The 57,397-nt window shown below is 43.6% G+C and carries 54 protein-coding genes and 1 tRNA gene (1 of these 55 running past the window's edge); 27 read left to right on the top strand and 28 right to left on the bottom strand.

Annotated elements, in window-relative coordinates:
- Positions 1-730: 730 nt before the first annotated feature.
- From MJ612_RS17565 to rpmH, 5 genes are all read right to left on the bottom strand, one after another.
- Positions 731-1,240: a DUF2480 family protein gene (locus MJ612_RS17565; protein WP_187033956.1), complete on the bottom strand. Its 510-nt coding sequence runs from the start codon at positions 1,238-1,240 to the stop codon at positions 731-733.
- A 12-nt stretch (positions 1,241-1,252) separates the two neighbouring features.
- Positions 1,253-1,945 (bottom strand): tRNA (adenosine(37)-N6)-threonylcarbamoyltransferase complex dimerization subunit type 1 TsaB, encoded by a 693-nt coding sequence (gene tsaB / locus MJ612_RS17560; RefSeq protein WP_187033957.1) that lies wholly within the window; start codon positions 1,943-1,945, stop codon positions 1,253-1,255.
- Positions 1,946-2,066: 121 nt separating this feature from the next.
- Positions 2,067-3,722 (bottom strand): S41 family peptidase, encoded by a 1,656-nt coding sequence (locus MJ612_RS17555; RefSeq protein ID WP_187033958.1) that lies wholly within the window; start codon positions 3,720-3,722, stop codon positions 2,067-2,069.
- A gap of 28 nt (positions 3,723-3,750) precedes the next feature.
- Positions 3,751-4,161, bottom strand: a complete 411-nt coding sequence (gene rnpA / locus MJ612_RS17550; RefSeq protein WP_187033959.1) for a ribonuclease P protein component — start codon at positions 4,159-4,161, stop codon at positions 3,751-3,753.
- A gap of 41 nt (positions 4,162-4,202) precedes the next feature.
- Entirely contained in the window at positions 4,203-4,364 is a 162-nt protein-coding gene (gene rpmH / locus MJ612_RS17545; RefSeq protein ID WP_162347583.1) for a 50S ribosomal protein L34, read from the bottom strand.
- 238 nt (positions 4,365-4,602) lie between these two features.
- Here rpmH and MJ612_RS17540 point away from each other — a divergent pair, with 238 nt between their 5' ends.
- On the top strand, positions 4,603-6,324 hold the full coding sequence (locus MJ612_RS17540; RefSeq protein ID WP_187033960.1) for a M61 family metallopeptidase: 1,722 nt from the start codon (positions 4,603-4,605) through the stop codon (positions 6,322-6,324).
- Positions 6,325-6,406: 82 nt separating this feature from the next.
- Here MJ612_RS17540 and MJ612_RS17535 read toward each other — a convergent pair whose 3' ends face one another.
- The 6 genes from MJ612_RS17535 to MJ612_RS17510 all read right to left on the bottom strand — a co-directional run bounded on the left by MJ612_RS17535 (position 6,407) and on the right by MJ612_RS17510 (position 10,353).
- Positions 6,407-6,577 (bottom strand): hypothetical protein, encoded by a 171-nt coding sequence (locus tag MJ612_RS17535; protein WP_187033961.1) that lies wholly within the window; start codon positions 6,575-6,577, stop codon positions 6,407-6,409.
- Between the two features lie 145 nt (positions 6,578-6,722).
- Positions 6,723-7,646: a PfkB family carbohydrate kinase gene (locus tag MJ612_RS17530; protein ID WP_187033962.1), complete on the bottom strand. Its 924-nt coding sequence runs from the start codon at positions 7,644-7,646 to the stop codon at positions 6,723-6,725.
- A 130-nt stretch (positions 7,647-7,776) separates the two neighbouring features.
- Positions 7,777-7,853: transfer RNA gene (locus MJ612_RS17525), tRNA-His, on the bottom strand.
- A 125-nt stretch (positions 7,854-7,978) separates the two neighbouring features.
- Positions 7,979-8,347 carry a DUF6980 family protein gene (locus MJ612_RS17520; RefSeq protein ID WP_187033963.1) on the bottom strand — a complete coding sequence of 123 codons (369 nt, stop codon included), beginning with the start codon at positions 8,345-8,347 and terminating at the stop codon, positions 7,979-7,981.
- Positions 8,348-8,349: 2 nt separating this feature from the next.
- On the bottom strand, positions 8,350-9,684 hold the full coding sequence (locus tag MJ612_RS17515; RefSeq protein ID WP_187033964.1) for a dihydroorotase: 1,335 nt from the start codon (positions 9,682-9,684) through the stop codon (positions 8,350-8,352).
- 48 nt (positions 9,685-9,732) lie between these two features.
- Positions 9,733-10,353, bottom strand: coding sequence for a hypothetical protein (locus tag MJ612_RS17510; RefSeq protein ID WP_187033965.1), 621 nt, complete (start codon positions 10,351-10,353; stop codon positions 9,733-9,735).
- 119 nt (positions 10,354-10,472) lie between these two features.
- Here MJ612_RS17510 and MJ612_RS17505 point away from each other — a divergent pair, with 119 nt between their 5' ends.
- On the top strand, positions 10,473-11,828 hold the full coding sequence (locus MJ612_RS17505; RefSeq protein ID WP_187033966.1) for a DEAD/DEAH box helicase: 1,356 nt from the start codon (positions 10,473-10,475) through the stop codon (positions 11,826-11,828).
- 58 nt (positions 11,829-11,886) lie between these two features.
- Here MJ612_RS17505 and MJ612_RS17500 read toward each other — a convergent pair whose 3' ends face one another.
- The gene (locus MJ612_RS17500) at positions 11,887-12,294 is read right to left on the bottom strand and encodes a small multi-drug export protein (protein WP_250419233.1); all 408 of its coding nucleotides are present in this window, start codon (positions 12,292-12,294) and stop codon (positions 11,887-11,889) included.
- Between the two features lie 224 nt (positions 12,295-12,518).
- Complete coding sequence (upp, locus tag MJ612_RS17495) at positions 12,519-13,175, bottom strand: uracil phosphoribosyltransferase (protein ID WP_187033967.1); 657 nt, start codon at positions 13,173-13,175, stop codon at positions 12,519-12,521.
- Positions 13,176-13,392: 217 nt separating this feature from the next.
- On the opposite strand from upp, the gene MJ612_RS17490 reads away from it, so the two are divergent.
- Positions 13,393-15,087 carry a hypothetical protein gene (locus MJ612_RS17490; RefSeq protein WP_250419232.1) on the top strand — a complete coding sequence of 565 codons (1,695 nt, stop codon included), beginning with the start codon at positions 13,393-13,395 and terminating at the stop codon, positions 15,085-15,087.
- A gap of 63 nt (positions 15,088-15,150) precedes the next feature.
- Here MJ612_RS17490 and MJ612_RS17485 read toward each other — a convergent pair whose 3' ends face one another.
- Positions 15,151-15,978 carry a glycosyltransferase family 2 protein gene (locus tag MJ612_RS17485; protein ID WP_187033968.1) on the bottom strand — a complete coding sequence of 276 codons (828 nt, stop codon included), beginning with the start codon at positions 15,976-15,978 and terminating at the stop codon, positions 15,151-15,153.
- 131 nt (positions 15,979-16,109) lie between these two features.
- Between MJ612_RS17485 and MJ612_RS17480 the strand changes: the two genes are divergently transcribed.
- From MJ612_RS17480 to MJ612_RS17455, 6 genes are all read left to right on the top strand, one after another.
- Positions 16,110-17,930 (top strand): ABC transporter ATP-binding protein, encoded by a 1,821-nt coding sequence (locus tag MJ612_RS17480; protein WP_187033969.1) that lies wholly within the window; start codon positions 16,110-16,112, stop codon positions 17,928-17,930.
- Between the two features lie 133 nt (positions 17,931-18,063).
- A complete protein-coding gene (locus MJ612_RS17475; RefSeq protein WP_187033970.1) occupies positions 18,064-18,411 on the top strand; it encodes a hypothetical protein in 348 nt (115 codons plus the stop codon).
- A gap of 9 nt (positions 18,412-18,420) precedes the next feature.
- The gene (gene lpcA / locus MJ612_RS17470; RefSeq protein WP_187033971.1) at positions 18,421-18,993 is read left to right on the top strand and encodes a D-sedoheptulose 7-phosphate isomerase; all 573 of its coding nucleotides are present in this window, start codon (positions 18,421-18,423) and stop codon (positions 18,991-18,993) included.
- Positions 18,994-19,171: 178 nt separating this feature from the next.
- The gene (locus MJ612_RS17465; RefSeq protein ID WP_187033972.1) at positions 19,172-20,710 is read left to right on the top strand and encodes a YifB family Mg chelatase-like AAA ATPase; all 1,539 of its coding nucleotides are present in this window, start codon (positions 19,172-19,174) and stop codon (positions 20,708-20,710) included.
- Between the two features lie 232 nt (positions 20,711-20,942).
- Positions 20,943-21,524 carry a porin family protein gene (locus tag MJ612_RS17460; protein ID WP_187033973.1) on the top strand — a complete coding sequence of 194 codons (582 nt, stop codon included), beginning with the start codon at positions 20,943-20,945 and terminating at the stop codon, positions 21,522-21,524.
- A gap of 326 nt (positions 21,525-21,850) precedes the next feature.
- Positions 21,851-22,513: a porin family protein gene (locus MJ612_RS17455; protein ID WP_187033974.1), complete on the top strand. Its 663-nt coding sequence runs from the start codon at positions 21,851-21,853 to the stop codon at positions 22,511-22,513.
- A gap of 107 nt (positions 22,514-22,620) precedes the next feature.
- On the opposite strand, the gene MJ612_RS17450 is transcribed toward MJ612_RS17455, so the two are convergent.
- The 7 genes from MJ612_RS17450 to uvrA all read right to left on the bottom strand — a co-directional run bounded on the left by MJ612_RS17450 (position 22,621) and on the right by uvrA (position 34,784).
- The gene (locus MJ612_RS17450; RefSeq protein WP_187033975.1) at positions 22,621-23,982 is read right to left on the bottom strand and encodes a dipeptidase; all 1,362 of its coding nucleotides are present in this window, start codon (positions 23,980-23,982) and stop codon (positions 22,621-22,623) included.
- 93 nt (positions 23,983-24,075) lie between these two features.
- On the bottom strand, positions 24,076-24,720 hold the full coding sequence (gene plsY / locus MJ612_RS17445) for a glycerol-3-phosphate 1-O-acyltransferase PlsY (protein ID WP_187033976.1): 645 nt from the start codon (positions 24,718-24,720) through the stop codon (positions 24,076-24,078).
- 149 nt (positions 24,721-24,869) lie between these two features.
- Entirely contained in the window at positions 24,870-29,675 is a 4,806-nt protein-coding gene (locus MJ612_RS17440; protein ID WP_187033977.1) for a hypothetical protein, read from the bottom strand.
- 18 nt (positions 29,676-29,693) lie between these two features.
- Entirely contained in the window at positions 29,694-30,524 is an 831-nt protein-coding gene (prmA, locus tag MJ612_RS17435; protein ID WP_187033978.1) for a 50S ribosomal protein L11 methyltransferase, read from the bottom strand.
- Between the two features lie 8 nt (positions 30,525-30,532).
- The gene (locus MJ612_RS17430) at positions 30,533-30,898 is read right to left on the bottom strand and encodes a DUF6150 family protein (RefSeq protein WP_187033979.1); all 366 of its coding nucleotides are present in this window, start codon (positions 30,896-30,898) and stop codon (positions 30,533-30,535) included.
- Positions 30,899-30,993: 95 nt separating this feature from the next.
- On the bottom strand, positions 30,994-31,755 hold the full coding sequence (gene tpiA / locus MJ612_RS17425) for a triose-phosphate isomerase (RefSeq protein WP_187033980.1): 762 nt from the start codon (positions 31,753-31,755) through the stop codon (positions 30,994-30,996).
- Between the two features lie 221 nt (positions 31,756-31,976).
- Positions 31,977-34,784 carry an excinuclease ABC subunit UvrA gene (gene uvrA / locus MJ612_RS17420; RefSeq protein WP_187033981.1) on the bottom strand — a complete coding sequence of 936 codons (2,808 nt, stop codon included), beginning with the start codon at positions 34,782-34,784 and terminating at the stop codon, positions 31,977-31,979.
- Between the two features lie 537 nt (positions 34,785-35,321).
- Between uvrA and MJ612_RS17415 the strand changes: the two genes are divergently transcribed.
- A complete protein-coding gene (locus MJ612_RS17415; protein ID WP_187033982.1) occupies positions 35,322-36,323 on the top strand; it encodes a T9SS type A sorting domain-containing protein in 1,002 nt (333 codons plus the stop codon).
- Positions 36,324-36,418: 95 nt separating this feature from the next.
- Positions 36,419-36,541: a 30S ribosomal protein THX gene (locus MJ612_RS17410; protein ID WP_187033983.1), complete on the top strand. Its 123-nt coding sequence runs from the start codon at positions 36,419-36,421 to the stop codon at positions 36,539-36,541.
- Between the two features lie 67 nt (positions 36,542-36,608).
- Here MJ612_RS17410 and MJ612_RS17405 read toward each other — a convergent pair whose 3' ends face one another.
- The gene (locus MJ612_RS17405; protein WP_187033984.1) at positions 36,609-37,880 is read right to left on the bottom strand and encodes an MFS transporter; all 1,272 of its coding nucleotides are present in this window, start codon (positions 37,878-37,880) and stop codon (positions 36,609-36,611) included.
- 504 nt (positions 37,881-38,384) lie between these two features.
- Here MJ612_RS17405 and MJ612_RS17400 point away from each other — a divergent pair.
- From MJ612_RS17400 to MJ612_RS17365, 8 genes are all read left to right on the top strand, one after another.
- The gene (locus tag MJ612_RS17400; RefSeq protein ID WP_187033985.1) at positions 38,385-38,720 is read left to right on the top strand and encodes a hypothetical protein; all 336 of its coding nucleotides are present in this window, start codon (positions 38,385-38,387) and stop codon (positions 38,718-38,720) included.
- 185 nt (positions 38,721-38,905) lie between these two features.
- Positions 38,906-39,283, top strand: a complete 378-nt coding sequence (locus MJ612_RS17395) for a group III truncated hemoglobin (protein ID WP_187033986.1) — start codon at positions 38,906-38,908, stop codon at positions 39,281-39,283.
- 430 nt (positions 39,284-39,713) lie between these two features.
- Complete coding sequence (locus tag MJ612_RS17390; protein WP_187033987.1) at positions 39,714-40,316, top strand: RNA polymerase sigma factor; 603 nt, start codon at positions 39,714-39,716, stop codon at positions 40,314-40,316.
- The gene (locus MJ612_RS17385) at positions 40,291-40,521 is read left to right on the top strand and encodes a hypothetical protein (RefSeq protein WP_187033988.1); all 231 of its coding nucleotides are present in this window, start codon (positions 40,291-40,293) and stop codon (positions 40,519-40,521) included. The genes MJ612_RS17390 and MJ612_RS17385 overlap by 26 nt, the downstream gene beginning before the upstream one ends.
- A gap of 19 nt (positions 40,522-40,540) precedes the next feature.
- Positions 40,541-41,224, top strand: a complete 684-nt coding sequence (gene nth / locus MJ612_RS17380) for an endonuclease III (protein WP_187033989.1) — start codon at positions 40,541-40,543, stop codon at positions 41,222-41,224.
- A gap of 104 nt (positions 41,225-41,328) precedes the next feature.
- Positions 41,329-42,255: a hypothetical protein gene (locus tag MJ612_RS17375; RefSeq protein WP_187033990.1), complete on the top strand. Its 927-nt coding sequence runs from the start codon at positions 41,329-41,331 to the stop codon at positions 42,253-42,255.
- Between the two features lie 71 nt (positions 42,256-42,326).
- On the top strand, positions 42,327-43,013 hold the full coding sequence (locus tag MJ612_RS17370; RefSeq protein WP_187033991.1) for a hypothetical protein: 687 nt from the start codon (positions 42,327-42,329) through the stop codon (positions 43,011-43,013).
- Positions 43,014-43,017: 4 nt separating this feature from the next.
- Entirely contained in the window at positions 43,018-43,515 is a 498-nt protein-coding gene (locus MJ612_RS17365) for a YdeI/OmpD-associated family protein (protein WP_187033992.1), read from the top strand.
- A gap of 4 nt (positions 43,516-43,519) precedes the next feature.
- On the opposite strand, the gene MJ612_RS17360 is transcribed toward MJ612_RS17365, so the two are convergent.
- Both MJ612_RS17360 and gldB read right to left on the bottom strand, forming a co-directional pair.
- Entirely contained in the window at positions 43,520-44,758 is a 1,239-nt protein-coding gene (locus MJ612_RS17360; RefSeq protein WP_187033993.1) for a glycosyltransferase family 4 protein, read from the bottom strand.
- Positions 44,759-44,778: 20 nt separating this feature from the next.
- Positions 44,779-45,771, bottom strand: coding sequence for a gliding motility lipoprotein GldB (gene gldB, locus MJ612_RS17355; RefSeq protein WP_187033994.1), 993 nt, complete (start codon positions 45,769-45,771; stop codon positions 44,779-44,781).
- Between the two features lie 75 nt (positions 45,772-45,846).
- Between gldB and MJ612_RS17350 the strand changes: the two genes are divergently transcribed.
- Complete coding sequence (locus tag MJ612_RS17350; RefSeq protein ID WP_222619840.1) at positions 45,847-46,521, top strand: porin family protein; 675 nt, start codon at positions 45,847-45,849, stop codon at positions 46,519-46,521.
- Between the two features lie 68 nt (positions 46,522-46,589).
- On the opposite strand, the gene MJ612_RS17345 is transcribed toward MJ612_RS17350, so the two are convergent.
- From MJ612_RS17345 to MJ612_RS17335, 3 genes are all read right to left on the bottom strand, one after another.
- Entirely contained in the window at positions 46,590-48,185 is a 1,596-nt protein-coding gene (locus MJ612_RS17345) for an Rne/Rng family ribonuclease (RefSeq protein WP_187033995.1), read from the bottom strand.
- Between the two features lie 210 nt (positions 48,186-48,395).
- On the bottom strand, positions 48,396-49,277 hold the full coding sequence (locus MJ612_RS17340; RefSeq protein ID WP_250419231.1) for a tetratricopeptide repeat protein: 882 nt from the start codon (positions 49,275-49,277) through the stop codon (positions 48,396-48,398).
- Positions 49,278-49,341: 64 nt separating this feature from the next.
- On the bottom strand, positions 49,342-49,647 hold the full coding sequence (locus tag MJ612_RS17335; protein WP_007655567.1) for an HU family DNA-binding protein: 306 nt from the start codon (positions 49,645-49,647) through the stop codon (positions 49,342-49,344).
- A 314-nt stretch (positions 49,648-49,961) separates the two neighbouring features.
- Between MJ612_RS17335 and mutY the strand changes: the two genes are divergently transcribed.
- The 6 genes from mutY (at position 49,962) to recG (ending at position 56,568) form a co-directional block, all read left to right on the top strand.
- On the top strand, positions 49,962-51,050 hold the full coding sequence (gene mutY / locus MJ612_RS17330; protein ID WP_187033996.1) for an A/G-specific adenine glycosylase: 1,089 nt from the start codon (positions 49,962-49,964) through the stop codon (positions 51,048-51,050).
- A 104-nt stretch (positions 51,051-51,154) separates the two neighbouring features.
- Complete coding sequence (gene ssb, locus MJ612_RS17325; protein WP_187033997.1) at positions 51,155-51,622, top strand: single-stranded DNA-binding protein; 468 nt, start codon at positions 51,155-51,157, stop codon at positions 51,620-51,622.
- A gap of 26 nt (positions 51,623-51,648) precedes the next feature.
- Complete coding sequence (gene gldE / locus MJ612_RS17320) at positions 51,649-53,013, top strand: gliding motility-associated protein GldE (protein ID WP_250419230.1); 1,365 nt, start codon at positions 51,649-51,651, stop codon at positions 53,011-53,013.
- Positions 52,973-53,593 (top strand): gliding motility lipoprotein GldD, encoded by a 621-nt coding sequence (gene gldD, locus MJ612_RS17315; protein ID WP_187033998.1) that lies wholly within the window; start codon positions 52,973-52,975, stop codon positions 53,591-53,593. The genes gldE and gldD overlap by 41 nt, the downstream gene beginning before the upstream one ends.
- Before the next feature lie 17 nt (positions 53,594-53,610).
- A complete protein-coding gene (locus MJ612_RS17310; protein WP_187033999.1) occupies positions 53,611-54,354 on the top strand; it encodes a Cthe_2314 family HEPN domain-containing protein in 744 nt (247 codons plus the stop codon).
- A 117-nt stretch (positions 54,355-54,471) separates the two neighbouring features.
- A complete protein-coding gene (gene recG, locus MJ612_RS17305) occupies positions 54,472-56,568 on the top strand; it encodes an ATP-dependent DNA helicase RecG (RefSeq protein WP_187034000.1) in 2,097 nt (698 codons plus the stop codon).
- Between the two features lie 6 nt (positions 56,569-56,574).
- Here the strand turns inward: recG and MJ612_RS17300 are convergent, their stop codons facing one another.
- A complete protein-coding gene (locus MJ612_RS17300; protein WP_187034001.1) occupies positions 56,575-56,811 on the bottom strand; it encodes a hypothetical protein in 237 nt (78 codons plus the stop codon).
- A 281-nt stretch (positions 56,812-57,092) separates the two neighbouring features.
- On the opposite strand from MJ612_RS17300, the gene MJ612_RS17295 reads away from it, so the two are divergent.
- A protein-coding gene (locus MJ612_RS17295) for a hypothetical protein (protein WP_187034002.1) crosses the window boundary here: on the top strand, positions 57,093-57,397 show its beginning. Its footprint extends 1,144 nt past the window's final position; 305 of the gene's 1,449 nt are visible here — the first part of the coding sequence; it begins with the start codon at positions 57,093-57,095; the stop codon falls past the right edge of the window.

The raw sequence follows: 57,397 nt of genomic DNA, 5'->3' as shown, positions 1-57,397 counted from the left end.
TCCGTCCGATTGGGAGTGCAAAGGTAAGAAGCTTTTTACAATCTGCAATACCCTGCCCGTAATTTTTTTTCTTTTTTTCAGCCCCTGCAACTCTTGCAAACTCATGGCGTGCTAGAAGCTTTCCCGCTGTCAGCGGCGGCGGCTCTCTGTCAGAACCGGGTTGCAAAGGTAACACCGTTCAGGTGATGTTTGCAAGTACTCGGAGCAAGTTTTTCGAAAGTTTTTTTTCAGCGGCCGGCTGCCCTAAAGACCGCCTGAAAGAACATAGAAGGGATTCCCCGCTAACAGCTTTCTTGTTTTCCTACCCTTTCTTTCCTACCCTTCCTGCTGAACGGGTTGCAAAAGTAGCTGTTTCTTTGCTCTTTGCAACACCTGCCCGCAAAGTTTTTTATTCAAGCTGCTTAAGTCGCTGACACTGTGGTGGAAAAATTTAAAATCCTTTTCAGGCTTTCCTACAGGTTCTGCTCCTTTAGCAGTATGGCTGCTTTTCCAGTGACCTGTTGTCCCCAGCGCTTAGAGATAACAGAATTAGGTGGGGCCAAAGTTCCTATGAAATGAAAAGTTTTTTCAACTGTCTTACTTCTACTTCCTTTTCTGCCTGCCGCGGGAGGGAAACAGCTATACTTTGGCTCTTAGTTCCTATAGATTACTATATCTATAAACAAAAAGCACCACTTATTACAAGTGGCGCTTTAAAGCTTTAGTGTTTAAGTATAGCTGAACTATATCTTTATACTTTCGGCTTCTTATATAAAGGAACTGTACTGCATGGTTCGCCATACATCAGGCTACTAACTACTGGTAACAGTTTTCGCATAATCTCTACATAAGCATAAGTAGGTACAGGTATACTTCCGCATCCTTTAATTACCACTTTACCGTCACGATATTCTTCCGGATCTATTTTAGCAATGGCCTCCTGAAGTAGAGCTTGTTCTAGAGCTTCTAAATCTCCGAACACATAATAGTTAGCGTGGTTCTGCAGCTTTGTTGCTAGTAGCATATATGCCCAGGTCGGAACTATTGCATCTGCTGAACATATAATGGCTACGTTCTTTCCGTCATAAACCGACCAGTCATGCTCTTTAATAAAAGTCCTGAAGTCTTTCTCTCTCAGGATCAGTCCGTGGAAAAGATTATCTTTTATATCATACACCACGCGCTCGCCCGGATGAAGCAATTCTTCCAGGTTTATAGTTACGAGTGCACTTTGGGCTACCTTATTTATTATCTCTGACATATTTATACTTGTTTATGCCTTAGGTTTACTACTTGTTATATAAACATCTTTCAGATAGAAGGGTTCATAGTAGGCCACATCTTCGAAAACCTGTTCTTTATACTTTTGCAACGCCAGCTCACCTATAGGTTTTGCTGATGGAACAATATTATCTATAAACAAAGCCTTCGGGTTATCCGCATGAAACTGCTTTAACTTACCAGCGCCACTACCGAGAAATATGATCGGCTTGTTCTGAAGCTCTGCTGCAAAAGTATCTGCATCTAATACTATAGGCTCAATTGGCAACACTTCATTTAGTTGATAATCGAGCAGGCAAGTATAAACTTCCATTCGTCGGGCATCCAGCATCGGGCAAAACAGATACTGCACCGCATTAGGTGTACTGTTAATTACCTGTAATGCCAGACTATGTAACGTTGACACTGAAATAAGCGGCTTATCTAAGGCATAACAAATTCCTTTGGCTGTTGCACTGCCAATGCGCAAGCCTGTATAAGAACCCGGCCCTCCTGAAACTGCTATCGCATCAATTTGTTCGAGGGTGGCTCCGCAATTTTCCACCAGTTGGTTTATCATTACAGTTATATGCGACGAATGCGATTTCTCGATCTGAAGTTCTGATGCTCCCAGCAGTTGCTCGTCGCGGTGCAGGGCAACAGAACATACGGTTGAGGAAGTCTCAATGGAAAGTAATAAAGGCATTGGTTTTATACTTGTGTGATGCAAAAGTACGCTATCCAGTTTATACTATAAAGCTATACTTTGTAAAAGCACAAAGGAGATACTTTGCAGCATCTCCTTTGTTTATACTTAGCTTATACTTCTACTTCGTTTTAACTTTCAGGTAAGAAGCATATTTCTGCGGATCATTCAACACATTCTTCGCCATCAGGATATCCGGGTCATCATCAAATGTAGATTCGATGTAGCCTTTCTGTAAGTAATAACGTGAGGCAATTTCTGCTTCCAGCATCTCCTGGATTTCAGGGCGGAAGCGCTGCAGGTCGTTGGCTTTATTATGTGATACCTTTTTACGGATAGCGTCCAGTTCAGCTTTTATATCTTCGTAATGTTTGCCTTCTTTTGATTTATCAGTAAGTTCCACCAGCTCCTGTTCTACAGTTGTAGTATATGACACATCCTTGTTTGCCAGGAAAGCTACAAACTTCTGGTAATCGGCATCGGATAATTTAAAGTCTTTGGCTGATGCTATACTTGGATGCTCCGCTTTATACTTGTTGGCAAACTCAAATAGGTAACCTTTGTTAGCTATAGTGCGGGCAATCTCAGAATAATCAGTCGGCGGCACTTCCACATCAGGGCTAATACCACCACCATCGTATACCACACGGCCTCCTGCTGTTTTATATGCTACACGAAGCGAATCCGGAATAGAAGCCACGCTACCATCCTCATTGCGGTGCGAATAATCGATAGCCTGAATGCAACGGCCACTTGGGGTATAATATTTAGCTGTAGTAACTTTTAGCTGCGAGTTGTAAGAAAGCGGACGTGTTGCCTGTACCAGACCTTTACCAAAAGTACGCTCACCTACCAGTACCGCTCTGTCATAATCCTGCATTACACCGGCTACAATTTCGGCGGCAGATGCGCTGCGCGAACTGGTAAGCACAACCAATGGCACTGTTTTATCTAGCGGTTCGTCTAAGGCTTTGTAGGTCTTGTTCCACTCTTTTACTTTACCCTTAGTGCTAACAATGTCTTTGCCTTTATCCACAAACACATTAGAGATGTTTACTGCTTCGTGCAGCAAACCGCCCGGGTTATCGCGCAAATCGAAAATGATCTTCTTGGCACCCATCTCTTTCAGCTTCTGAACTGCCTGTTTTACTTCTCTGGAGGCATCCATAGTGAAACCGGAAAGCTGGAAGTAGCCGATCTCGTTATCAAGCATACCAATATATGGCACATTCTCCACTGTTATATTAGCGCGCAGAAGCTCTACCGTGCGTGATTTGGTTTGTCCGTAGCTTTTGATCTCCAGTTTTATAGGAGTATTGGCCTGGCCTTTCAGCAGTTTGCTTACCTCAGCAGATGGCTTACCAGTTACATTTACACCATCAATTTTCAGGATCTGGTCACCTATAGTCAGGCCGGCTTTCTGTGCAGGCGAACCCTCGTAAGGCATCTGGATAACTACTTTACCATCGTGCACGCCGATACCTGCCCCAATTCCGCCGTACTGGCCGGTAGTCATGGTGCGGAAATCTTCGATATCGTCTTCCGGAATATAGTTGGTGTAAGGATCCAGCGATTTAAGCATGGCATCAATACCCGTGCGCATCATTTGTGCAGGCGGCACATCATCCACGTAATAGGTATTTACTTCTTTAAAAAGGGTGGCGAATACATCAAGATTTTTGGCAATCTCGAAATAGCGATCGGAGTCAGATTTAAAAGATACCAGGCCTAAACCTAAACCAGCTACTACAATGCCGGCGATATATTTTTTATACATAATTTTCGGGTTAGAGAACAAGAAAAGCCTACGTACTGAGACAACGTTCTAAACCGGAAATTAGTTTTTTCTGAATAGATTGAAAGGTTTTTTTTTCTTTACCGATATAAAGTATACCTAGTAAAGCAGGTGCTTTAGCCGGATCGGCAAGCAGGAGATGTTTGTTAAGGCGGTAAGCCTCACGTATTTGCCGTTTAAGGCGGTTGCGGTCTACGGCGCGTTTGAAATGGCGCTTAGATACTGAAATTACCACCTGTGTGGATGCAGGCGCTGCGCCAGGCTCGGTATAATAAACAAAGCGAAGCGGATACAAATTAAAAGAAGAACCCTTGGAGAACAGTAGCGTGATTAAGCGCTTACTGCACAAGCGTTCTTCTTTCGAAAATGTATAAGTAGTTGGCTGGCTCGCTTGCTGATCGTTAGCTGCTTCTATAGTCATTAGCGGCTACGCAATAGCAAAAGCTGCTTCCTTTTCAGGAATTAAGCTGCCTTGTGTCTTTTCTCGTCAGAAACAGTTAGCCTCTTTCTGCCTTTGGCTCTTCTGCTAGCCAAAACTCTTCTACCGTTAGCGGTCTCCATTCTAGATCTGAAGCCGTGCTTATTTCTTCTTTTTCTCTGAGAAGGCTGGAATGTTCTTTTCATCGTATGCCAATGGTTTTATTATGGCCTGCAAAATTAGAGAACCTTTTGTAATTATCAAACCCCAACCCTAAATTTTTACTAAAAACTGTTTGATTGCTGATTGCTTTGATATTTATTTTTTAGAACTATAACTATAACATATACTTTGCTGCAGCATTCGCAAACAGAATACCCGCTATTGGGGTAAAACCTTTCAACAATTTAACAATACAGCCATTTAACAACCAGCAATCAAACTATGATCTCGTACCACCTGAGTTATACTTCAGCACTTTCGCACTTTCTGGATATCAGCATAACTATAACCGGTAACACGCAGCAGGAGTTATACTTACAGTTGCCTGCCTGGCGCCCGGGTCGTTATGAGTTGCAGCAGTTTGCCCAAAAACTACGCCAGGTTACTGCCACAGCACATGGAGCAAATATAAGCATACAGAAAGCAACCAAAGACCGCTGGGTGGTGCAGGCTGATGGAGCAGACACTATCACTATAAACTATAGCTTTTATGCCCGGCAGATGGATGCAGGCGGGTCGTGGCTGGATGAGCAGATGCTATACCTGAACCCGATAAACTGCCTGATGGCTGTAGAAGGACGTGAGCATGAACCCTGTGAAGTAAGTATAGCCATACCTGAAAACTGGCAAATCGCCTGCGGATTACCTGAGATCAGAAAACATACCTTAAGCGCTGCAAACTACGATGAACTGGTAGACAGCCCGTTTATAGCCAGCAACTCGTTGCAACATTCGAGCTATACATTGGCCGGCACCACTTTCCACATTTGGATACAAGGCGCCTGCAAACCTGACTTGCCAAAGATCATCCACGATTTTAAAGCCTTTAGTAAAGCGCAGATAGAGGTGTTCGGTGATTTTCCGGTGCCGGAGTACCATTACCTGAACCTTATACTTCCGTACCGCACCTACCACGGCGTAGAGCATAGTCATTCTACTGTTATCACGCTTGGCCCTGGTGAACTATTGATGACGCCGGCATTATATAAAGAGTTTATCGGGGTGAGTTCGCATGAGCTTTTCCATACCTGGAACATTAAAAAGATCCGGCCACAGGAAATGCTGCCTTACAACTTTGCACAGGAAAATTACTTTAAAACCGGCTATGTAGCAGAAGGCGTTACCACTTACTACGGCGATTACATGCTAGCTAGGTCCGGCGTATTTACAGTACAGCAATATTTCGATGAACTGAACACCACGCTGCAACGCTACTTCGCCGACTACAGCCGTCACAACATGTCGGTAGCTGATTCATCATTTGACCTGTGGTTAGATGGCTACAAACCCGGCATACCCGATCGAAAAGTATCTATCTATATAAAAGGCGCTTTAACCGCTTTGCTTCTGGATCTGCAACTGCGGAAAGCAACCAACAACCAGGCAAGCCTGGATACCGTGATGCGGAAACTATGGGAACGATTTGGCAAGCGCAGTATAGGCTACTCCGAACATGATTATGCAGCTTTAGTTGATGAGATTGCCAGGCAGTCCTTTAAACTATACTTCGATAATTTTATAAACGGCACTACTCCAATAGAACCTGCGCTTGACGAAGCACTGAAGTATGTAGGCTGCACCCTGAAGCAGCACGAAAACACATTACTTTATGAGAGTCGTTTTGGGTTTAAAATAACTGCTGAACAAACAATAAAGGTAACTGCTGTAGCCCCGGCATCTCCGGCTTTTAATACCTTAAGTATAGACGACGAACTGATTGCCCTGAACGGTAGAAAACTGGAACAGAACCTGCAGCATTTATTACAGCAGCATCCATCTCCTGAAACTATAACCCTTACACTCTTCCGGGACAAGCAAATACGGCAGGTTATACTTATACCAACATCACAAGGCTATTACCCAAAGTATACCATAGAAAAGCGACCAGACGCGAATGCTACAGAGAAAGAAAACTTTAAGCATTGGCTGCATCAGGAGTTTTAGACATAAAAAACGCGGGCAGAGAGTTTGATAGCCTCTGCCCGCGCCAGTATGTTCATAGTTTTATTCTGTTGCTAGTGTGCCTTTACTTTTTCTTGTAAGGCATATTGTTGCCACCTTGTGCCAGGTTTCTGTTCGGATTCTGAACTTTAGAATCTTCCGTCTGCTGCACTTTATGGGTAGGATCTGTCTTCACTTTACTCTTCGGGTTTTGCGCATCTGCTTTGCCCTTCATCTGATTTTTGTTATTGTTCATAGCTTGGATTCTTAAGTAACTTATACTTTAGTTTTACCCCGACTGGCGCGGTTTAGTTACAAAACAGCTGATATAGTTTAGGCAAAGGCAACAAAAAAGGGGAAGCCCAAGCCTCCCCTTTTCTTATAGTTTATACTTGCTAAAACTACTGCAGCACAGTATCAAAAGCAACCAGGTTCACGAACTGCTGCACGCGGTTTTCGATCTCCTCTGTGCTCAGGTTTTTCAGGCGCTCTGTACCAAATTTCTCTACGCAGAACGATGCCATCGCCGAACCATAAATAATAGCACGCTTCATGTTCTCAAAGCTGATATCGTTAGTGCTGGCAATGTAGCCGATAAAGCCACCTGCAAATGTATCGCCGGCTCCGGTAGGGTCAAATACTTCTTCCAAAGGCAATGCTGGCGCGAAGAATACTTTATCTTCGTTAAACAGCAAAGCACCATGCTCCCCCTTCTTGATGATCAGGAATTTAGGTCCCATTGCCATGATCTTTTTAGCAGCCTTAACCAATGAATACTCACCGCTCAGTTGGCGTGCTTCTTCATCGTTGATAGAAAGAACATCTACCAGTTTCAATGTCTCCATCAGTTCTGGTAAAGCAATGTCCATCCAGAAATTCATGGTGTCCATCACGATCAGCTTTGGCTTTTGAGTAAGGCGCTCGATTACAGTTTTCTGAACTTGTGGAGCCAGGTTACCCAGCATTAGGTATTCGCAGCCTTGGTAAGCATCCGGGATGATCGGGTCGAAATCGCCCAGCACGTTTAGTTCTGTAACCAGCGTTTCGCGGCTGTTCATGTCGTTAAAGTAGCGGCCAGACCAGAAAAAAGATTTCTCGTTCTCTTTTACCTGCACACCTTCGGTGCTGATGTTGCGCTGGTGCATTAAAGCAATGTGGTCCTGATCGAAATCGCCACCAACTACAGACACTACATTTACCGGCTTCACGAAGTATGAAGACGAAAGAGAGATATAAGTAGCCGCGCCACCTACAATCTTATCAGTTTTACCGAAAGGAGTTTCCAGCGCGTCAAACGCCATCGAACCTACTACTACTAAGCTCATATTTTTGCTAATTATGAATTACGAAATAAGAAACACGAATAGGTTTATACTTAAAATCAGCAGTTTACCCGTTCGGCAAGTTAACAATTAACTAAAACAAAAAAGCCCCTGAAGGTTAGCTTCAAGGGCTTGGGGTGACCGATGGGATTCGAACCCACGACTTCCAGAATCACAATCTGGTGCTCTAACCAACTGAACTACGATCACCGTGTCTCGTTTGAGAGTGCAAATATACGCACGAAATCACACAACGCAATACTATACGCGCATTTTTGGGTAAAAATTTTACCTGTTACAGCAAAGTATAAAGTAAATGCTTCAGATAAAGGTCTTTACTCGCTAAGCTTTGTACCGCACCACGGGCAGTAATTTATTACAACCATAGTTGCTCCGCCATTGTGCACCGGTATACCATAAAGCCCTTCATCCCACTTATTAATGATCACTTCCGGGTCATCATACTTAATCTCCCCTTCCTCGTCCAAGCTTTCGAAAACCTTGTCAGCCATCATCATACAGCATAAGTCCTGATAGTCGAAGCCTTTGGCTTTTAGCTTTTCGGCTGTTACCCAATTGTAGCAGGCTTCGTCTTCGTGTATTGCATCGGCGTAGGCTGCATACTCTTCCGATTCCAGCACTTCCTGCGGCAGCTCCTTTCCGAAGAACTTATAGTGCAACTCTTTAAACTTTTCTAACTCCATCCTTACCTGTCAAACAAAAGTCTTTCTCCTTTCTTGCTCTCATCAAATGTGCCGTTGCTGTAAACCAGATGCCCCGAAACTATAGTATGCATTATAGTTGAGCTGAAAGTATGGCCTTCAAATGGTGACCAGCCACATTTATAGTAGGTATTCTCTTTGGTAACAGTATAAGGTTTGTTCAGATCTACCAGCACCAGGTCGGCCCAATAGCCTTCTCTAATGTAACCGCGTTCGCGCACATTAAAAAGTATAGCCGGCGCATGCGCCATTTTCTCCACTACTTTCTCCAGCGTCAGTTTGCCCTGTTTTACAAATTCCAGCATCATCTGCAACGAGTGTTGAATTAAAGGCACTCCGGATGGTGCTTGCTTATACTTGCCTTGCTTTTCTTCCCAAAGGTGCGGGGCGTGGTCGGTGGCAATTACATCCAGTTTATCTTCCAGCAGACCCTGCAACAATCCTTCTTTGTGGCGATGCTCTTTTACAGCCGGGTTACATTTTATCTGGGTGCCATACTTGTCGTAATCCTCTTTATCAAACCACAAATGGTGCACGCAAACTTCGGCAGTAATGCGTTTCTGCTCCAACGGAATGTCGTTGCGGAAAAGCTTCAGTTCTTCTTCGGTAGAGATGTGCAGGATGTGCAGACGGGTATTATGCTTCTCAGCTAGCTTAACCGCCAGGAAAGATGATTTAAAACAAGCTGCTTCGTTACGTATTTCGGGGTGGCACTTTACCGGAATATCTTCGCCATACTTCTCTTCATAAATGGCCATGTTGTCGCGGATGGTCTGCTCGTCTTCGCAGTGTACGGCAATGGGTAGTTTGGCTTTCGAGAAGATCTGTTCCAGCGTTTCGGCATTATCTACAAGCATGTTCCCCGTGGAAGAACCCATAAATATCTTGATACCGCAAACCGTGTTTGGGTTGGTTAGCAGCACCTCGGCCAGGTTATCGTTGGTGGCACCCATGTAAAAAGAGTAGTTCGCCAGCGAGGTTTCTGCAGCTATTTTATACTTGTCTTCCAGCAGTTCCTGCGTTGTGGCATTAGGCACTGTATTCGGCATCTCCATAAAAGAAGTTGTTCCGCCCACTACAGCTGCTTTTGCCTCCGAACCTATAGTCGCTTTATGGGTAAGTCCTGGCTCTCTAAAGTGTACCTGGTCGTCTATTACACCCGGCAGCAAGTATAAACCGGTAGCATCTATAGTTTGGTCAGCCTCGGCTGTTATACTTTGATCTATTTGTGCAATACGTCCGTCTTTTACCAGCACATCGGCAGTACTTATTCTTCCTTCGTTTACGAGTTGCGCGTTTTTTATGAGGATGCTTTTCATGGTGCTAAGATACGGAGAGAAGAGAAAGGGAGAGAATAATTTCCTGTTTTACTCAGTAATTGCTCTTAATTTATTATCAATAATATTTACCCATTTAACCTGAGCTTCTAACCACTTATACTTTCTCCATGCATCTGCAAACTCCCCTTCTTTCTGATAATCTTTTACTTCAAAATTATATTCTGATGCACCATTTTTCATTACTACTTCCTGAAAAGAATAGTGGCTGGTACTCGCCGGCTTAGAAATGATTACTGTCCCATCCGCTTTTACTTTTCTTATGCCGACTTCAGTTTTTTGTAGTCTGGATTTATTCTTCTCATAAAAAGAGAACACATCAGGTAGTTCATCAATATTAGTTGTAGTTTCAAAACAACAGCTAATCTGCTTTAGGTAGCTCTTCCCACCAACTTGCCATATTATACTTGCATTTACACCTTCACTTATACACTCGCAAGATGGTTCATATCCTTTCTTATAAAGTATTTCACACCCCACACATCCTGTAGTATAGATTAAAAAAGTATCAACTTTATCTGCTATTAGTTCTCTCTTAGTTAACTCAATTTTATTATAAACATCAAACTCCTTGCCCTGCCCTTCTGCTGATTTCAGAGTGATTGCATAAAAAGTTACTAAGAGCAATATGTTGAAGTATACTTTGAGCATAAAACCAGTTTTAATTCAGTATAATATACATTTAAACTCACGCAATTTAAACACATTACTTCTCTCCCATAAAATTACCGTACTTTTGTAGTTACAAGTAAAGTATAATTTATAGTACCATGGCCGAAGAAGCAGAGAAAGAAATAACCACGTTCGAAGATTTTAAGCTGAACAAACAGCTGCTGAACGCCATTGCCGATGCCGGCTACGAAAAGCCTACACCTATACAATTACAGGCTATTCCGTTGATTTCGGCGGGGCACGATATTTTAGGCATTGCCCAGACCGGAACCGGTAAAACCGCTGCCTTTTTATTGCCGCTGATCATGAAGGTAAAGTATGCGCAAGGCCAACACCCACGTGCGCTTATTATTGCCCCTACCCGCGAACTGGTAATGCAGATCGAGGAGAACATCAAGCTGTTGGCAAAGTATACCGACCTGCGCTACACCGCTATTTATGGTGGTTTGGGCCCAAAAACGCAGATCGAAACTATAAGTAAAGGCATTGATATTTTAGTAGCTACGCCTAAACGCCTGATGGAACTATACCTGAAAGGTGAGCTGGTATTAAAAGAACTGAAAACGCTGATTCTGGACGAGGCTGACAAAATGATGGATATGGGTTTTATGCCGCAGATCCGCCAGCTGCTGGAAGTGATCCCGCGTAAGCGCCAGAACCTGCTCTTTTCGGCTACCATGCCCGATAAGGTAGTACAGCTGTCAGAAGAGTTCCTGGAGTTCCCGACGCGCGTGGAAGTAACGCCACAGGCAACTCCTGTTGAAACAGTTAGCCAGGTTCTTTACCGTGTGCCAAACATCCGCACCAAAATTGCTTTGCTGGAGCATCTTATCCAGGACGAAGAAACCTTTAAACGTGTGATCATCTTTACACGCAGCAAGAAAAATGCAGAAAATGTAGCCAAATACTTGGAGCGGAAAGAGTACGGCGAAGTGCGTGCTATACATGGCAACAAAGGACAGAATACCCGCATTAACTCTATGGAAGCTTTTAAAGGAGGTGATGTGCGCTTTTTAATTGCAACGGATGTGGCTGCGCGCGGCATTGATGTAACGATGGTAAGCCATGTAATCAACTTTGATGTGCCGTTTGTGTACGAAGATTACGTGCACCGCATTGGCCGCACCGGCCGTGCCGAGCAGGAAGGTGCGGCCATAACTTTTGCCAACGAAGCCGAGATGTACCACATCCGCAAAATAGAAAACATTATCCGGATGCAGATACCGGAGCTACCTTTGCCGGAAGAAGTGGAAATACACCCGACTACGTTTGAGGAGCAGCAGGATATAGCCATGGAAGTAGACCGCCAGAAGCGCCGCGAGAATCCTGATTTCAAAGGGGCCTTCCATGAGAAAAAAGGCAGGCACAAGTCTAACTTCGAGAAGGGCAAGAAAAAAGGTGATCCTAAAAACTCTGGTTGGCAGAAGACTAAAAAGAAAGGAAACAGAAGATAAAATAAAAGCGCCTGCAGTATAAACTGCAGGCGCTTTTATTTTATAGTTTAACTATAGCTTAGAAAAATCGCGAAGCGAAATCTCCGAACTCGAACACCATCAGGTTAAGCAGCGCGCTCCACATTACGGCACTCCAGAGCATATGTATAAATATCTTTTTGCGCGGTGCTCCAAACAAGGCAGCTACCACTGTACCAACTATAGGTGTTAAAAGTATAGGTGTTAAAAAAGCTACCCCAACCACGCCAAAACTTTTCCAGATCCTGATGATGCGACGGTTCTTTTTACTGAAAACAGGTTTCTGTTTTTCGCGCTGCCGCTTTGCCCACCATTTCGAGAATTCCCTGCCCACTAATGAAAAAATGATTACCGTGGTCATCATGCCGGCTATAGTTAACAGTACCGTCTCCATGTAGGTTAGCCCCAGTGAAATACCTGTAACAGGCCCGGCAAAAAACTTTACCATGCTTATCAGGTATACCGACAAATATTTAAGGATCTCTACCAACACCTCTATCTTCTTAATTGCATTTTAATTTATTACAACTTACCTGTTGTGATTTATACGCAGCAGCCATGTACAATATGTTGCATTTTACCAACAACCTGCTTGTAACCAAACCATATACACAAAAAGGCAATCTTCTGATTAACAGCCTTATACCTCCTATAGTTCAGACTTTCAAGCAGCTATATTTTAGGGCCAAAGGCTAGATCGCCGGCGTCGCCCAGGCCAGGCACAATGTACGATTTCTCGTTCAAGTGCTCGTCTAGTGCACCCAACCATATGTTTGCTTCCGGTATTTCCTCTTGCAGGTACTTTACCCCTTCCGGCGACGCAATAACTGCAGCTACATGTACCTGAACCGGTTTACCATGGCGCAGCATCCCTTTATAAGCTTTCACCAGCGACTTACCGGTTGCCAGCATCGGGTCGGCAAGTATAAGTATCTTATCATGCAGATCAGTAGAAGCCAGGTATTCCATATTTATCTGCAGTTCGGTATTCTCCTCTTCCACGCGGTAAGCGCCTACAAACGTACTAAAAGCTTTATCAAAGTAATTAAGCATACCGTTGTATAGCGGCAGGCCAGCCCGAAGTATAGTGGCAAGCACCGGTTGCGCTTTAAGTAACATTGTCTGTGTCTGGGCCAGCGGCGTAGTTACACCTGCTGAAGTATAAGGCAATGTTTTAGAAATCTCGTAAGCCAGCAGTTCGCCCAGCCTTTCAAGGTTCCTTCTGAAGCGCAGGCTATCATGCTGTATGTTTACGTCGCGCAGTTCGGCTACAAAGTGGTTGGCCAGCGAAGGTGTATCTGTAAGAATGTGCAGGTTGTTATAGTGCATGCTTCCGGGTTTTTACTCGCTAAAGATACAGAAGTGCCGTCGCCACACCAATCTCTCCCGTAATAATTTTATACCTGCACTTTTACATTTGTTTATAGAATAACGTAAGAACTGGTGCATCCTGTATATTTTCTATCATAACCGAACAAAATCATATAAAAGCAGTAAATTCGGCTTTCAGGATACTACATTTTATACTTACCTGAACACTCAGAACATGAAGAAAATAGCGTGTTTGCTGATGCTGCTTGGCCTGGCCGGCGGCTCAACCCTGCAGGCCCAGGACACTTACGTGCCTTACGACCCGGAGATTTACAGGCTTATAGACCGATACCATATTTTGTATGGTACCCAGTTACCAGAATTCCATACAGCTGTCAGGCCTTTTGGCAGGCAGGATGTGGCGAAACTGGCAGAATTAAGCGCTCAGAACAGTAGTAATGCTACAGATGTTTTTAACACCACTTACCTGTTGAATGACAACTGGAACTATACTGAGCAAGACAGCAACACAAGCAAGTATATATTTCTGAAATACTTCTATAAGAACAAAACTGATTTCTACCACTACCAGAGCAAAGACTTTACTTTACGTGTAAACCCAGTTCTTCATGTAGAAGCAGGATATGATAATCAATCTGATGGCATCCGCTATGTTAACACAAGAGGTATACAATTAGAAGGTACGATAGATGAAAGATTAGGCTTTTATACTTTTATAGGAGAGAACCAGGCACGCTTCCCGGAGTATGTAGTTGACCGTATTGAGCGCGATAATGTGGTGCCCCATGAAGGCTGGTGGAAACCCTACAACACAACAGGCTATGATTTCCTGACTGCCCGTGGCTATTTAAACTATGGCCTTACCAGGCATGTAGAGATACAACTCGGTCATGACAGGCATTTTATTGGAGAGGGCTATCGCTCAATGGTTTACTCTGACTATGCTCCTCCGGCATTTTTCCTGAAGCTGAACACACGCGTTTGGAAACTGCATTACATGAACCTGTTTCAGGAACTTACCCCTCAGTTTAAACGCACACAGGTTGATGAGCTATTTGATAAAAAGTACATGGCTCTGCACAGGCTGGGTATCAACTTTACTCCGAATTTTAATTTAGGCATTTTTGAGACTGTAATTTTTGCCAGAGACGAAGGCAAATTTGAGCTTCAGTACCTCAACCCGATCATACTTTACCGTACTGTAGAGCAAATGATTGGTAGTGAAGACAATGCCTCATTCGGTATTGATTTTAAGTGGAACATCCTGAACAGGGCACAGCTTTATGGACAACTATACTTGGATGAATTAAGAATTGATGAAGTAAAATCGGGCAATGGCTGGTGGGGTAACAGGCAATCGGGGCAGATAGGGGCAAAATACATTGATGCATTTAACTTATCAAACTTAGATCTACAAGGCGAAGTAAACATTATACGTCCATATACTTATCAACACCAAGACCAGTACAGGAACTACCAACACTATAACCAAGCATTAGCTCACCCAAACGGAGCAAACCTTTATGAATTTATTGGTATAGCACGTTATCAGCCTATTCCTAAGCTTAATGTTACGGCAAAAGCTATTTTTACAAAGTATGGGCAGGATGAAGTAACCGCAACAGATACCATAAACTGGGGTAACAACGTAAATTACCCATATACTAAACGTGCTCTAGGGTATGGTAATAAAATTGCACAAGGCAACACAACCAACCAGCTACACTTGGATCTTACTGTCAGCTTCCAGTTACGGCACAACGTATTTATAGACCTGAAGCAAATTCTCCGCAGTTCAGATGTTGAAATCCGCAGTCCAGATGCTGAAATAAACAGCTTTGACATGAACACAGTCTTTACCTCTTTTGCCTTCCGCTGGAATATTCCACAACGGCTACACGAATTTTAAAGAAATTTATACCTGAAACAAAAACGGCTATACTTGTTTGCGCAGGTATAGCCGTTTTTATAATTAAACTGGCAAGTCTTTAAGTAAAACTTCCCGCTCTTGTTCAGTCCATTTACTTTTTAGCGGAATGATATTGGCAGCATCTGCAAACACTGGTGGTTTTGTGTTTTTTGAGCCTAATGTAATTCTGATAAAGTGATGGTTAAACACTCCTAATGCCACATGCATTGGTTTAATGTCACCATACTCTATACTTCTTTTTTTACTGCGCATATACAGGTCCCAATCAGCAGCCATCAGGCGCTCATCCCAAAACCCTACTTTATCCAGTGCGCTGCGCTTCATGATCACGGAGTTACCTAAAAAGCCTTCAATTACATCAGTGCCATACTTTGCATAACGCTGCTGGTTATACCTCTCCCAGTTGCCATACATCAGGCGCACCATCAGCCGGAACGTAAAATCATTCTTAGCGAAATAACCTATTATGTTCTTGATTGCCTTCCAGCGGCGGTGCAGTTTTTTGGTAGCTTCAGGAGTTTCGGCGCGCTCTATGCCGCTTGGGGTAATAATCTCCAGCCCATGGGCATCCATTGCTTCCAGTAGTTTTTTGTCCCAGTGCGGGGCAACTATAATATCATTGTTCAGGAAAGCAAACACATCATATTTAGCCGCTCTTATTCCCTGATTCTGGCAATAGGGGTACGAATAATTCTGACTGTTCTCAATAACTGTTGCACCTATACTTTTAAAATATTCGCGGCTGCCGTCGGTAGAGTTATTATCAATTATGATCAGCTCATAGGTATGATAAGTATACTTTTGCAGGTGCTCAACGAAAATCTTATTGATGGCTAACTGGTTATGAACAGCCACGATGATACTTATCATAAATGTGCTAGGTAAGGTTAATCTGAAGTGCAAAAATAGTAAAACCACCTGATATACTGAGGCTGCAACTATAAACCGTGGGCTAAACGCTAATTAATTAGTAACTTGCGGCCGTTTTTTACCAACCCTGAATGAAGACTTTTTTTAGATTACTTGCATTTGCAAAACCATATAGCCGTTACATTCCATCGTATGCGGTGCTGGCGCTGCTTGCAGTTGTGTTCGGACTTTTAAACTTTACCCTGCTTATTCCGCTGCTAAATGTATTGTTTGATGCCGCTCCGGCCAAGCAGCCCATTGAGCCAACTTTTGCGCTTAACATAAATTATTTCAAACAGCTTTTCGATTACTGGTTCTATACCATCCGCTTTGAATATGGAGCTAAGGGAGCGCTTCAGTTTGTCTGTGGAGTTATACTTGTATCTGTTTTCTTTTCAAACCTGTTCAAGTATTTATCGCAGCGCGTGATGACGGACATGCGAACTTCGGTTGTGCGCAACATACGTCATGCGCTGTTCGAGAAAATGACACTGCTTGATATTGATTTCTTTAACAAGCGCCGCAAAGGAGATCTGCTTTCCAGTTTATCAAGCGATGTAAATGAGATAGAATCGTCGGTAGTAAGCTCGGTGCAGGTTGTTTTTCGTGAACCCCTGATGCTGGTAGGCTATGTAGTGCTGTTGTTCATGATGTCAGTGGAGCTGACACTGTTTACCATGCTGGTACTACCAGTTTCAGGTTTTGTAATTGCTAGCATCTCTAAAAAACTCCGCCGCGACGCCAAACGAGGACAGGCTTTATTGGGCAACATCCTGAGCGCTATGGAAGAAACGATCTCTGGTAACCGAATTGTAAAAGGTTTTAATGCAGAGGCACACGTTCAGTCAAAATTCGACCACGAAAATAACCAGTATCGCAAGGTGTTAAGCTCAGTTTATAACAAAAAAGAACTAGCCTCGCCTATCTCTGAATTTTTAGGGGTAACTGTAGTAGCAGGTATACTTTTATATGGTGGCCAACTAGTACTTGAGAACCGCTCCGACCTGACAGCGTCCGAATTCCTAACCTATATTATACTTTACTCCCAGATACTGGTGCCGGCTAAAAACATCTCCAATGCCATTACAACTATACAGCGTGGTATTGCATCCGGTGAGCGTGTGTTAGGAATTATAGACCACCCTATTGAAATAAAAGAAAAACCGAACGCCATACCTGTTCCGCAATTTACAGAAGGGGTAGAATACAGAGATGTAGAGTTTACTTACGGCGAAGATAAAGTACTGGACGGGGTATCATTTGAGCTGCAGAAAGGTAAGATCATTGCGCTGGTTGGCCCATCAGGTTCCGGTAAATCGACTATAGCAGATCTGTTACCGCGCTTTTATGATGTCATCGGTGGCCAGATCCTGATCGATGGAAAAGATATTCGGGATGTGAAACTGAAAGACCTGCGCAGCCATATGGGAATCGTAACACAGGAGTCTATACTTTTCAACGATACCATCTTCAACAACATTGCTTTTAATAAGACCGATGCAACCGAAGAAGAAGTGATAGCAGCCGCAAAAGTAGCCAACGCTCATGAGTTTATTATGGAGACGCCAAACGGCTACCAGACCATGATCGGCGACAGGGGCAGCAGGCTTTCGGGTGGGCAGCGGCAGCGCTTAAACATTGCAAGGGCAATACTTAAAAACCCGGCTATACTTATCTTGGATGAAGCAACTTCGGCTTTGGATACCGAATCAGAAAAACTTGTACAGGAAGCATTAACCAACCTGATGAAGAACAGGACCACCATTGTGATTGCACACCGGTTAAGTACCATTCAGCATGCAGACGAGATTCTGGTGCTTCAGAAAGGCAGAGTTGTGGAACGTGGTACTCACGATGAGTTACTGCAAACCAGCGGTTTGTATGCTAAGTTAACGCAGATGCAACTGGTATAATAACGGAATAATAGTATAATTTACCATAAAATATTGCGTTTTTAAATGAATCAGCGATAGGGTATTTTAAAATAACAATATCTTTTTTTAGATTTAGAGACACTTGTTATTACACCTAAATTACACCTTGAGCATGAGAATACTTAATACCCTTTTTAACATAGTTGCTGTGGCCTATGCCCTGACGTTGGCCCTTGTGCTAACCTCTATAGTTAGCGAGAGTGCAATATTCAACCACATCCGGACAGAAGCGCAAATTTTGCAACTTTACAAGGCTTTTGCTGGGGTAGGTGCTGGCATGTTGCTTGTAAAAGTTATACTGAGCAGCCTTTATAGCGGCAACCTGCGTTACGAACATCATATTTCACAGCTTAAGGTAAACGACCTGAAAGTGGAGCTTTATGAAAGACGTCAGGAATTCAGAAACAACAACTTCAGAACACCGATTACCGAAGAGCACTTGGAAGCAGCAGCGGTTTAATAACATAAAATGACAACAACTATACTGGAAGAACTGGAGCAGGCCCAGCAAACGCTTGCAAACTTTATTTCCGATAAAAACAACATAGCAGCCATTGAACAGGCTGCTAAACTAATGGCCGATGCAATAACAGCAGGTGGCAAAATAATATCGTGCGGTAATGGTGGTTCTATGTGCGATGCCATGCACTTTGCCGAAGAGCTGACCGGCCGCTACCGCGATAACCGCAGAGCCTTGCCTGCTATTTCAATTTCGGATGCCAGCCACATGAGCTGCGTAGGCAACGATTATGGCTATGAATTTGTATTCTCGCGTTACGTAGAAGCACTTGGCAATAATAATGATGTATTGTTAGCTATCAGCACAAGTGGTAACTCCGGCAACGTTATTAAAGCAGCCGAGGCAGCAAAAGCCAAAGGCATGAAAGTGGTTGGGCTAACAGGTAAAGATGGCGGCAAGCTAGCTCCACTCTGCGATGCTGAAATACGCGTACCTCACATGGGCTATGCTGACCGTGTGCAGGAGATACATATAAAGGTGATACACATACTTATACTTTTGCTGGAGAAACAGCTTACTTAAAAGTAGTATAAGAATATTGCACAATGGAAGGTATAGCCGAAAGCTATACCTTTTTTAATTAGTTATATTTTTCTGATCACTCACCTTATATTTATACTTCGTAGCAGGAATTAATTATACTTTATAGCTGTTCCGGCTACAATTTAAATCTCAGTTTATACTTCCATAAAAAGCAGGTATGCTTGTTAAAACATTTGGCAGTGCGGTGCAGGGTGTAAATGCCTATACCATAACCGTAGAAGTTAGCGTAAGTGCAGGTACAAAATATTTTCTGGTTGGCTTACCCGATAATGCAGTTAAAGAAGGCGAGCAGCGCATCGAGGCAGCATTAAAGCATTATTATTACAAAATGCCGCGCCAGAAGGTAGTCATCAACATGGCACCTGCTGATATCCGGAAAGAAGGCTCCTCCTACGACCTGACCATTGCTATGGGTATATTGGCTGCTTCCGGCCAGATTTCTCCTGATAAGGTTTCGCAGTATATGATCATGGGAGAGCTATCGCTGGATGGTTCGCTGAGACCCATAAAAGGAGTACTGCCAATTGCCATACAAGCCCGTAAAGAAGGTTTTAAAGGATTTATACTTCCGGCACAGAATGCTAACGAAGCAGCCATAGTTAATAACCTGGATATTATACCGGTATCGACCATACAGGAAGCTATAGAATTTCTGGATAACAGGCTGCACATTGAACCTATGGTGGTAAACACCCGCGAAATGTTCCAAAACCAAGCCGACCAATATGCTGCCGATTTTGCTGATGTGCAAGGGCAGGAAAATATTAAACGAGCTTTAGAAATTGCAGCTGCCGGTGGCCATAACCTGATCATGATCGGTCCTCCGGGAGCAGGCAAAACGATGTTAGCCAAAAGACTACCATCTATACTTCCGCCACTCTCAATGCACGAAGCTTTGGAAACAACCAAGATACATTCTGTAGCTGGTAAATTGGGAGAGGCCTCTTCACTCTTAACAACGCGCCCTTACCGTTCGCCGCACCATACCATTTCTGATGTAGCTTTAGTAGGTGGCGGTGGCGTACCACAACCCGGCGAGATCTCTTTATCACATAATGGGGTATTGTTTCTGGATGAGCTGCCAGAATTTAAGCGTACTGTATTAGAGGTAATGCGTCAGCCGTTAGAAGAAAGAAGAGTAACTATCTCCAGAGCAAAGACAACGATAGACTTTCCGGCTAATTTTATGCTGGTAGCCAGCATGAACCCGTGCCCCTGCGGATTTTATAACCACCCGGAAAAGGACTGTGTATGTGGCCCTGGTGTAGTACAACGGTATCTAAATAAAGTAAGCGGCCCGCTCTTAGACCGCATCGACCTGCATGTAGAAGTTACACCTGTTACGTTCGATGAAATGACGGCTACCCGCAAATCAGAAGACAGTACTACGGTTCGTGAAAGAGTAGTAAAAGCCAGGGAGGTGCAGCAGTTACGTTTCAAAGATTTCCCCCAGATACACTCGAATGCCATGATGCCCTCCCAGATGGTAAAAGACATTTGCCAGATAAATGAAGCTGGCAGAACCTTGTTAAAAACTGCTATGGAACGTCTTGGTTTATCTGCCCGTGCTTATGATCGTATCCTGAAAGTAAGCCGCACTATAGCTGATTTAGCTGACAGTACTGAAATAAAAATTGAACACCTTGCAGAGGCCATTCAATACCGTAGTTTAGACCGCGAAGGCTGGGCAGCTTAACTTTAAAGGCAGGAGCACAAAATACTTAAAATAAATAACTTAAGAAGAGCGATACCGGATCAAGGTATCGCTCTTCTTTTTTGGTATACTTCTGCTATACATCTGCCCATACTGCTGTACTACTGCCTTAATTCACTATATTTTTCCTATACCTTTATCAGAACCATCCGTAATAGGCTAACGTCAGGTATAATATGCCTGGCAAAGTAGTACCTTAATTATGAATACAGCTATGAAAAAATTATTCTTATTTGTTTTTGCGTTCTGTACAGTGCTGATGGCCCAGGCCCAGATGTCGCCACGTTTTGGTATCAAAGCCGGGGTTAACTATGCTGGCCTGGAGGGCGATGATGCAGGAGACAACGACCGCATTTTTGGAGCACACGCAGGTGTATTTGTAAGCTTACCATTAGTAGAGGATTTTTTCTCTATTAAGCCAGAAGCATTATACTCTATGAAAGGTGCAGAAAGCCAGGATGATGATTTTGAACTGAAGCTTAATTACATTGATGTACCGGTACTTGCACAGATAAATGCAGGCCCTTTATACTTTGAAGCAGGCCCACAGGCATCTTTCCGCGTATCCGGTAAAATAGAAACAGACCTAGGTTCTACAGATGATCTTGAAGATTTAGGTTATAAAAGCTTCTTGTTTGGGTATGCAGCTGGTATTGGCTTGGCATCCGCTCCACTTGGTCTTAGTGTTGGTGTTCGCTATAGTGGCGATGCTTCCAAGATCACAGACGATGATGACACAAAGATCCGCAATAGCGTATTCATGCTGACATTGGGGTATATGTTCCCGAGCAGATAATATTTGCCTTAGTACAACTTAAAACTATGGAAAAGAAGCCCGGCTTTGGCCGGGCTTTTTCTTTTATTATACTTCTCTCTTACAGCCCCTTAAAAGATGCATCAAAATTATTTCCTTCTATATAGACAAAACATATACTCTGGCATTGTTGTTGTAATTCAGTCTTCTGATTGCAATCATAACAAAAGCTGAAAAGTAAAAACTTTCTTGCTCACCTTCAGCTAGTTGAACTATAAGTTTGTTAAAAGTTCTAAAATAGAAAGCTAAAATTATCATAACTGCCGTATATGGCTCGTTAGTAGTACAATTTTTAAAATAATAAGATCATGAAAAAACTATTCATTATAGGCGCTATGCTGCTTGCAGGCGCTACAGCAACTCAGGCACAATCAGGTTTTGGTTTCAGAGGTGGTGCAAATATGTCCAATCTTTCCGGTGACTTAGATAACGAAGATAACTTCGAAAATAAGTGGGGCTTCCATGGAGGTATCACTTATAACATTGGTATTGTAGATAATTTCTTCTCTATCCAGCCGGAGCTACTTTATTCACAGAAAGGTTTTAAAAACGCGGATGTAGAGTTCACCGATCCAATTACCAACAATTCTTATCGTAGAGTTGGTAAAGTAAACTATAACTATCTGGATCTGCCTGTAATGGCAAAGATTAAAGCTGGTCCATTATACTTTGAGGCTGGTCCGCAGGCATCTTACCTGGTAGGTGTTAATAATGAGACCAAGACTTATATAAACGATGTAGAGGAAACTTCTTCTCGTGACGAAAAAGACAAAGATGGTCTGAAAGAGTTTGAGTTCGGTTATGGAGCCGGTGTTGGTCTTGCATTAGGCAACAGCTTAAGCCTGGGCGTACGTTACAACGGTAGCTTAAGTGATTTCGTGGATGAAGACGTAAACTTTGAAGGTGACATTACCAACGCACGTCATTCTACAATCATGTTCACGTTAGGCTTAACAATCCCGTCTCTATAATAACCACAACTATAGTTAAGGCTTATTATTAAACGAGGCTATACTCATAAACAAAAATCCCCGGTACTATAAAAGCGCCGGGGATTTTTGTTTACATCAGTTTATACTTACCTGCTCATTTCAGCATAGTACTTATAGAACAGCGGTATGGTCTCAATACCTTTCATATAGTTGAAGACACCAAAGTTCTCGTTTGGCGAGTGAATGGCATCACTATCCAAACCAAAGCCCATCAAAACAGAATCCAGGCCAAGTTCAGACTTAAACATAGCAACTATTGGTATAGAGCCACCGCTACGAACAGGTATAGGTTTCACGCCAAAGGTTTCTTCGTAGGCTTTTGATGCTGCCTGATATGCTACTGAATCTGTTGGGGTAACTACAGGCTCACCACCATGATGAGGCTTTACTACTACTTTTACACTTGCCGGAGCTATACTTTCAAAATGTTTGGTAAACTTCTCTGTTATTTCTGCAGATGTCTGGTTAGGCACCAAGCGCATAGAAATTTTAGCAAAGGCTTTTGAAGGAATAACTGTTTTAGCGCCCTCTCCTATGTAACCGCCCCAGATACCGTTTACATCTAAGGTTGGTCTTATTGAAGTACGCTCCATTGTAGTGTAACCTTCTTCACCGTGTATATCACTTAGGTCCAGTGCTTTTTTATACTTGTCTAAGCTAAATGGTGCGCGGGCCATTTCGGCGCGTTCTTCCTGGCTCAGCTCTGTTACATTATCGTAAAAGCCCGGTATAGTGATGTGGTTGTTCTCATCGTGCAGCGAAGCGATCATCTGGCAAAGTATATTGATCGGGTTAGCCACTGCGCCACCATATAATCCGGAATGTAAGTCGCGGTTTGGACCTGTAACCTCCACTTCCATGTAACTCATGCCGCGCAAACCTGTGGTAATAGATGGGGTATCATTGGCCAGCATGCCGGTATCTGAAATCAGGATAACATCAGCGGCAAGTTTCTCCTTGTTGTTTTTTACAAAGGTAGCCAGGTTAGCAGAGCCAACTTCCTCTTCCCCTTCAATCATGAACTTCACGTTGCAAGGCAGTGCGTTATTACGCATCATTACTTCAAAAGCCTTTACGTGCATGTACATCTGCCCTTTGTCGTCGCAGGCACCGCGGGCATAAATTTTACCGTCTTTAATTACTGGCTCAAACGGAGGAGAATTCCACAGCTCATATGGGTCAGCAGGCTGTACATCATAGTGGCCGTAAACCAGCACAGTTGGCAGGCTTGGGTCAATAATTTTCTCGCCATACACAATTGGGTAGCCGGCAGTTTCGCATAATTCTACATTATCAGCACCTGCTTCGCGCAACCTGTCAGCCACAAATTCGGCAGTGCGTATTACATCTTGCTTAAACTTTGGATCAGCACTTACCGATGGAATGCGAAGCATATCAAGCAGCTCATTCAGAAAGCGGTCTTTGTTCTCAGTAATATAGTTGTTCATTAGCTTTACTTTTGTTTGTCCTTAAAGTTAATAAAAAATGCCACCCTTGTGTAGAGAGCGGCATCTTTAGATCATCATCCTGTATAGTTATACTTACTTTTTGCGACCCAGATTTATGTTGGCTTTGCTTTCTTCACCGGCAATCAGTCGGTTAATATTTTTACGGTGTGTAAGCACCACCACTGCAAACAGCACAAAGCCAAAAACGATCAGGATCGGGTTATCCGGGTGAAAGCGTGGCAACAGTAAAAGTATAGGGAACGCCAGTGCTGCAATCATAGAACCTAACGACACGTAACGCGACGTAAAAAGTACGATCACAAATATCACCATACATAACAACGCCACATCCGTCTGAATAGCCAGCATCATACCTAACAAAGTGGCAACGCCTTTACCACCTTTAAAGCGCTCATATACCGGAAATATATGCCCCACAACTGCCAGCATACCCATTATTAACTGGTAGATTATCAGTTGATCGGCAGGTATAGCCTCAAAAACTACCAGCAAACCCGCTAGTGAAGTAGCGGCCCAGCCTTTAAAGATATCGATCAGCATTACAATGGTACCTGGCTTTTTACCAAGCACCCGGAAGGTATTGGTAGCACCAGAGTTGCCGCTGCCATGTTTACGGATGTCGATGCCGTAGTACCATTTACCCAGCCAAACCGCAGTACAAATAGAGCCGATAAGGTAAGCTGCTACAAAAAGTATAGCAATCAAAAGTATATCCATCAATGTATGGTTCTTGTTTTAAGTAAGCCTGGTGTATCCACTTTGCCCTGATAAGGTAGCGTGTAGGCCTTTAGAAGTTCAAATATAGATAAATCTTAATTTAAATTTCAAGCCTTACACCTGATAAATGGTATACGCTATATTTATACTTACTGGTTGTTCGGTTCTGGCTCTGGTTCCCCTTCAGGTGCTTCGCCTTTCTTTTTTCTACGCTTCTTTTCTTTCTTAGGCTCTTCATCCACAAAGTCCATACTCTCAGTAGATTCAATTTCCTGTTGCTGTGTGGCTACTTTAAAACCACTTTTGCCATTCAGGTAATTTTTGCTGAAGTGCTCCAGGAAAATATTTTTATCAGTGGCCTCACCCGGGTAAAAGGCATAATTGGTAGTTGTACCACGTCCGCGCTTCGACTTGCTCTTCACTGCTTTGTTGAACTTGTCGTTTGACGCTACCAGATTAAGTCCATTCTCGAAGAAACTGAAGTAATACCAGGTATACTGATCAGCCTGCAAGTATAAATTCATGGTTGGTTCGCCATTCAGGTCCTGCTTAATCTCCAGGTAACCATCTACCATTGCATTTATATCCTCTTTCATAATGCTGGCAACACCAATTTTGCCGGTGCTGTACCAGGCCTTCTGCTCGTTAGACCACTGCAGATCTACTTTATTCAGTATCAGGCTTCGGATAAGCGACTTATCTAACTTCGGTAATGGCACATGACCAGTAGCCGTTTGATTAATGTAATTACGTACACCACGGTCGCCGATAAATTCACCAAGCTTGTAGTAGGTTGCATCACTGCCATCCAATGCCTCAGGAGCACTTTGCGTATTTTCCTCCAGGTTTTCAGCCATTGCTACAAGAGCCTGTTCCGGCATTTCAAAATTAAATGCCAGGAACGTATCCAGGTTATAACGGCTGCTATCTACGTTGGCAGAACCATTTCCGGAAGCATCTACCTTAAAGTTACGAGACGATTTGAGCAGGTTAAGCTTACCCTCAAAACGTAAGTTATTGGTAGCTTCGCTGTAACTAAGCACGTTGCCCTGGTAAGAGTTGGCATTTGCACGCTCTTCTCTTTCAATCTTAAACTCTTTGTTTGCTTTGTTATAAGAAATAGAACCATCTACCAAGAAAAGGTCTAGGTCGTCTTCGTTTTGCTTCTGAGAAACAAATGTGTTATAAAGCTTGGCTGTAGCTGCCGAAACGTGAATACCTGTATGGAGCGGGGTACCATCCGCTGCTTTTGGCTTCTGTATCGGGATGCGTACGTTAGCCGGGTTCAATGTATCCTTTTTGTAAGGGAACCAGCCCGAATCTGTTTCATTTCCGGTAAAGGTAAGCTTCAGTTCACCATCAAAGTCCATGTATGGTTTAGTAGCGTGCATCAGCACCTTACCTCGATACAGAATCCTTGGGAAGATGTAGAACTTATCTTTCTCTTCAATGTTAGCTGTTGCAAAAGAGTAGATCGGCTTACGCTTACCCTGCGGGTTATCATAGGTAAAATCACTGAAGTGAAGTTTAAATGAATCAGAGGCTGCATTCAGGTAGTCCAGGTAAGCATTACCTTTTAGTAGCTTTCTTGCTTTTACATCTACATTACCTTCATATAATTTATGGTACTGCTGCGCTGAGTCGGCCATAATGCGGGAGTTGCGCAGTGTACGGATCGTAGCATCAGCCGAAACCACTACTTTACCACTATCAGGCAACACATACATATCGGCTACAGCAATGTATGGCACACCGCCGGCAAGTATAGTATTCTTCTTCAGGTCATACACACCGCTACCCGCCATAAAGTTAAGCGAGTCCTGCTCCGGGTGCATAGAATAGAAGTAGTTTTTGCCGCCTTTTTCATCAGCTTTGAGGGTAATCTTTTCAGTTGCAAAGTCCCAGCGGGCACTGCGCATGGATGTTTTATACTGTGCTCTCGGGAATTCTATACTTGCTGCACCCTGCTTTTCGATACCAAAATCCACGGCACCTTTGGTCATATCGTAGTTAAACTCCACGCCCTGTGCCTTTATAGCCGGCCTTACCTGCACGTCAGATTTTGCGATCATCTGAGAGTTGTTACCCGAGAAACTGCGCTGTTTGAACAGGAACTGCGGTGAGGTTACGTTTGCCACAGGGTTATCTAACTCGCCAGTGCCATACATACCACCGGGGGACAACTTGGCCACTCCCTTAAACTTATACTGCTCCTTATAAACCAGCATCGGCTCTTTGTTAGTGTACAAGTACATAGAGTCTACTTTAGGCTGCCAGTTCATGTTAAAATTGCTCAGTGTGGCTACCGGAAACTCAGTACTGTTCAGTTTATCTTCTTTTATAGTTGCCTTAGCGCCTTTCTGCGTTTTTACAGCATCCTGGTAATAAGTGTATTCCGGAGCCTCTAAAGTTGCTGTCAGGTAAGTAAGTGTTCCTTTGCTCTGAATACCCTGCGAACTCATCATAATGGTATCGTAGGCTATACCTTTACCACCAAAAGCCGGCAGACCTTTTGCAGGTGGCTGATAATAAAAGCCCAGCGTTTCGTCCGGCATCATGATCAGCTTGGTTTTAATGTCCGGGAATATACCACCTGAATGGAAAGTTCCTTCGAAACCAATGGTGTTTTTGCCAGAGCTCAAACTATCGAGTTTAAACGGCGGCATGTCAAAGTACACGGTACTATCGTAGGCCCCTCCCAACACATCCGGTCTGTTAAAAGCAACCTGTGCACCAACCGGGGCATCAAACTTAGGGTACTCCGGGTAAAATTCTTTCCCTGACTTATTTTCCGGTTTGTTGATGTATAGTTTGCCGGTAAGGCTACCTGTGCGGCTTGTAAGTACCTGGTTCGATACTTCGCCTTTAGATGATTTCCGTTTTTTGGTAACCAAAGCAATGGTATCCAGTTGCTGCATATCGATCATAAACTCATCGTAATCGAACTTGAATTTACTGCCTTTAAAAGCAAGACGGCTGGCGAAGACCTGGCCTCCAAACTCAATGTTACGATTATCCAGGATGCGAACGATACTGCTATCCGGAACGATGTAAACGCTGGCGGTATCGTTATTGAAAGCGATTTTCTCAACGCCACGCACTTCCAGCTTGTTGTTGTTCATGTTCAACGTGGCATTTCGGCCGGATGGCACTACAGAGCGAATAACAATATGGTCGTAGTCACGCTTTTTCTTAGATGCGCCTACATACAGCCATGCTTTCTTTTTAAGGGCGATGTAACCTGTGCTGTTATCAAAATCCAGGAAGCCTTCGCGGGATAGATTGTGTGCAGCTTGCCTGATTGCCTGCTCATTGATTTTATTAAACTTGGATACATCAGCAGCATAAAACTCATTTTGTTTAGATTTTTGGGCATAAGCCACCAAAGCCTGCAACGGATGGAATGTAGCCACACCCACTAGCTGCTGGTACCGGTTGTTGGAATAGTATTCTGTTGACTCCAGCTGCACCGGTATAATGGTCTTTGTATTTAATACTGAGAAGTTAATATGCGGCGTATTCAGATCCCAATACACACGCTCAGCCACTATCTCCATTTCATGGTAAGTATCATAAAATGGCGTGCGGCTGTAAGGGCCTTTGTCCTTTGTTAAGGTCAGCCTGTTTAGTGGTTTGGAGTAACGCAGCTGCACGGCCACATGTGAGATAGAATCTTTCTCTTGGTAGATAGATACTGCTGCCTGCGAAGCCACAATAACAGAATCATTCAATGTATAGTTAAGGGCACGTGAGCTGAATTTACGCTTACCGCCATCTACTACCGAAATTTCAGAAAGGCTTCCATCTAAAGCGCGGCTACCAATCAGGTCGCCGGCCAGCGAAAAACCACCTGTATAGGATATTTTTTCGCCCAGGCTTTTGACTTTTGCATCATTAGTAAACGACACAAACCGGGGATATAACTTTTCGCCTTTGGCACCACGCTTCGTACTTCTGAATTCAAAGGAGCCTTCAACAGGAGAATCTAGTACAGCTTTATAGGTGAGTGTAACATCCGGAGCTTTAAAACCAGCAAAGGTTACATCAAAATTATACTTGCGGATAATAGCTGACGCCTGACTGCCGCCTGCTTCCCAGTCATAGGTACCGCCTTCGCCTACAAATATGCCTTTAGTCAGCATTAATTGCCCGCTGGTTTTCTGGATGGCAGTTGAATCGTAGTTGGTGGCAAAAGTGATGTTTACATTTTCCAGCTTCAGGGTTGGGCCGGATACCTGAGGTTGTGCAGGTATAAACTGCTGCTTCAGGCTCTCTTTACGGCGTTGGGCAGCTTTCTTCGCTTCTTCCTTCTTTTGTTCAGCAGACTTTGGTTTTACAACAGGTGTACCCCATCCGTCGTCTGTACTTTCGGCTTCAGAGCTAACTTCATCGTCCCACGAGATGTTATCCCACTCGCTGCTACCTTGTGCTGCTTTATCATCTTCTTTTTTACTTGAAGCACCTTCATAAGCAAAGCTAAAGCTTCCACCGGTTGCATAAAGCCTATAGTTCGGTTTCTGGAAAATGCGGCCTGTTGTTAAGTATAAGCTACTTGTGTTCAGGAAGCTCCCTACACTTGCCATATCTTCATTGTCTACGGCTTTGGCCACAACATCCAGCAAACTGCTCAGGCGATCGCCGCGGAGGTCATGCTTATTTACTCCTGCCGTGATCATGGTGAAGAAATCAGAATAATGCGGATTGGAGCGCATTTTCTTACGATACATCTGCTGCGATATATCGATTACCTGATTCTTCTGCTTATCAGTGAGCTTGCCACTATTCCAGATCCCTTCCAGCTCTGTACCCAGTTGTTCGGCATTGGTCACCTTACCGGTTACCATTAAGGCTTTAGCCTCCGTTATAAACTCGGCGGGTTTGTTAGAGAATTTGCTTTGCGCCTGCGCTGCAAAAGATGTCAATAAAAAAGTAAAGAGTAAAAGTTTGTACCTCATAGCAGTACCGTTAAGTTGTTAGCTATACTTAAAAATTGCGGAAACCCAGTTGTTCTTCACGCGGTGCGACAGGTATGTTAGCCCCAGTCTGGTTGCCCGTTCCTGCAGCATCGGGAGGTCATCAGTATAAAAACCGCTCAGCAACAGGTAGCCTTCCGGCTTCAGCACAGCTACATAAGCGGGCATATCATCTAATAAAACGTTACGGTTGATGTTGGCAAGTATAATGTCGTATGGTTTATCGCCTTCAATCGTTTCAGCGCCACCTAAACGCACATCTATACTTGAGTATCCATTCAGTTCAGCATTCTCGCGGGCATTCTCTACCGTCCAGTCTTCGATCTCAACTGCTACAATCTCTGAGGCTCCTAGTTCGCCGGCCATAATGGCCAGTATACCTGTACCGCAACCCATATCCAGTACGCGTTTGCCCTGGTGATCCAGCGTCAACTGATTCTCGATCATCAAAGTAGTGGTTTCATGGTGGCCTGTGCCGAATGACATTTTCGGGTTGATCACGATATCATACTTCGCGTTGGCAGGTTTCTCGTGGAACGATGCCCTTACGGATACCTGGTCACCGATGAAAAGCGGTTCAAAGTTGCGCTCCCACTCCTCGTTCCAGTTCTGGCGCTCTATTTTCTGTGTTGCATATTCTATCTGTGCCAGATCAGCGTAGCGGTTCAACGTCTCTTCCAGTTCCTGCTGGCTATACTTGTCTTCGTCAATGTAGGCGCTAAATCCTTCTTCGTTCTCTACAAAGGCGTCAAAGCCCAGCTCTCCCAGCTCGGCGGTAAGTATATCCGCGAAATCAGCGTTTACTTTTAAAGTTACTTCTATAAAATCCATGGTTGTATTTATTCGCGGCAAGTGGCAAATGAACGCACGGTTGTAAAATGTACAGTTATATCTGCCAGGTTACGGTTATCAGTTACATATAAAATGTGATCTGCAAATGCCTTATTAGGTGTAAGATACCAAACGGCTGTAGCATCCGCAAAAAGTTTGTTACTCTCCCGGTATACTACCATGTTGGCAAAGGCTTCATCTTCTCCTAAGAACACAGTATAAGCAGCGTCGTTTTTATACTTTGGGTCGCGCTCCAGGTATACAGAACCGTAAATCCTGCAATAGTCGTTGGCAACAGGAAATAACGCCGGCGCCGGAGCAGCAGACTTAAAAAAAGGCAAAAGTGCCAGCCAGAAAGTAAATAGTACAGGCATAACTCACATTTTACTCAAAGATAACGAATTGCAATAATAAAAAAGGCTGCCAGTACAATGTATTGGCAGCCTTTCTGGTTCAAAAGTTCCTTTGCTTAGAACGATTTAATTATATCTGTAAAATCTCTTGACTTTAGTGATGCCCCACCAATCAGACCACCATCTACATCCGGCTGTGCGAAAAGCTCCTGGGCATTACCCGGGTTGCAGCTACCACCATAAAGTATAGAACAGTTAAAAGCAGCCTCCGCATCGAACATTTTAGAAAGCTGCTCACGGATATAAGCATGCATTTCCTGCGCCTGCTGGCTGCTGGCCGTGCGACCTGTACCTATCGCCCAGATCGGCTCGTAGGCTACCACTACCTTATCAAACTCTTCGTTGCTCAGGTAAGAAAGGCTGTCGTGCAGCTGCTTGCCCACATACTCAAAATGATTATCTGTATCGCGTTCTTCTAAAGGCTCGCCGCAGCAGAAGATTGGTTTTAAGCCCTGAGCTATAGTTGCTTTCAGTTTTTTGTAAAGCGTTTGTGCATCTTCGTGGTGGTACATGCGGCGCTCGCTGTGGCCGATAATCACATACTCTGTACCCACAGACTTAAGCATACTTGCCGATACTTCACCAGTAAAGGCTCCGCTTTCGTGCTCGCTCACATTTTGGGCAGCCAGGTGCATCAGGTCGTTGCCTTGGGTTAGTTTGCCTACGCTTTGCAGGAACGGGAAAGGAGGAGCTACAATTACGGTCACATCGCCGGTTACTTCGTCTTTCACCATGTTATCGATCTCCGACACAAGCGACAGCGCTTCTTCGTAGGTCTTGTTCATTTTCCAGTTGCCGGCAACTATACGTTTTCTCATGTTTTATACTTTGATGTTGAATTTATACTTGGTTAAACAGCTTCCGCTGCTGTACGGCAAGTTAGTAAATTATGATATATACTTTACAGCGGGTGTAAACAAACCACCCCTGCCCCTCCTTAACCAAGGAGGGGCAGGGGTGGTTGGTACCGGAACACCAAAAAGAAAAAGCCGCAGCAACTATACAGTTTCTGCGGCTTTCTATACTTTATAGTTCTTACCTATAATTTATCCTTCAAAAATCTGGCTGTGTGGTTATCTTCCAGCTTCGCCATTTCTTCCGGTGTGCCTTCAAACAGCAAATGACCACCGTTTATACCTCCCTCCGGACCAAGATCTATAATCCAGTCAGCAGATTTGATGATGTCCATATTGTGCTCGATGATGACTACCGTATTGCCATTCTCGATCAGTGCGTTGATGGATGTAAGCAGTTTGCTGATATCGTGGAAGTGCAGGCCTGTACTTGGTTCATCGAAAATGAACAGAATGTTATCCTGATGCGGTTGCGCGCCCTTAGTTAAGAACGAAGCTAGTTTAACACGTTGCGCCTCACCACCCGACAATGTATTGCTCGATTGCCCCAGACGGATATAACCTAAACCAACATCATTCAGCGGTTTCAGTTTCTCGATAATTTTCGGTTGATCCGCGAAGAAATCGATGCTGTCGGCAATGGTCATATCCAGCACTTCCGAAATGCTTTTCTCTTTATACTTGATATCAAGCACGTCCTGTTTAAAGCGTTGGCCATGGCAGCTTTCGCAGGTCAGGTAGATGTCAGCCATAAACTGCATTTCGATCTTTACCTGGCCTTCGCCCTGACATACTTCACAACGGCCTCCTTCAATATTAAAGGAGAAGTGCGATGGTTTAAACCCTCGTGCCTTTGCTAACGGCTGATCAGCATACAACGTACGGATAGCATCATAGGCCTTTACATAAGTAACCGGATTAGAGCGAGACGATTTACCTATCGGGTTCTGATCGACAAACTCTACATGCTTGATCTTATTATAGTCGCCAGCCAGCTTATCGAACTTACCGGTTGCTTCTGACGTGGCACCGTGAAGCTTCTGCATCGCTGGGGCCAAAATCTTCTTGATCAGCGTTGATTTACCTGAGCCACTTACACCTGTTACTACCGTCATCACATCCAGCGGAACCTTTACACTCAGGTTCTTCAGGTTGTTTTCGCGGGCACCGATTATCTCAATTGCATTGCGCCATTTGCGGCGTTGCGTTGGTACGGGCACCTCCATGCGGCCACTCAGATACCGGGCAGTATAGGTATCAGCTTTTTTTGTGAGTTCATCTAAAGTACCCTGGAACATGAGGTTACCACCACCCGAGCCTGCTTCCGGACCAATATCTATCAATTGATCAGCGGCACGCATCATTTCTTCTTCGTGCTCTACAACTATAACCGTATTGCCCAACTGCTGCAACGAGCGCAGTACCCCTATTAACTGTTCAGAATCTTTCGGGTGCAGGCCTATACTTGGCTCATCCAGGATATACATGGAACCTACCAGCGCACTACCCAGTGAAGTTGCCAGGTTTATACGCTGACTCTCGCCACCCGATAAAGTATTTGACAAACGGTTCAGCGTCAGGTAGCCTAAGCCTACACGCTCCAGGTAACCTAAACGGTTTGCCACTTCTGTTACCAGTCGGTCGGCTACGTTCTGCTCATGCTGGGTAAGCTCAATGTTCTGGAAGAATGGCAGCACCTGCGTAATCGGCATGAGCACCAGGTCGGTTATACTTTTGCCGTTCACTTTCACATAGCTGGCATCTTTGCGCAGGCGAGAGCCTTTACAGTCTGGGCAGGTGGTGCGGCCACGGTAGCGCGACAACATAACCCGGTACTGAATTTTATGGGTCTGTGCCTGTATATGTTTAAAGAAATCGTTCAGCCCTTCGAAGTACTTGTTACCTGTCCAGAGCAATTCCTGCTCGGCTTCGGTTAGTTCGTTGTAAGGGCGGTGTATCGGAAAATCGAAGCGTATACCATTTTTTACCAACGGCTGCAGCCACTCGTTCATTTTATCGCTTCTCCACGGGGCAATGGCTCCTTCGTATACAGTCAGGCTTTTGTCCGGAATCACTAAGTCCGGATCTATTCCTAACACGCTTCCGAAACCTTCGCAGGTCTGGCACGCGCCATACGGGTTGTTAAAGCTGAAGAAATTTACCGAAGGCTCTTCGAACACCATCCCATCCAACTCAAACTTATCTGAGAACACACGCTCTTCACCGTCGCCATACTTCACACGGCACTCGCCATGTCCTTCATAAAAGGCTGTCTGCACCGAGTCGGCTATTCTGAATTGCAGGTCTTCATCAGATTTATAGATCACCGCACGGTCGATCAGGATATATACTTCCTTGCCCAGCTTCGGATTCTTCTGCTCCAGCAGTTCCTCAATAAAGTATACTTCTCCGTTAGCGTAAATCCTGGAGTAACCTTTTTGCAGGAGCAGGTCCAGTTCTTTAGCCAGCGAACGCTCTTTGTGCTGCAGCAGCGGGGCCAGGATCATTACACGGGCTTCATCTTCCAGCGAAAAAATAAAGTCCACTACATCAGCTACCGAATCTTTTTTAACAACCTCCCTGGAAACAGGCGAAAAAGTTTTACCGATTCGTGCATAGAGCAATTTCAGGTAATCGTAGATTTCGGTGCTGGTACCAACCGTAGAGCGGTTATTTTTTATACTTACTTTCTGCTCGATGGCAATGGCCGGGCTAATACCTTTAATGTAATCTACATCCGGTTTATCCATACGGCCCAGGAACTGGCGCGCATAAGAGCTTAGGCTTTCCACGTACATGCGCTGTCCTTCGGCATAAAGTGTATCGAAAGCCAGGGAAGATTTGCCGGAGCCGGAAAGGCCGGTAACAACTATAAATTTATTGCGTGGCAGGGCCACGCTCAGGTTTTTCAGGTTATGAACCCGCGCACCTTTTATAATTATATTCTGACGTGCATCGAGTTCGTCGAGGTTGTATTCGGGAGTTATTGCCATAGTAGCGACAGCTTTTCAGCAACTATAAAGGTGTTGCCAGAGCCAATTTTCGTTCTTTTATAATTGTGTAAAGTTACGAATCCCCTCCTTCTTTTAGAAGCAGTTTATCCGGTATGCCTTATCCTATACTTCTTATAAAAGCAATTCTGTTAAAAACCACTATAGCGATAGAATAAAGCATCTTTTTGTAACAGCGTCAAGCTTAAAAAGGTTTAGCTTTTCAATAACTCATTCCTATAGCTTATACTATCCGCTTTGGTTATAATTTGTACTACTTTTGACAGCGTCACATTTGTTATTTTAACGTGAAAGAATAGCAATCGTACAATTGTGTATAGCTTCTGCCTATTTAAGTCTACCACAGGCCGTGCCTGAGATTGCACCGCCGATGCACTCAGCAATTAGTTGCCTTTGCAGCTAATCTCCTCTACGCCGGCCTTAGCGCCGCACCCCGCTTAAAGGCCAGTGTTCTTCGTTACCGACTAATGCCGGGTATTCAGCTGATGCTACGTGAGACTAGACCCAGATACCCACACTATGAAAAAATTTACCCGCCTTTTAGTACTTATTATTCTGCTTCTCCCTTCCTTAACAATTAGCAGAGTATTGGCCCAAACAAACCAACTACCCGACCAGCCATGTAATTACATTACTCCTGATGGATGTTCTGCTGTTGGATATGTAAGTGTAACACCAAGACCAGAGCAGCCCGGTGGGCCACAGAATGAGCAGCTTGATGTAGAGCTTTTCTTCCAGGATATCTGTGAAAATGTTACCGAAATAACGATTAATCAGGTTCAGGGGCCACCTGTTACGCTTACCGATGCTGACATTACAGCAACATTGCAGACAATAGTCTTTGCAGTAAATGCTAATTCCTTTAAAGATGGGAAGCTAAAAGTTACTATAACGTATGCAGACGGTAGCAAAGAAATGGTAGATATCGTTTTTGATGAATCTTTTAACTGTGGAATTATTGAACCCCTGCCAGTAGAACTTACAAGCTTTGAAGGCAAAGCGACAGAAAGCGGCATTAACCTGGAGTGGGAAACGGCAAGTGAGTTAAACAACAGCCACTTTGATGTAGAACGCAGCCCGGATGGCAATCATTTTTCAAGTATAGGTACAGTTCAGGGCAGTGGCACTACATCTTTACCAGCCAGCTATAAGCTCACAGATAAAGACCCTTTGAAAGGAATTAACTACTACCGGTTAAAACAAGTAGATTACGACAATGCTTTCAGCTACTCTAAAACTATAGCTGTGCACTGGGAAACAGGAGACGCCATGCAGGTAATGCTCTTACCAAACCCTTGCCGAAACGGCGACTGTACTATTACGCTCAGTAACGTAGCAAACACTGAAACCCTGGTGCAACTTAAAGATATGGCCGGGCGTGTGGTGTATTCTAAAACAGTTAAAGGTGACAGCCATGCATTAGAGCTGCCTTTAAACGAACTGAAGCAATACAGAGGACTTTATTTTCTGTCGGCCACTGCAGGTAACAAGGTAGTATACCAGCGAATTGTGCTGGAGTAAGTATAAACTGATAAGGTAGAGGCACAGCTAACTATAACCTGTGGCTATACCTTACCCGTATGATTGGTAAAAACCTAACTAACTATAAACTAATTATGGGAAAAGGAGATAGAAAATCAAGGAAAGGTAAAATTACCAAAGGCACTTACGGCAACAGACGCCCACGCAAAGCCAACAAAGCTGCCGCAACCACTGAAAAGGAAAAATCAGAGAAGTAAGCAGCTCAAAACAGCAACGGCCCTGCAGATCTGCAGGGCCGTTGCTGTTTTAAAAGTATAAGTATAATCAGGTTGTTTCAGGGTGCAGGTCAAGGTTACGCAGTTTGTCGGCTTTTGCTGCTGTTATCCCTACCACGCCCAACGTTATTAACCCACCAACAACTACCGAAGGCACAGCCCCCATTAACTTTGCCATAGCACCAGCCCTGAAAGCTCCAATCTCGTTAGAAGATCCAACAAAAATACTGTTCACTGAGGACACACGGCCCTTCATATATTCCGGGGTAAGGGTATGGATAAGGGTAGAGCGTATAATCACGCTGATGCTGTCAAAAGCACCACTGAGTATAAGCATTACCAGCGAAAACCAGAAGTTAGTGGAGAACCCAAACAAAATAAGGCTCACCCCAAATCCGGCAACGCACCACAACATTTTTTTACCAGCCTGTACGGTTATCGGATAGTAAGCCATCCAGACAGCCATAACCACAGAGCCAACTGCTGGTGCAGCACGTAAGAAGCCAAGACCCTGCGGCCCTATCTTTAAAATATCAGAAGCGAAAACAGGCAACAACGCAACCGCACCACCAAACAGCACCGCAAACATATCCAGCGAGATGGCATTAAGTATAACCTGGTTCCCGAACACAAACTTTATACCTGTGCGCAGACTCTCTTTCAGGTTCTGCGGGTTTATATTTTCAGGTAGTGGTTTGGCTCCTATCAAAGCAAAAGATACCAGCGACAGGAATACAAGTATAGCATCGGTAGCATAGGCAGCAGTTATGCCATAAAAGCCGTAAACCAATCCCCCGATAGCCGGCCCAACCAATGATGCTGCCTGCCAGGTAGTACTGCTCCAGGTAATGGCATTGGCGTATAGTTGCTTTCCGGTCACCAGCTGCGGCATAAAAGAGAACACGGCAGGGTTCATAAAGCCACGTGCAATACCACTAATAAAAATGATCACGTAGATAGGCAGTACTCCAAACAGCGCAATTACCTGGCTCATATCTAAGGTAAAGTATAGCAAGGCCGCAGAGCACAACATCAGTACCGATACTACCACCATAATTATTTTTTTACGCGGCACCATATCGGCCAGATAACCGGCATATAAGGATACAACTATAGATGGAATAGCTTCAGCCAAGCCAATTAACCCAAGTGAAAAAGGATCTTTGGTGATGTCGTAAATCTGCCAGCCAACTATAACGGCCTGTATCTGCATGGCAAGCGTAATGCATAACCTTGCTGAAATATATAACCGGAACTCAGGTAGCCGCAGCACGGCATAGGGGTCGTGTTTTACCACGACATTTCCCTTCTTCTCTTTCATTATAACCTCCTAAACCTGTTGTACTATACTTGGGCTCCCCGCTGAGAAAGTATAGCAAAACACAAAGGTAAGCAGCAAGACAATCGCTTTAGTATGCCACCCTCCAAATTTGTTTAAGTTGTCTTATCGCTTACCTTTTACTAATTAATTTTTTGTTTGCACCAAATTGAAAACAGGCCTTATTCTGTGTAAATCACTTGTTTAAAACCATTTATAAAACAGCTAGATAATAACTTACTTTTTTTAGCGTTTTTTCTGTAACAAGGCTATCACCTTAGAAGTATAACTTTTTAGAGAACGGGAAACATCCCTCAGCAACTGCTTCCGTTTTCTGTGTGTGCGCCAGCATCGCATTTCTGTTAGGGTCTTGTTAAGAACAGCGCACGCAAAATGATCATATTGTAAACATTACCTTTTTTGTTTAACGGGTATGCTCTGGTCTCGTACTTTCAGGAGCAAGGAAGCATACGCTCTTTATATTTTTTACTCTTAGATATTGACACTATGGAATTACTGGACATCAAAAGTTTATTAGGAAGCATCGAGAAGAAGGTGTACCAGCAGGAAATTACGACAAGCACAGACGTAACTAAGCTGATAAACGCAGAAATAGCAAAAGCTATTAATATAAAAAACGGTGCAGCAGGCTCAGATGAAGCAACCCTTAAGAATGTTTCCTGCACTACACTGGAATGCTATTTAGAACACCTGCAAGCTCTGGAGCAGAAACTACAGGCACCTGCCAGCCTATCGGCACAGTGCAAGCCAGTAGAAGAACGCGAAATTAACCGCCGCATACTACTTATACTTAACCGCTTAAAAAAATATACCAGGGAATAAAACTCTACTATACTAACATACTTTTCAGAGAGTCCTTCGTGAGGCACATTTGCCTGGCGAAGGACTTTTTTATTGCCCTAATGGTTCTGCTCTGTTTCAGGATGTTGACTAATGTCATTTTATAGCTGCAGCTCATAAGCTATACTTGCATCGTAAAAAAGCATACCTATTAAGAATTACATATAATGAAGCGGGATATAGAAAACGAAGAAGATATAAAGCTGTTGGTAGATACGTTTTATGATCACGTAAACCTGGATGATGTACTTGGGCCTATCTTTAACGACTTTGCCAAGGTAGACTGGGACCACCACCTGCCTGTAATGTATAACTTCTGGAGCACTGTGTTATTTGGAAGTATGGCGTATAAAGGTCAGCCATTCCCGAAACATATGCGCCTGCCGGTATCGCGTGAGCACTTTAATCGCTGGGTGGAGCTGTTTACACAAACTGTTGATGAGCTTTTTGAAGGAGCGAGAGCTGATGAGATAAAACAGAAAGCAACCAGTATAGCGCAGGTTTTCCAGATGCGTTTAGGCCTAATGGATTTCCAGGCGATCTAAAAAAATTTTGTAAACAGAATCTAGTTTCTTGCCCGTAAGGATACAGCTATACCTGTACTCTTACGGGCTTTTTTTATGCGTCTACCAATTGCAAAATATAGTTGGCATTGAGTATGTTTTATAGAGAATTCTTAATTTAATATATTAATATACAGCAGGTTACTATATGTGGATAAATAAATTAAATTAAAATCATACTCTTTTATACTTTACTAACGTATACTTCTTACTATATGTGGGGCCCTAATGAAAAGACAGGTGCAACTGATACAGGAGCGCGGGGATTTTTTGCAGTTGAACTACCAGTACCTGTTGCACAAATAAAAAGCATTACATATATTTGATTTACACTTCTTAAATAAAACTGTTCAAAACCTCTAAAACGCACAATATGATTTAAAGCTCTACGTTAAACTAATGTAGCTTTACGATGAATACAACTACCCAGATGAGCGACTCAGCTTTAGTATCGCTCTACATCTCAGGTAATGAGAATGCGTTCGAACAGTTAGTAAACCGACACAAGAACAAAGTATTTACAACAATCATTTTGATTGTTAAAGACACGTATACAGCCGAAGACCTGATGCAGGATGCTTTTATTAAAGCGATCCACACCATGAAGAGCGGACGGTATAATGAAGAAGGCAAGTTTTCCTCCTGGATCTGCCGTATTGCCCATAACCTGGCAATCGACTTTTTCAGGAAAGAGAAGCGAAGCCCGATGATCACGCTGGAAGATGGCAGCAATGTGTTTAACACGCTTGCATTTGCCGCCGACTCTGCCGAGTCGCTGCAGATACAGGAAGACACCGTTGCCCGTCTGCGCGAGCTAATCCAGACGCTGCCACAATCGCAGCGGGAAGTGCTTATGATGCGCCATTACGCCGACATGAGCTTCCAGGAGATAGCAGACGCAACCGGTGTGAGCATCAACACAGCCTTGGGACGTATGCGCTATGCGCTTATCAATCTCAGGAAGAAGATGCTAAACGGTAATATTGCTTATGATAAAAACATCTACTCAGAATGAGCTTATCCAGTATGTGTACAACGAATTGGCTGAAAATGCCTGCGAGCAGCTGGAGGTAGCACTTATGCACGACAACGAGCTGGCCGAAGGCTGCTCCGACTTCCTGCTGATCCAAAGACTATTAGACGGCGCCACCAAAAGCCCGAGCGACCGCGCTATAAATAATATCCTGAATTATTCAAAAAGCTTAAGTTTGCAGTCTTAACCGACTGCAAACTTTTTTTATGCGCAAAAAAGAACGCTACAAGCTCCTGATCGATTATTTTACGAATAACTTTCCGGAGCCTGAGACTGAACTGGCTTATACCAACCCGTACGAGCTTATATTGGCCGTTGTGCTAAGTGCGCAATGCACCGATAAGCGCGTAAATATGGTTACGCCTGCCCTTTTCGAAGCTTATCCTACTCCAGAGGCCTTAGCGGCCGCCGCACCGGAGGAGATATTTGAATACATTAGAAGTATATCGTACCCGAACAACAAGGCAAAGCACCTAGCAGGTTTGGGCCGCATGCTGGTAGAGCAGTTTAACTCCGAGGTGCCCAGCACGGTAGAGGAACTGGTAAAACTACCCGGCGTAGGTCGCAAAACAGCCAACGTTATAGTGTCGGTTATCTGGAACCAGCCGGCCATGGCCGTAGATACGCATGTGTTCAGGGTTAGTAAAAGGCTAGGTTTGGTAGATAAAAAAGCGAAGACGCCACTGGAAGTAGAACGCGAACTGGTAAGCAACCTTCCTGAAGAGCTAATTGCCAAGGCACACCACTGGCTTATACTTCATGGCCGTTACATCTGCATCGCGCGCCGTCCCAAATGCGAAGAATGCCCCCTTACCCACTTCTGCGCCTTTTTCCAGAAAAACTTCCCTAACATACCCGATGACCCTGAGAACAAACTGGGTGGAATTTGATTTGCTGGACTTGTAAATTATAAAGCCCGCTGTAACTATAGTTGCGGTAGGCTTTTTTGTTGGTCATAAATTTCATTTAACTTGTACTATATAATAAAGCGACAATGAAATCTATAGCTCTACTTTTAATATTAGTTTTTATATCGGCATGTTCATCAGATAAAAAAGGTGAATCTAAAGTAGATGCAGAACAAGGAAGTTCTGCCAATCAAGGTTTCAAAGAACATAGCCAAGATTCTTTATTATATATCGACAAAACATATTATTTCCCTGAGACAAATGAATTTTATGTTCACATGGGCTCCAAAATACCTCTGTCAACTGAACAATTTTTTGCATTAAGAGATAAAGCAGACTCTGTTATTTATGAAGATGAAGAAAATGGTCGTTATAGACTTCCTTCGTACATAGTTGAGCAATATTTCGACCTTAGCCATAAAGATTCCCTCATCACATTTAATAGCAATCATAAACACATTGCTAACCTGAAATTCAAAAGAGTTGAGTACCTATCTGCTAATATTTCAGACGCTCTTATAGCCGTCTTTACACCTGATAGGCCAGTGCCACGGGATGAGTCAGATTTTTATAGCTTAGGGAATGAAAAAGTTGATCTTAGGAAAATAAGTACCCGTGAAATTACAGACTCAACACTTACTGAGAGAATCAAGACAGAACTCAATATTAATGCACAATATATCTGGCAGGCAAAGCATTTTGAGATCCAACCTGACAACATGATACTTTCTATAATAGCCTTTGACGACAAAGACGGAAAAACTTATAGTTATTTAACAGAACTTAGGTCAAATAAGCTATCTGTTCTAAAGAAATTAAATGAGGAATATGTTTTCTTCGATTTACTTCCTCTGCCTATTGAAAGAAACAAAAAGCCGATCTTACTTATCAACATCGGTATCCCTGATTCTGATGCTCTAAATGAATATATTCTGAGTGTGTTTGATAAAAATGAATATCAGATACAGAAGGATAATAAATTTAACTTAGCTGTTGAAGTTGGCTCAAATTAATATAAGCTTATTTACTGTATATCTACTTTCAAGAATTAAAATATAGTAAGCACTAAACTAAACCCACCCCCATGTTCCTAGGTCATTTTGCAGTTGGTCTAGCAGGTAAGGCGGCAGCGCCAAAACCATCACTTGGCACTTTGTTCCTGGCTGCGCAATTCCTGGATCTGCTTTGGCCTACACTACTGCTGATAAACCTGGAGCACGCACAGATTGCACCGGAGCCGGGCGTATTGGTACCGCTTAAGTTTACTTATTATCCTATCTCTCATAGTTTGCTGTTGGTGCTGGGCTGGGGCTTGCTTTTCGGGTTGGTTTACTGGCTCATCAAAAAAGATAGAAAATCAGCAGTTATACTTGGGTTAATTGTTATCAGCCATTGGCTTTTAGATCTTATAGTTCACGTACCAGACCTTCCGCTTTATCCCGGTGATTCGCCAATGCTAGGCCTTGGCCTTTGGACATCAACTATAGTAACTATACTTGTAGAAGGGCTGCTGTTTATAGTTGGGTTGTGGCTATACCTGCGCACTACTAAAGCGAAGAACAAAACCGGCAGCTATAGTTTCTGGGCGCTGGTAGCGTTTCTGGTGGTTATCTACTTCATGAATTTGTTCGGGCCGGTGCCGCTAAGTATGGATGCCGTAGCCTGGGGAGGGCAAATGCAGTGGCTGCTTATTATCTGGGCATATTGGGCCGACCGCAACCGCGAAGTAACAAACTATAGCTCAGCTCCAACTATAACGCCGGCTGTTTAATATTATGCCAACTATAAACTATAAAACCCTAATCAACAAACTTCCACATCTGCCGGGCCATTATATAGAAGTTCCGCCTGTAGTGGTGCAGCAGTTGGGTGGTACTTTTAAAGTACGTGTGCTGTGTACTATCAATAATAAACTCACTTTTCAGGGTGGGTTGGTGGCACTAGGTGGCGGAAGCGGCTACATCAGCATCAATAACAAACAGTTAAAACAACTGGGCCTGCAGAGCGGCGACAAAGTAGAGATAACGCTACAAGAAGACACAACTGAATATGGAATGGAAGTACCTGAAGAACTGAAAGAGTTGCTTAACCAGGACACTGAAGGCAAGCGGCGGTTCGAATTACTTCCACCTGGCAAGCAGCGCTACATTATTTACTATGTAGGCGGGGTTAAAAGCAGCCAGCTTCGTATAGATCGCGCATTGCTACTGATCAACAACCTGAAACAGCTGCCTCTGGGCAAAGAATCTTTTAGAGAGATGTTAAGTAAGTAATAGCTTATACTTCAGCTATACTTTCTTTTAACTGCTTATCTGAGTTAGAAAAAGCTGCTTTCTCAAGTATAGCTTCCATTTCTTTAACTAACTGCTGTCTGTCGAACAACTTACGGGCTATAGTTGAACCATGCTCACCTGCTTCTTTCAGCTTATCTGTATTTCCTAAAACTTGCTGTATAGTTTGTGCAAGTATAGCAGGTTGCTCTGCCGGCGAGTACCAGCCGCAGCTATACTTTTCTACAAAAGCCTTTGTCCAGCCGGGGTTGGTAACTATAACCGGGGTGCCACAGGCCAGGCTATCATAAAATTTGGCAGGAGAGTTAGATTCCAGTACAGGTAAATCATTAAATGTCACCAACGCCAGGGCAGCTAACTTAAAAAGGCTGAATACCTGGTCGCGGGGCTGAGGCGGAAGCAACAGTAAGTTAGGTGTGCGCTGTGCAAGTACCTGCAATTGCGATTCATAGTAACCAGTACCGGCAAGTATAAAAACAATATCCTGCTCTTGCGCCAGCAGCTCAATTGCCTTCATTATACTTGGGATGTCGTTAGCTCGGCCATACGTACCGGCAAACAAAACTACCTGCTTGCCTTGTAAATTATGCTTGTTTCTTAATGCCTCTACATCCGCATCGGTTACAGCATCAGCAGTAAGTATATCAGTACCATTAAGTATAGTGTTTACTTTAGCCGGGTCTATACCTTGTGCAACTACATAAGCTGTCATGTCCGGCGAAAGTGTAATGATCTGGTTGGCACTACGGTACAGGCTCAGCTCCATTTTATAAAGCAGTTGCTGCATCCATTTATACTTCACAGCTCCCATCTGTATCGGAAAACTCGGCCAAAGATCCTGCACTTCAAAAACCCACGGCACACTTCGCAACCGCGCTACCTGCGCCACTACCCAAGGCACCGATAACGGCACCGAAACCGCCCACAGCACATCCTGCTTCGGGAGGCGCATCAACTTGTAAAAAGAGCAGGCTGCAAAACCAACAAAGGAGAGCAGGCGCATTACCACTCCCATTTTATTGGCATAGTCTACAGTACATTCTTTCAGCTCCACTCCTTCCGGCACCCAGCTATACTTTTGTTGCTGGCGCAGCTTACGGTAAGCATTGGTGGCAACCAACGTAATTTTGTGCCGCTGTGCCAGCTGCTCCATAAAAGAATACTGCCTGCACGTTGCCGGGCAATCAGGGTTTGCGTGGTGCTGGTGAAGTATAGTAATGCGCATTTACAGGGCAGTGAAAGCAGTTAGCGCTTCTCCGGTTTATACTTCGATTCGTTGAAGATCTTTTTAAAATCTTTATCAGCCATCAGTTCCGGCAAAGAGACCTCCGGGTTACGCTCCATATACTTGCGTACGATCTGCCAACCAACCCAGGCACCTAAACGCCCGGGAGCAGTCGCATCAATTTCAGGTGTGCTTGGGCGCTCGCCCATATACTTCTGCACCTGAAACGGGTTCTTTTCATACAGCAAGCTTTTCTCTATAAAGTGAGCCCAGATTTTTCCTTCGTTATGATGTACATCCGCTATCTGCTGCCCACTATAGCCAATTATAGTTGAATCAGGCGTGCAAGGCATAGCAGTCTGAACAAAGTAATAGGCTTTACCTGCATTTATCATCTCCGATAGCATTGATCTGTCCAGGAAATCAGTTTTATTGAACCTGTTGGAAAGCAGAAGTATAGCTGCCGGCACCATGTTAGGTCGCTCGTATCGCTTCAGGATATAATCGTATGTATCCGGACGATACATAGCATCCTTGCCTATAAAGTAATCAATACCAAAAACGATCAGGCTATCCGACACCATCAAGTCCTGGCTTAGGCCGGACACAAACGTTTTTACTTCGGGTTCCTTAAAATCAGGGTAATGATATTTGATAACCTTGAAAGCAGTTTCCAGTTGCTTCTCCTCTTCGGTCATATCCCCAAACTTTTTAACAGCCTGCTGCGCCAGGGAGTCCAGCGACGGGTTTGTAGCAAGCCCTAAAAGTGAGTTTACAAGTATAGAATCGTGTGGGTACTGGTTTTGCTGCAGAAATTTGTTTGCAAAAAGCGGTTCTTCCTGCAGGAAACTTCTTACCTGTTTTTCATTATCAATAGCGAAGAAATCCTTCTCCAGACGATCTATCTTTACATCTACAGGTATATCTTCAATATCATCCGGCAGTTCGCAGCCTTTCTTCTGGCAGCTGGCCAGAAAAAGAACAATCGCTATATATAATAATCTATATGACATTACTGTTTATTTTTGTACAAAAATAGCAGGTTCCTACGTACTAAGGTAACACGAATATTACAAACACTTATTCAAATGAAGAAACTTACACTCTTACTCCTTTTCTTATGCTTCGGCTACGGTGCTTTTGCCCAGGTCGAGATAGGTTTGATGATTTCACCTACCATATCAAGTAATCGTTTTATAGCCGACGACAAGTATAATTTTGATAATGAAAACAGTAACCTGCGCCTCGGTGTAGGCGTGATAGCAGACTACTTCTTTGCCCAGAATTACGCATTCAGTACGGGCTTATTATATAGAAGCAAAGGTGGCGAGATTACTTATAACTATACCCGTGAAAACACCGATGGCTCAACTACTGTACTGTCAGGCAAAGACGATATTGCCATTCAATACCTGGAGCTTCCTGTAACGCTAAAGCTATTTACCAACGAGATTGCACCATCTACTATTTTATACTTCCAGGTGGGTGGTTCTCTTAACACAAAAGTAGCTGGCAAGGTAAACGATAAAAAAATTATAGACGGTGAAAAGACTGCCAAGCGTTTCAATGTTTTTGAAGCTGATGTATTGCTGGGTGGCGGTACAGAGTTTCAGTTTGGCGAAAGCACCAAATTGTTTGCCGGTCTTACCTATCACCGGGGTCTGTCTAATATAGATAACGGCTATTATGAAGACAGGCTTGGTGATGATAACATCTCACTTAAGAACTCAGGCGTTTCGATTGACTTCGGCGTGAAATTCTAAAGTAGAATAAAGAGCTAAAATAAAAGAGCCGCCCCAAACTGTTAAGGGCGGCTCTTTTATTTTATAGTTTAATCTTCTTTTTCTAGCAGCTCAGATTCCTCTGCGAAACTGGTGCGTAATTCAATTTCTTCGCCGCGGTCATCCATCACTTTAAAATCAGTGATGCCTAACGAAGTATCTTTAACCAAGCTCACCCACCTGAAGTACTTAAAGAACCATTTCATTTGCTTCGATACGATACCCTTAGTATAATAATCATATACAAACGGGTGTACATAAATGGTAAGGTTCTTCTGGTTGTGGCTTACTAGCAGGTCGTCTACAGCTGCTTCAATTTCGTCAGTAACCAGTATACTGGCTGTTATTTTTCCGGTACCGCCGCACGTAGGGCAAACTTCTCCGGTTATAATGTTTTGCTCCGGCCTCACACGCTGACGCGTTATCTGCATCAGGCCGAACTTTGAGATTGGCAGAACTGTCGACTTTGACCGGTCATTCTTTAGTTCTTCTTTTACAACCTCGTATACTTTCTGGCGGTTTTCCGGCGACTTCATATCAATGAAGTCAATAACAATAATACCACCTATATCCCGGAGACGTAACTGGCGTGCCACTTCGCGGGCTGCCATCATATTCACGTTCAGAGCCGTGGCCTCCTGATCGGCTTCGGTATTAGATTTATTCCCACTGTTTACATCAATCACGTGCAGCGCTTCGGTATGTTCAATTACCAGGTATCCGCCACCTGGTATAGTTACCGTTTTGCCAAAAGCAGCCTTCAGCTGTTTCTCGATGTGGTAGTGTTCAAAGGTTTTGGTTTTGCCGGTGTACTGCTTTAAGATTTTCATCTTATCTGGTGCAATACTCCCGATGTATGTTCTGATCTCGTCATAGAGCTGGACATCGTCCACAACTATGCTGTCAAAACTTTCGTTTAGCAAATCCCTCAAAATGGAAGAAGAACGACCAAGTTCACCTATTACTTTATCACAAGGTTTCGCCGTTTTCAGCGTTTTAAAACCTTCTTCCCAGTTAGTAAGCATGTTGCGCAGGTCCCTGTCGAGCTCTGCCACATCACGCCCCTCGGCCACTGTACGGATAATCACACCAAAGTTCTCTGGCTTGATCGAAGTGATCAGACGTTTTAAACGGGTGCGTTCATCTTTGCTAACGATCTTTTTAGATACACTTACCGTGTTCGAAAACGGTACGAGTACCAGGTATCGCCCTGCAAGAGATAACTCACAGGATAAGCGTGGCCCTTTTGTAGAAATAGGTTCTTTTACAATCTGCACCAACAGCTGCTGTCCTTTTTTAAGTACATCAGCTATTTTGCCCAGCTTGTCTATTTCAGGCTCAAATTTTAACTGGTTTAGTTTCGGTGACGCGTTCTTCTGAGTCTGTGCTACCTTAACATATTTGTTAAGTGTTTTGATATTAGCCCCCAGGTCGTGATAATGCAGGAATGCATCTTTCTGGTAGCCAATATCAATAAAGGCAGCATTTAGGCCTGGCATTACCTTTTTTACAGTTCCTAAAAAGATATCACCTACAATATAGTTGGTATCTTTTTTCTCGTAGTGGTATTCTACAAGTCGTTTGTCCTGTAAGAGTGCAATGCGTTCTCCATCCTGAGTAGAATTGATGATTAGTTCATTACTCAATTTCTCTCAAAGATTAGTTGGATGTATAGACCAAAGCCCACATTGCGGTAGCAAAGTGGGCTCCCTTAAACGCAGAAGAAATTACTTCTTCTTATGTCTGTTCTTTCTTAGGCGCTTCTTTCTTTTGTGCGTAGCGATCTTATGTCTTTTTCTTTTCTTTCCGCAAGGCATAGTCTTGAAGTTTTTTATTTGTGAATAATTTCTTTAATGCTATTTAAGACGGGCCAGATATTCATCTACTGATGCTATCAGCGCCGGGTCATCTTTCATTGTTTTCACCTTGTTAAACAAGGCCTTTGCTTCTTCTTTTTTGCCAGTCTCTGCCAGCGATACAGCCAGGTAGAAGTTACCTTCCACGTGCTCCGGATTTATTTTCACCAGATGCTCAAAACGTTCAGCAGCTTTATCGTACTGCCTGGACTGTATAGAAAGTATCCCTAAATTAAAGACCGCTTTCTCATTGTTCGGGTCAGTTGCAACCACTTCGCGTAGCAGTGTTATACCCTGCATAGGGTTTGAGCTAGCTATGTAAGTCATTGCCACATTGGTTTTAGCATCCAGGTCAGCCGGGTTGTTTTTCAGCACCTGCTCATACATAGTACGGGCCTTGGCACCTAATTCAGCAGCACGCTCCTGCGAGGCAGCGTAAGTAAAACCTTCAAAATAGTTGTCGCCAGCTTTTTTAAAGCTTCTTTCACCTGGTCTTGCTTTTGCTACTGTCTCAAAGTAGTAGCCTGCGCTATCATACTTACCTGCAGTGGCATAGGCTTCGGCCAGTTCGGCTGCCAGCAATACACGCTGCTGCTTATCGGTAGCTTTGTTGTAGCGGGCTCTTACTGTAGCCAGCTCCATCAGTTGCTGTGGTGTAGCAGTAGCATGCGGGTCAGCAGCTGTTGCAGTAGCACCTGCTCCTGCTTCTTCACCGTGGCCATGGCCATCATCTGCTGAGTGCCCTTCAGGTACTGCAGCTTCAGAACCATTTTTGGCTAAATTATCCTTATCACCTTCATTAACAACTACTTTAGGCAGTAAAAACATAGCTGCTATCAGGGCAATAGCCACAATAACTAAAATGATCTGATTGCGTGACATCCTTCTAAAGTAGGTAGGTGTTAATTAGTAATTTGCAAAATTAAGATGCAAAGATACGAAAGAATTAAGAATGAGCCAGTTCTTTAATCTTTTTGCTGTTTTTAATCTTAGCAATAAAGGTTTTAGACGGCTTAAAGCTAGGGATAAAGTGCTCATCAATAATAATAGATGTATTCTTAGAGATGTTACGAGCAACTTTTTTGGCGCGCTTCTTATTCACAAAGCTACCAAAACCTCTCACATAGATGTTGTTACCATCAGCCATTGAGTCTTTTACTACTTTGAAAAAAGCCTCGATAGTTGATTGCACGTCAGCCTTATCAATCCCTGTTTTATCAGCAATCTCTGATATTACTTCTGCTTTAGTCACTTTCTTGAGTTTTATAAATTTTAAAATATGTTAAATTTCCAATACAAAAAGATGGCAATTGCACCAACTCCGTGATTTTCGGGGCACAAAGGTAGTTTTACTTTTCGATATGTAAAAGTTTTACGCTTAAATTATTAAGCATAAATTCCTATCTCTTAAGCGCGTATAGTCAGGTACTTGCAACCTTAAAATATAACTTTTCTACCCGGCAGTTGCACAACTATACCTATACTTGCCTGTTTACCTTTGCGCAGGTAACAGAACAAAACTATAACTTTAACAGTTCTACTTTACCACATGCTGCAGCTCCGTATATGGCTAATAACTACACCTACTTCTCTGAAACGTTGATTAACTGGTATAACCGGCACAAAAGAAATTTGCCCTGGCGTAATACTACCAACCCCTATTTCATCTGGTTGTCAGAAGTTATACTTCAGCAGACACGTGTAAACCAAGGGCTACCTTATTATATAAAATTCACGGAAGCTTACCCTACAGTTCAGGATCTGGCTGCCGCACCTGAAGATGAGGTACTCCGTTTGTGGCAAGGGCTTGGCTATTACTCCCGGGCACGCAATATGCACCACACAGCAAAACAGATTGTAAATGAGTACGGCAGCAAATTCCCTGATAACTATAGCGAGCTTTTAAAACTGAAAGGAGTAGGCAGCTATACTGCAGCTGCCGTTGCCGCTTTTGCTTACAAAGAACAGGTAGCTGTGCTGGACGGGAATGTTTTCCGGGTACTGGCACGTGTATTCGGCATTTCAGAAGATATTGCTGTACCTGCTTCGCGTAAAACTTTCCAAGAACAGGCCGATAAGCTGGTGCCCGCTGCTGAACCCGACACTTATAACCAGGCAGTAATGGAGTTTGGGGCCATTCAATGCACTCCTATAATGCCCGATTGTCTGTTCTGCCCATTGCAGCAATCTTGTTTTGCTTTTACACATGGCTTAGTACAGGAGTTACCTGTAAAATCTAAGGCTAAAGCTGCACGGCCACGTTACTTCCATTACCTGGTATTTGAGTGGCAAGGCCAGTATTATATGCGCAAACGCCTGGAGGGCGACATCTGGCAAGGGCTATATGACTTCTATCTGCACGAAAGTATAGAAAAACAACTTATACCTGAATCTCTGCTCTCGGAACTTAATGCTGCTGGTATACCTGTACAGGCCCACCATTTATTAACCCCACTTAAAGAATACAAGCATATACTTAGCCATCAGAAAATTACTGCTAAGTTTTACCTGATTAAGCTGGAGGAAAAGTTAAAACCGGAGGTAGAACAGGAAACAAGACTGGCCCTTTATGACCCTGAAAAAATAGATGAGCTTCCGAAGCCAGTTTTGATCAGCAACTATTTGAAAGATGCCAAGATTTTACTACATTTATAAACTGAACTTTTTCATCCTTAAATTTGTAGTTCAGTAAGCCATATTTGCCTCCGGCTTGGTTGCCGGAGTAGCCCAATTAATTAACTATTTAAACTAAAAAAGACATGGCAAGTGTAAACAAAGTAATCCTTATCGGAAATCTGGGCAAAGACCCTGAAGTACGTCATTTAGAAGGCGGCGTGGCTGTGGCCCGTTTCCCTTTAGCAACATCCGAGTCTTTTAAAGATAAGAACGGACAGAAGCAGGAAAAAACAGAGTGGCACAACATCGTGTTGTGGCGTGGTTTGGCCGAAGTAGCAGAAAAGTATCTGCGCAAAGGTCAGTCTGTTTTTATCGAAGGTAAGATCCGTACCAGCCAATACCAGGACAAAGAGGGCAACCAACGTTATTCTACCGAAATTGTGGCAGATAACATGACCATGCTTACGCGTGGAGAAGGTGGCTCACAGGATGGTGGTGGTAATTACCAGGGAGCTGCTTCTTCAGCAACAGCTGGTACTTATAGTGCCGGCAGCTCATCTGCTCCTGCAGGTGTTGCACAGAACGACGAGCCAGACGACCTGCCGTTCTAACCATTGTTTAACTAAAAGATCAGATTTTGGGAAGTATAGATCCTGGAGACCCCCTGAGTTATAGTTTACTGCAGTATTTACAAAACACGTCTGCTTTACTCAGGTTTGAATACATAGCAGCCATACTTGGTTGTACAATTCTTTTGCTGCTTTCTGCCCTTGCTTCAGGGGCGGAAGCAGCATTTTTTTCGTTGCAGAAGCAAGACTTGGAAAAGCTTAAAAACAGCACCCATCATACAGATAAGCGCATCGTTGCTTTACTGGATGACCCGCGCCAGCTGCTCACTCATATTTTAATTATTAACAACGGTATCAATGTAAGCATCATTACGCTGTTTGCTTACATTGCCTGGTTACTGTTTGGCTCTAAATTAGGTTTTATGGAGTTGGCTGCCTGTATGCTCTTCGCTACTTTCCTGATCGTGTTTTTCGGGGAGGTGCTGCCTAAAGTATACGCGCATAAAAACCCGCTAACTATAGCCCGACGCGCTGCTCCCGGTTTATCAGCAATGAGGCCACTTGTGCAACCTTTAGCCAGATTACTGATGGCTATAAGCGGATGGATCGAAAGCCGGTATGCTGCACGTAGCTATAACCATACCATGCAGGAGTTGAAGCATAGCCTTGACGTTGCACTGACAAATGAAGACACATCGCCAGAAGAACGACGCATTTTGCGTGGTGTAGTAAACTTCGGTTCTATTACGGTAAGGCAGATCATGCGGCCGCGTATAGATATAATTGCTTTTAAAACTTCTCTTACGTTACCTGAACTGCTCCCCGAAATTATGAAATGGGGTTATTCCCGTGTGCCGGTTTATTCGGAGAGCACAGATAAAATCGAAGGTATACTTTATGTAAAAGACTTGCTACCGCATATAGATAAAGGCCCGGATTTTAAATGGCAGCAACTGCTGCGCGCCCCTTTCTTTGTGCCGGACAGCAAGCGCATTGCCGACCTTTTCGAGGACTTTAAGGACAAGCATGTGCACATGGCTATAGTTTTGAACGAATATGGCGCCACTGCGGGCTTGCTTACCTTAGAAGATATAGTAGAGGAAATTGTAGGCGAGATAAACGACGAGTTTGACGACGAAGAGATCATCTACTCCCAGTTAGATAAAAATACCTTTATCTTTGATGCGAAGACCTCATTGCACGACTTTTGTAAGATAACGGAAGTGCCTTTTGATGCCTTTGATGAAATAAAAGGTGAAAATGAATCTGTAGCCGGACTGATGCTGTCGCTCTTCTCCCGGATTCCCAGATCCGGCGAAACTATAACCTATGGCCAGTTTCATTTTACTATAGAATCTGCAGACAGCAAACGCGTAAAACGAGTAAAAATAAATGTCGGAAGTAAAAAGAAACGCACTCACAAAGTTACCTAAGATACAATTCGGGTTATGGTTTGCCCTTGCTCTTACAGTTGTTTCCTGTGGAACAGAATATACTCCGAAGCCAAAAGGCTATAACCGTATAGATCTTCCGGCCCAGACATACCAGCCTCTAAAAGAGGCGCACCCGTATACTTTCGAGTTTTCGAGCCACGCTAAAATACGCCCTGATTCGTCGCTGATAGCACAGCCCCATTGGATAAATATACTTTACCCGAGGCTGGGAGCAAACGTGCAGCTTACTTACAAGGATTTACAAGGCAACGACAAAATGCTGAACAGCTTGATAGAAGATGCTCGTAAACTAACCGGCAAGCACCAGATAAAGGCTTACTCTATAGAAGAGACCGAAGTAAAAACACCAACGGGTGCAGTAGCTTCTGTTTTTGAACTGGAAGGCGAAGTACCAAGCCAGTTCCAGTTCTACGTTACTGATTCTACCAAGCATTTCCTGCGCGGCGCTTTATACTTCCGCACCGCAACCCAAAACGACTCGCTTGCCCCGGTTATTGAATTTGTAAAGAGAGACGTAATTCACCTGCTGAACACGTTGAAGTGGCAGAAAGGGAAGTAATTGCTGGTTGTTAAGAAATGACAAACCTAGAGAAAGAATACGAGCCATTTCTATATCCTGCCAAAGAGGAGAGAATAGAAATACTAAAATCTCAGCCATTACTTTCTAAGTTGTATTTGACAACTAATGATAGTGTAAAGAGTGTCAATACTTCTGAAGACTTTATTAAGGAAAATGACTTTACAGTTTGGAGAAACAGATTTAACAATAAGGTTAGAAGGTTAGAGTTTAGCTACGTACTTTTAAGGTTTTACTATTCAAGAGGTATTCCTGACACAAATTGGGCTGAAAATACTGACGATGGTTCTACTGAGTTTTTCCCTTTTTTAAAAGATAAAGCAATAAGGACTAATAAGTTCTTATTTGATTATTCAGTTGAAAACTTCTTTTATCACTATGTATCTGCAGCCGATATAGTTTATCACTTACTAAATGTGTACTACAAACTTGCAATAGTAAGCGGTACTAAGTTCAATAAGAAAGTGCTCGATAAACTTAAAGGACGTGATGTAGCGAAGGTACTCGAACATTTTGAGAACACTATACGAAGTTTCAGAAAAGACAGGAATGATTTTGCCCACAACTTCTCCTTTAATGAAATTGACCTTAGAAGTAAGCGAGAAATAAAAGAGGGAAGAGAAGTAATAACTATTTGTAGTTATTACTTCTCTACTAGCAGCCAAACATTAATAAGAATTGAAGATTCAATAGTTCACTTCTCAGAACTAATTGATTTAATAAATAAGGAATTAAGTAAGTAACTAATATATTTTAATCCAGCATATCAAACCAATCCTGCAAATTCTGATTCAGACATATTCGTTATCTTTATCTCATTCATAATTCTTAATTCATTATTCATAATTTACCCGTAGGTTTTGAGTAACTTCTTCCATACAAAGATCGAGTATCTAAAAGGGATAGGGCCGCAGCGCGCTGAGCTGTTGCAGAAGGAGCTGAATATGTATACCTATGGCGACCTGATCCAGCATTACCCCTTCCGATACCTGGACCGCACCCAGTTTTACCGCATTGTCGAGCTTGATGAAAGTATGCCGTATGTGCAGGTGCGTGGGCGTGTGCGGGGCAAGCAGTTATTAGGCGAAGGCCGTAAGCAGCGCCTGGCAGCTACACTGGTAGACGAAGCCGGCGACGAACTGGAACTGGTTTGGTTTAAGGGTGTGAAGTGGATGGAGAAATCACTGAAGAACCACACCGATTATATTGTTTTCGGGAAGCCTACCGAGTTCAACGGCAAGTATAGCATGGCGCACCCCGAGCTGGAAGAACTGAGCGAAGCCAAGCAAACCACAGCTTTCCTGCAGCCGGTTTATCATACCACCGAAAAACTCAAAGCGCACCGAATCGACAGCAAAGTAATCTCCAAGTATATAGAGTCGTTGCTGAAGCTGGCTGCACCCAACATACAGGAAACGCTTTCGCCTGACCTGATAGACCATTACCGCCTGATTGATAAACGCACTGCACTTCAAAACATTCACTTTCCGGAGTCGGTGGAGAAGTATAACGCAGCCAAGTTCAGACTTAAGTTTGAAGAGCTTTTTTATATACAGTTGCGCCTGTTGCGCCAGAAATTTGTTCGCCGTGCAGATCTGGCCGGTCAAATATTTAAGCAGGTGCCAACTGTAACGGAGTTCTATAAAAACCACATGACCTTCGACTTGACCGGTGCTCAAAAGCGGGTTATAAAGGAAATCCACAAAGACATGACCTCAGGCAAGCAGATGAACCGCCTGCTGCAGGGGGATGTGGGTTCCGGTAAAACTATAGTTGCCTTTATTACTATGCTGATTGCTGCCGATAATGGTGCTCAATCAGTACTGATGGCACCCACTGAAATTCTGGCAGACCAGCACTATGTTGGCTTGAAGGCTTTTGCAGACAGACTAGGTATAAATATTGGCAAACTAACCGGCTCAACTAAAACCAAAGAACGGAAGATACTGCACGAGCAACTCCGCTCCGGCGAAATGAAAATGATCGTGGGTACACACGCCCTGCTCGAAGATGTGGTGCAGTTCCATAATCTGGGTCTGTGTATTGTGGATGAGCAGCACCGCTTCGGCGTAGAGCAACGCTCTAAACTATGGCGCAAGAACCCACGCATCATCCCGCACGTGCTCGTGATGACGGCCACCCCTATTCCGCGCACCTTAGCCATGACTTTATATGGCGACTTGGATGTATCGGTAATTGATGAGATGCCTGCCGGTCGTAAAGAGATCATTACCTCTCATAGATTTGATTCGCACCGGCTGCGGGTTTTCCAGTTTTTAAGAGACCAGATTAATCTTGGTCGCCAGGTATACATTGTATATCCGCTTATTGAGGAATCGGAGGGGATGGATTACAAAGACCTGATGGATGGCTACGAAAGTATACGGCGGGCTTTTCCGGAATTCCAGGTAAGTATGGTACACGGTAAGCTAAAACCACCGGACAAAGACTACGAAATGCAGCGCTTCGTAAAGAACGAAACGCAGATAATGGTGGCTACTACCGTAATTGAGGTTGGCGTAAACGTTCCGAATGCTTCGGTAATGATCATCGAAAGTGCCGAGCGATTTGGCTTATCACAATTGCACCAGCTACGCGGGCGTGTTGGCCGCGGCGCTGAGCAAAGCTATTGTATACTGATGACAGGCTACAAACTCAGCAAAGACAGTAAGACCCGCCTGGAAACTATGGTACGCACCAATAATGGTTTCGAGATTGCAGACATCGACCTGAAATTACGTGGGCCTGGTGACCTGATGGGAACCCAACAAAGCGGTGTGCTCGATCTGCTTATTGCTGACCTTGCCAAAGATGCACCTATACTTCAGGAAGCGCGTGCTGCCGCACAGAATATCTTACACGAAGACCCCCAACTCGAAAATGCCGAACATCAGAATATCCGCAGGCATATTCAGTCGTTGAGCGCTAATACTGTAAACTGGAGCCGTATCAGCTAAAATCCGTCATTTTATAGTTGCTTGTGTTGTCACAAGGGCCTGCACAGTTTTTCCCGGTTGCTTGCCACTGGTTTTATGAATTGGCAGCTGCTGTGTATAAGTTTTTTGCCCTGTGCTAACTATAACCTGAGGGTTTTCGGCAGGAGTAGTTATCAGTTTGTCCTCTTTGGTAAATTTGCTTATCAGTAAAAGTGCTGTGAATGATAGTATTTTAAGTATAAACTTCATTTCTTTTCTATGCATAGATGTACTGGCATCCTTAGCACTTGTTACAGCTATCAGCCCAAATTGGGTGAACCGGCTTTATTCTTATTCTACAGAAGCTTTTTAAGGTGTGACAGGCGTTGAAAAGATGCTCATACTTAACTACTTCAATATACTTATATAGCTCCGCTTTTCATTTAAATCCTATTCTTTCCGAAGCGGTTACCATAGCTTATACTTTGTTGATTCTGAACATTATTTAAATTTGACTAATCCTGTGTTATATCTTAAGTTTGAGTTCTGTTAAAAATATTTTACCCGTGAAAAACCTGCTCTTCATTTTTGTTTTTGCTTTATTGGCATGTGTGGTTAATGGTCAGTCCAGAACTAAAGGCACGACACCTTTTGAGTATCATCCAAACCTAACAGAAGACAGGTATAACCAACGCATTACAAATAAAACCATACCTACCGGCCCCGAACAGTTTGTTATACTTAGCCGCAAAGCCGATGGAAGCTATGCTGTAGAGCAGTACCAGGCAGGCCTGAAAAAGCAGTGGAGCGCGACTATTCCGCTTACACCGGAGCAAACTGTATATGGATTTTATACTTCCAAAGATGCAGC

It is taken from the genome of Pontibacter deserti (genome assembly GCF_023630255.1).
GTDB classification, from domain to species: domain Bacteria; phylum Bacteroidota; class Bacteroidia; order Cytophagales; family Hymenobacteraceae; genus Pontibacter; species Pontibacter deserti.
Note: the sequence above shows the minus strand (reverse complement) of the source record. Positions and strands in the feature narration are given on the sequence as shown.

Bases quoted from the DNA above. Each gene is read 5' to 3' on its own strand.
- MJ612_RS17565 (WP_187033956.1), bottom strand. From the start codon at position 1,240: ATGTCAGAGATAATAAATAAGGTAGCCCAAAGTGCACTCGTAACTATA.
- tsaB (WP_187033957.1), bottom strand. From the start codon at position 1,945: ATGCCTTTATTACTTTCCATTGAGACTTCCTCAACCGTATGTTCTGTT.
- MJ612_RS17555 (WP_187033958.1), bottom strand. From the start codon at position 3,722: ATGTATAAAAAATATATCGCCGGCATTGTAGTAGCTGGTTTAGGTTTA.
- rnpA (WP_187033959.1), bottom strand. From the start codon at position 4,161: ATGACTATAGAAGCAGCTAACGATCAGCAAGCGAGCCAGCCAACTACT.
- rpmH (WP_162347583.1), bottom strand. From the start codon at position 4,364: ATGAAAAGAACATTCCAGCCTTCTCAGAGAAAAAGAAGAAATAAGCAC.
- MJ612_RS17540 (WP_187033960.1), top strand. From the start codon at position 4,603: ATGATCTCGTACCACCTGAGTTATACTTCAGCACTTTCGCACTTTCTG.
- MJ612_RS17535 (WP_187033961.1), bottom strand. From the start codon at position 6,577: ATGAACAATAACAAAAATCAGATGAAGGGCAAAGCAGATGCGCAAAAC.
- MJ612_RS17530 (WP_187033962.1), bottom strand. From the start codon at position 7,646: ATGAGCTTAGTAGTAGTAGGTTCGATGGCGTTTGACGCGCTGGAAACT.
- MJ612_RS17520 (WP_187033963.1), bottom strand. From the start codon at position 8,347: ATGGAGTTAGAAAAGTTTAAAGAGTTGCACTATAAGTTCTTCGGAAAG.
- MJ612_RS17515 (WP_187033964.1), bottom strand. From the start codon at position 9,684: ATGAAAAGCATCCTCATAAAAAACGCGCAACTCGTAAACGAAGGAAGA.
- MJ612_RS17510 (WP_187033965.1), bottom strand. From the start codon at position 10,353: ATGCTCAAAGTATACTTCAACATATTGCTCTTAGTAACTTTTTATGCA.
- MJ612_RS17505 (WP_187033966.1), top strand. From the start codon at position 10,473: ATGGCCGAAGAAGCAGAGAAAGAAATAACCACGTTCGAAGATTTTAAG.
- MJ612_RS17500 (WP_250419233.1), bottom strand. From the start codon at position 12,294: ATGGTAAAGTTTTTTGCCGGGCCTGTTACAGGTATTTCACTGGGGCTA.
- upp (WP_187033967.1), bottom strand. From the start codon at position 13,175: ATGCACTATAACAACCTGCACATTCTTACAGATACACCTTCGCTGGCC.
- MJ612_RS17490 (WP_250419232.1), top strand. From the start codon at position 13,393: ATGAAGAAAATAGCGTGTTTGCTGATGCTGCTTGGCCTGGCCGGCGGC.
- MJ612_RS17485 (WP_187033968.1), bottom strand. From the start codon at position 15,978: ATGATAAGTATCATCGTGGCTGTTCATAACCAGTTAGCCATCAATAAG.
- MJ612_RS17480 (WP_187033969.1), top strand. From the start codon at position 16,110: ATGAAGACTTTTTTTAGATTACTTGCATTTGCAAAACCATATAGCCGT.
- MJ612_RS17475 (WP_187033970.1), top strand. From the start codon at position 18,064: ATGAGAATACTTAATACCCTTTTTAACATAGTTGCTGTGGCCTATGCC.
- lpcA (WP_187033971.1), top strand. From the start codon at position 18,421: ATGACAACAACTATACTGGAAGAACTGGAGCAGGCCCAGCAAACGCTT.
- MJ612_RS17465 (WP_187033972.1), top strand. From the start codon at position 19,172: ATGCTTGTTAAAACATTTGGCAGTGCGGTGCAGGGTGTAAATGCCTAT.
- MJ612_RS17460 (WP_187033973.1), top strand. From the start codon at position 20,943: ATGAAAAAATTATTCTTATTTGTTTTTGCGTTCTGTACAGTGCTGATG.
- MJ612_RS17455 (WP_187033974.1), top strand. From the start codon at position 21,851: ATGAAAAAACTATTCATTATAGGCGCTATGCTGCTTGCAGGCGCTACA.
- MJ612_RS17450 (WP_187033975.1), bottom strand. From the start codon at position 23,982: ATGAACAACTATATTACTGAGAACAAAGACCGCTTTCTGAATGAGCTG.
- plsY (WP_187033976.1), bottom strand. From the start codon at position 24,720: ATGGATATACTTTTGATTGCTATACTTTTTGTAGCAGCTTACCTTATC.
- MJ612_RS17440 (WP_187033977.1), bottom strand. From the start codon at position 29,675: ATGAGGTACAAACTTTTACTCTTTACTTTTTTATTGACATCTTTTGCA.
- prmA (WP_187033978.1), bottom strand. From the start codon at position 30,524: ATGGATTTTATAGAAGTAACTTTAAAAGTAAACGCTGATTTCGCGGAT.
- MJ612_RS17430 (WP_187033979.1), bottom strand. From the start codon at position 30,898: ATGCCTGTACTATTTACTTTCTGGCTGGCACTTTTGCCTTTTTTTAAG.
- tpiA (WP_187033980.1), bottom strand. From the start codon at position 31,755: ATGAGAAAACGTATAGTTGCCGGCAACTGGAAAATGAACAAGACCTAC.
- uvrA (WP_187033981.1), bottom strand. From the start codon at position 34,784: ATGGCAATAACTCCCGAATACAACCTCGACGAACTCGATGCACGTCAG.
- MJ612_RS17415 (WP_187033982.1), top strand. From the start codon at position 35,322: ATGAAAAAATTTACCCGCCTTTTAGTACTTATTATTCTGCTTCTCCCT.
- MJ612_RS17410 (WP_187033983.1), top strand. From the start codon at position 36,419: ATGGGAAAAGGAGATAGAAAATCAAGGAAAGGTAAAATTACCAAAGGC.
- MJ612_RS17405 (WP_187033984.1), bottom strand. From the start codon at position 37,880: ATGAAAGAGAAGAAGGGAAATGTCGTGGTAAAACACGACCCCTATGCC.
- MJ612_RS17400 (WP_187033985.1), top strand. From the start codon at position 38,385: ATGGAATTACTGGACATCAAAAGTTTATTAGGAAGCATCGAGAAGAAG.
- MJ612_RS17395 (WP_187033986.1), top strand. From the start codon at position 38,906: ATGAAGCGGGATATAGAAAACGAAGAAGATATAAAGCTGTTGGTAGAT.
- MJ612_RS17390 (WP_187033987.1), top strand. From the start codon at position 39,714: ATGAATACAACTACCCAGATGAGCGACTCAGCTTTAGTATCGCTCTAC.
- MJ612_RS17385 (WP_187033988.1), top strand. From the start codon at position 40,291: ATGATAAAAACATCTACTCAGAATGAGCTTATCCAGTATGTGTACAAC.
- nth (WP_187033989.1), top strand. From the start codon at position 40,541: ATGCGCAAAAAAGAACGCTACAAGCTCCTGATCGATTATTTTACGAAT.
- MJ612_RS17375 (WP_187033990.1), top strand. From the start codon at position 41,329: ATGAAATCTATAGCTCTACTTTTAATATTAGTTTTTATATCGGCATGT.
- MJ612_RS17370 (WP_187033991.1), top strand. From the start codon at position 42,327: ATGTTCCTAGGTCATTTTGCAGTTGGTCTAGCAGGTAAGGCGGCAGCG.
- MJ612_RS17365 (WP_187033992.1), top strand. From the start codon at position 43,018: ATGCCAACTATAAACTATAAAACCCTAATCAACAAACTTCCACATCTG.
- MJ612_RS17360 (WP_187033993.1), bottom strand. From the start codon at position 44,758: ATGCGCATTACTATACTTCACCAGCACCACGCAAACCCTGATTGCCCG.
- gldB (WP_187033994.1), bottom strand. From the start codon at position 45,771: ATGTCATATAGATTATTATATATAGCGATTGTTCTTTTTCTGGCCAGC.
- MJ612_RS17350 (WP_222619840.1), top strand. From the start codon at position 45,847: ATGAAGAAACTTACACTCTTACTCCTTTTCTTATGCTTCGGCTACGGT.
- MJ612_RS17340 (WP_250419231.1), bottom strand. From the start codon at position 49,277: ATGTCACGCAATCAGATCATTTTAGTTATTGTGGCTATTGCCCTGATA.
- mutY (WP_187033996.1), top strand. From the start codon at position 49,962: ATGGCTAATAACTACACCTACTTCTCTGAAACGTTGATTAACTGGTAT.
- ssb (WP_187033997.1), top strand. From the start codon at position 51,155: ATGGCAAGTGTAAACAAAGTAATCCTTATCGGAAATCTGGGCAAAGAC.
- gldD (WP_187033998.1), top strand. From the start codon at position 52,973: ATGTCGGAAGTAAAAAGAAACGCACTCACAAAGTTACCTAAGATACAA.
- MJ612_RS17310 (WP_187033999.1), top strand. From the start codon at position 53,611: ATGACAAACCTAGAGAAAGAATACGAGCCATTTCTATATCCTGCCAAA.
- MJ612_RS17300 (WP_187034001.1), bottom strand. From the start codon at position 56,811: ATGCATAGAAAAGAAATGAAGTTTATACTTAAAATACTATCATTCACA.